The organism is Marinomonas algae, assembly GCF_047525555.1.
Lineage (GTDB): Bacteria > Pseudomonadota > Gammaproteobacteria > Pseudomonadales > Marinomonadaceae > Marinomonas.
In genome coordinates this window covers 93,924-151,594 of the sequence record NZ_JBLIXK010000001.1, presented here as the reverse complement: position 1 = coordinate 151,594, position 57,671 = coordinate 93,924, and the positions used below count along the sequence as shown (strand labels likewise).

Below are 57,671 nucleotides of genomic sequence, written 5' to 3'. Positions count from 1 at the left end.
ATCAAGGCAAGAGTGAGCAGGAATGTTAATACCTTTCAATCACTCTTAACGCAGAGAGGCCGTTTCTATGAAAGACCCGAAGGGCGTGAGCTAAACACTTTTTATTCTTTGTTAAGCTTCTTGCCAATATGTTCATATTGGACTGCGAAGCTTGCCTCGAATAATAAAGGTTTATCCACACGCTGAAGCCAGTGGACTTGTTCGTACCTTCCCTAGTACTATGCATTAAATTTATATCTTTTGGTTTTAGTTATGCGTTTCATTTCTCTATTCAAAGGTTTGTTTTCTTTTTTCTTAATCGCCTTAAATACCACGCTTTGTTTTATTCCTGTTATGGTTTTGGCGTTATGCAAAATTGTATTGCCGTTCCCTAATGTCCGTGCTGTTTTAAATGTCATACTGGATAATATTGCGACAATTTGGATCGCGATAAACAATGTTAATCAAAAGTGCATTGGGCGATCCAAAATTCATTCCTCGGGCGACCAAGAATTATCGGCTAAAGATTGGTACATGATTGTGTCTAATCATCAATCTTGGGTGGATATTTTAATCTTGCAGCGCATGTTTAACCGAAAAATTCCTTTTATTAAATTCTTCTTAAAACGCGAACTGATTTGGGTGCCGTTTATTGGTTTAGCTTGGTGGGCTTTAGAGTTTCCTTTTATGAAGCGTTACAGTCCTGCGTTATTGAAAAAGCGACCAGAGCTTAAAGGCAAAGATATTGAAGTTACGAAAAAAGCCTGTGAGAAGTTTCAGTATTTTCCAGTTTCAATCATGAACTTTTTGGAAGGAACACGTTTTACGTCGCAAAAGCATGAACAGCAGGTGAGTCATTTCAAGCACCTTTTACCCCCTAAGGCTGGCGGTTTGTCTTTTGCCTTAAATGCAATGGATGGAAAACTGCATTATTTAATTGATGTGACCATTGTTTATCCTGAAGGCATTCCAAGCTTTTTTGATTATCTGTGTGGCAAAGTCTCTGAAGTAAAAGTGCATACTCGTATGTTGCCAATAGAAGATTCATTACTTGGTGACTATCAAAATGATGCGGAGTATCGCGCTTCTTTCCAAGAATGGGTGAACGAGCTTTGGCGAGAAAAAGATCAGCAAATCGATCGCCTTCTGAAGTAAGGGAGTGTTTAAAAAGGGTTTTATGCGATTTATCAGAGGCTAGCAGTTCCTTCTTTTTGAGTGACACGTTAGAATCTGATTTTTAAGATTTTATAGAATAGGAATATGTAATGGGCAGAGCCTTTCAAAACCGCAAAGAGTCCATGGCAAAAACGTCTGATCAAAAAGCCAAGGTTTATAGTAAGTACGGCCGTGAAATTTATGTTTGCGCAAAATCCGGTGGTATCGATCCTAATGGTAATTTGGCGTTACGTTCAATGATCGAGCGCGCGAAAAAAGATCAGGTGCCAACGCACGTTATCGATAAAGCAATTGATAAAGCGAAAGGCGGTGGCGGAGAAGATTTTGATACTGCTCGTTATGAAGGCTTTGGTCCTGGTAATACTATGGTGATTGTTGACTGTTTGTCAGACAATCCAAACCGTACTTTTGGTGATGTTCGTACTTGCTTTAACAAAGTTAAGTGTAAAATTGGTGGTCAAGGCAGTGTTAGTCACATGTTTGATCACAGTGCGATTTTTGTTTTTGCTGGTGATGATGAAGAAGCTGTTTTAGATGCTCTTATGATGGCTGATGTTGATGTAACAGACATTGAGCTAGAAGACGGTAAAGTGACTGTTTTTGCACCAAACACAGATTACGGTAAAGCAAAATCAGCATTAGTAGAAGCGCTTGGTGATATTGAATTCGAAGTTGATGAAATTCAATTTGTGCCACAAAACATGACTGAAATCAGCGGTGAAGAAGTTGAACAGTTTGATCGTTTTCTTGATCTTTTGAATGATCTAGATGATGTCCAGCGTGTTTACCATAACGCTGAATACTAAAATTTAAAAAAGGCGCAGTGGTATAAAACCACTGCGCCTTTTTTATTGAAGTGTAATTAAACAAAAGTAGGGAGTGATTTGTGGGAAAAGCCAAGCCTCAAGTGAAGTCTCCCTGTATTCATATTTGCTCTTTGAACGAAGAAAATGTTTGTACCGGGTGTTACCGGACGGGCGAGGAAATTAGTTTGTGGGGAAGTATGGATGAAGCTTCTCAGCTTGCAGTTATGAAAAAAGTTCGAGAACGCGAAGCGAAAAGTCCATTCGTCAGTAATTAATCTGCCCCATCTTTTTCAATAGGCCAGTCCTTGGCTATTTTAATATTATTTTTCCGTCAGTTTGTTTTTTAATTCAATCCATTGGGACATGTATTGCGTGCTTTTCAAGCTGTGGTGTCTGAGCATTAATCCCAAAAAATGTTTTTTTCGTAAGCTGCTTTTGAGTTGGTTTTGTACGATCAGCCGTTTTGTTAAAACAGACTCCCACTGCGCTGCTTGATAACGGTATTCTAGGATTCGATTGCCGTTTTGTTGCATCAATTCCCAGCTTCTTTTGTCTTCATAAAGAGAAACAGCTGCATCGACAAAAGTGTCATTGTTGTCTGCGACCACACCGTTCCAAGGTAAATTGCCATGCATGGATTCTGACCCGATAGGCGTTGTAATGCTTGGTGTGCCCATTTGCATGGCTTCAACCAGTTTACCTTTTATGCCGGCGCCAAAGCGTAAAGGAGCTAAACAAATTCGCGCGTTTTGCATGACTGCTTTTGCGTCCTCTGCCCAACCTTTCACTAAGAAGCCTTCCTTTGCATTATGTAATTGTGTGGCTTTGGGAGGTGGATAGGCGCCATAAATATGGAGTTCAGTGTTTGGTAAACGTTTGCGAATTTTTGGCCAGATTTCAGTTTTCAATTGCAGCACAGCATCCCAATTCGGGGCGTGACGAAAATTACCAATGCTGATGAAATGTTCCCGTTCTTCAAAAGTTGGCAATGTGCTCATGTCGTTTGGTGCGTCGAGCATAAAAGGCAGATGCAGTAGATGTGTTTCCGGAATTTGAAATTCATCCATTAAAAGCTGGGTTTCAGTCTCGGAGATCATCAGAGTAAGGTCGCAACGGTGAATAGCGGCAATCTCTCGAATGCCATGGTCGCTGTAAAGGTCTTCTAATTGAAACTCTCGATTCTGCTTTAAGGCTAAGTGTCTAGCTTGTCGTAATGAATGAAGGTCCTCAGTGTTTAAAACCCGTAAAGAATCTGGGCTGAATTTTTCTACTCGCCAACCAAATTGCTCTTCCATCATGAAGCGATCAAAGATCACTATGCCTGGCTTTTTATCGGCAATATATTCGTCGAATGAGGCGTCATTCAAATCAATATGATCTGAAGTAATGCCTAACAAAGATAAGTCCGACATGTGCTCCGTTTGTTGAGCCGGGCTTGCAAAAGAAATTTGCCACTGGTTCTTATGGAAGCAGTTGAGTAGTTGCATCATGCGGCTGCCAGCGGCAGAAGAGTTTGGTTCTGGCCAGACATAGCCAATGATTAGTAAGTGCACAGTGCTCTCTATTTAAGAAAAGAATTAAAGAAAAAAGGCTTTTTAGATTCAGGATTTAAACGAGAATCAGGACATATTCGTTTGGCTATTGTATCATGGCGAACAGATTTGTGTTGCCTGCCTCGTTTGTAGGGATTGTTAGGCAAGACGTAAGCAAAACATGACGTTGAGAATATAATTATGATCATCAAACCAAAGATTCGTGGATTTATTTGTACAACAACACACCCAGTGGGTTGTGAGCAGAATGTAAGAAATCAAATTGCTTTTACTAAGGCTAAAGGCAAAGTTGAAAATGGCCCTAAAAAAGTACTTGTGATCGGTGCGTCTAGTGGTTATGGATTGTCTTCTCGAATTGCAGCTGCGTTTGGTTCTGGTGCGGCGACGATTGGCGTTTTCTTTGAAAAACCAGGTACTGAGAAAAAAACAGGTACAGCCGGTTGGTACAACTCTGCCGCTTTTGACAAAGTTGCGAAAGAAGAAGGTTTGTACTCTAAGAGTATTAACGGCGACGCTTTCTCAAACGAAGCTCGTGATAAAGTAATCGAGTTGATTAAAGAAGATCTTGGTCAAGTTGATATGGTGGTTTATTCATTGGCTTCCCCAGTGCGTAAAATGCCAGAAACAGGTGAAGTTATTCGTTCTGTTCTTAAGCCAATTGGCGAACCGTACAAATCTACTGCGATTGACACAAACAAAGACGTGATCATCGAAGCGGAAATCGAACCTGCGACAGAAGAAGAAGTAGCTGCAACGACAACGGTTATGGGCGGCCAAGATTGGGAGCTTTGGATGTCTGCTTTGCAAGAAGCGGGTGTTTTGGCGGATGGCGTTCGTACAGTAGCGTATTCTTATATTGGCTCTGACATCACTTGGCCAATTTACTGGCACGGCGCACTAGGCAAAGCAAAAGAAGATTTAGATCGTGCTTCTGCAGCGATTGATAGCAAGCTTGCTGCATTGAATGGCGGTGCAAATGTTGCTGTATTGAAATCTGTTGTGACACAGGCTTCTTCTGCTATTCCTGTTATGCCTTTGTACCTTGCGATGGTTTTCAAAGTGATGCGTGAAAAAAATATCCATGAAGGTTGTATGGATCAGATTTATCGCATGTTCTCTGAGCGTTTGTACAATAATCACAACATCTCTGAACTAACGGATGATATGAATCGTCTGCGTTTGGATGATTGGGAATTGCGTGAAGATGTTCAGCAGGCTTGTCGTGACCTTTGGCCACAAATTACAGACGCTAATTTGTTTGCTGAAACAGATTACCAACTTTATAAAGATGAGTTTTTGAAGTTGTTCGGTTTCGGGATAGATGGTGTTGATTACGAAGCGGATGCTGATCCAGTAGCAGACTTTGAAGTTATTACTCTTTAATTTCTATTAAGGGTAATGAAAGAAAGGAGTTTGGCTTAGGCTGAACTCCTTTTTTAATGTCTGTTTATCTCTTATAGTATATGAATTCGTACTTGGGGTGATTATGAAGCGATTTTGTTGGTTACTTGGTGTTATGTCTTTTTTGGTGAGTGCTCAAACCATTGAGCGTAAATCTGTGGACATTATTTATGGTAATCAATTAATACGCTCTGAACATCAGGTGGTTTTAAGTTCCCCTGATGCGGTTTCCGTTATTCCTGTTGAGCAGGTAGAACAGACTTTAGGTCCAAATGTTGTGATTGCTGCTGATGGCAGCGAGCTGTCTTATTTGGAAGAGAATGATATCGCAAAGCGTGAGCAAGAAATTTACGACGAGGTAAATCGCCGTACGGAAGAGGCGCCATTTACTGTGTTGTTTACAGGTAATATCCCCGAAAAAATCCAAGAAAGACGCTTGAGGATGATGCCTGAAATCGGTGTTGTTAACGAGAGTGTTCCTGGCCCATCAAGCAATCCTCTTGATGTTGGTGCTTTTTCCCCTGTTGGTCAGGGTGTGAATTCATCAAAAAACTCAAATGCATCCGCAAAAGAGTTAGAAAAGCTTGATGCGCTAATTGGCGGTTGAGCTTTCTTCTATTCTCGTTGTTTCATCATGTTGTGGCTTTGATTCACTGTGAGAATCTAGAGTCTCTGCTAACTGCCACTCGGTAAGTTCAGGTGGAAACGCTTTGTTGTGAATAACAATTCTAGTGCTGTCTACAGAGTCTAATTTCTTTTTCATGAATTGAATGAAATCTTCCTTTTGTATCGACTCTACTGCTTTTATCCATTCTTCATCAAAATTAAAGTTAGGTTCTTTTTGCGCGATTTGTCGCCACTCGCTGAGCGCATTGTCACTCAGGTTTTTCGCTTGGATCTTGAGTTGATTTAAAAGTGTGCTTTTGGCTGCGTCGAAATCTTCTTCTGCTAGTGTGCTGAGTCGACTTCTTTGCTCTGAAAGGAAGGTGTCGATTGCATTGACGAGCGTTAAAGTATCTTTGTTAGGTGACTGTATTACTAAGCCTAATATTGGGGTGTTGCGTGTGCTCAGATCTTGCGTGCCCACAATGTAGCCAAGTTGCTGGTTGGTTCTTAGGTCTTGATAAAAAGGGCTGTTTATTATTTTTCTCATGATCGAGAAATAAGCCTTTTGCGTTATTGTGTCATCGTCTTCAAGATCTTGGGTGCTTGTGTCTATGAGCGCATATAAAATAGAGCTGTCATCGCTACTTGAGTCAAATTGATGGTGTAGTTTTTGTTGTGTTGGTAGGGCTTTTGTTTGTATTGAGATGCCTTCTCTGTCTGCTAATCTTCCATCAAATCTTTCATACAGTGTATTTGCTAGTTTCTCTGTTTGTTCTTTGGTTAAGTTGCCTGTGCTGTAGCCAACCACACTAAAGTTGTTACGTGCATTCTTGGTAAATTCCTGCAAATCGCTAAGTGAAATGGCCGTAAGCGCTTCTTCAAGTTGTTTGGTGGTGAAGCTGTTCTTTGTAATAAGAGTATTTAATGCGGAATTAGCGCCTTGATAAGCTTGTTTGCTCGTTTGGTTTGATAGGTCTTTTTGTAGTTGCTGCTTGGCAAGTTCAAATCGATCAAATGTGGGGCGAAATAGAAACAGTTGATCAATCAGCCAGATGAGGTAGTTGTTTTGTTTATCTGAATAGCCGTTTGTTCGTAGGGTTACACCATTTACATGAGGATAAAAGTTAAAGCCTAAACCTGCGAGATAAGGGGAGTATGTGTATTCGCTTACGCTCTCATTAAATAGTCGGCTCCAAAGTCGATTGAGTAGTGTGTTTTTGGCTGTGTCAGCGGCATTATCAAAGCGCAAAGCCAAAAAGTTCATCGCAGTAGGTTTGTGGAAGCTGGAGTCTGATTTATGCCAGTAAGAAAAGCCCTCTTTTTGGAAGACGAGAGATGGCGCTTCATCTTGTTCGTTAATCATGGTTAATGATTCAGGGATGAAGTTGTTTCTTTCCGGTAGAGTGACGAGTGTACTTTTCACGGCTAAGTTCATTAGGTCGAGAAAGGGTTGGCTGAAAAAATTGTTGCTGTATTCACTTTGATACCAAGGTTCGATTTGCCATTCTGGTATGTCTTTCGCCCAGTGATTCGGCATTTCTTTATTGGATGTGACTTGGATGAGCAGGTTTTCAGTATTAAGTTGTTGGAGAAGGTGGCTTATATCTTCTTTGCTGGCCATCTTGTCTATTCTGAAGCTACTCAATAAGTCTTCCGTTGGTACTTTAAGTGCTTTTGCTGACAAGGCGCGAGCCAGGTTTTGTGGATGTACATAACTTTGATGATTAAACATCATTTGGCTTAACTTGAGACCTTCCTCTAAATAAATGGGGTTAATGGGGGAGGATCTCAGTAGATTTATTGTGGCAAAAAAACGTTGTGCCACTGTGTCGATTTTTTCCATTCCCGCTTCGGTCAATCTCATTTTGACGGTAAAGAAAGCATTGCTTCCATAATCTGAGCTAGTGCTGGCCGAGATGCTATTAATAAGTCCTTCAGATTTTAACGAGGCATAGAGCGAGCCTTTATTTTCATTCCCTAAAATATAAGACAGATATCTTGTGGGCTGTGTTTTGTAGTTGAGTAACTGGGCGTCTATTTGGTAGTAAAAATAGAGTGTGTCTTTATCGATAAGAGGGCGAATAAATTGCAGGCGAGGTTTGTTAATTGGGATGAGTGTCGGTGGCAGCGCCTGAGTAGGTTCTGTTTGCTCTAGTTGGGTTTGTTCTGGTTGAGCTTGTTCAGACTGTAATGATGTCTCATCTGGAGTCTTTTGAGTGGGTGCAGGTTGGTTTTTTATATCAGAAAAGTATTCAGTGGCAAGTCTCGCCATTTCTTCATAAGAAAGGTTGGCAACCATAACCAGTGCCATGTTTTCTGCATAATAGTTTGTTTTATACAAAGACAGTAATTGTTCTCTTAGAGGATTATTTGGTCGGTCTTTAAGAGTGTCTAAATTACCGACAGTGAATCTATTGTATGGGTGGTCTTGGTTGATAAGTGTTTTGAAAGCTTGGTTGTTGCGTCGACTCTCGTTTTTAAATTTTGCTTTATATTCTGCGTCGACTGCATTTTTTTCCCTTTGAGTGAGTGATTCACTGAATAAAGGCGAGATGAAAAATTGTGCGAAGCGATCGATGGCGCCTTCATAGCCAGAAGGTTTTATGTCAAAGAAGAAGTTTGTTGTGTCTGTGCTTGTATAGGCGTTATGCGTGCCACCATGAGTACTGATATAAGATTGATAATTGCCTGATTCTGGGTATTTTTCTGTGCCTAGAAAAAGCATGTGTTCCAAGAAGTGAGCAAGCCCTTGTTGGTCTTTAGGGTCATTAAAGCTACCTACATTTACAGATAAAGAAGCAGAGAATCGCTCGGCTTGAGGGTCGTTTATCAGTATTACTTTCAGCTGGTTTGGTAATGTGATTGTGTAGTAGCTATTTTGATCCGTTAGGCTTTTATTTGGAATAATGGTAGCGGTAGGAATTGGAGGTGTGTGATCTGTGTCGTTTTGGCTCATTGATTCATCTGTCTCTGAATTTGTAGAAACTTTGACTTCATCCGCTAGGATGGGAAATGACGCGAGTGCAGTAAGCAAAGCGAAAAAGGGAATGAACTTCTTAATAATCTGAATCATTGATTCAGATTAACTGAAGCTTATGAATAGACGCAATGGATGCTTTTACTTTCCATTGCGTCAAAGTAAAGAATTTATTGAGCATTAATGGATTGGCCGTTGATTGTAAGGCTGTCTTTACCGATTAAATACAAGTAGAGCGGCATGATCTCTTCTGGCGTTGGGAGTGTTTGTGGGTCTTCTTCTGGGAATGCAGCGGCTCTCATGCTGGTTCTCGTTCCGCCAGGGTTGATCGCATTTGCGCGTATGTTTGGAGACGAGGTTGCAAGCTCGCCCGCAAACAGTTGCATCATGGCTTCGGTAGCGAACTTGGAAACGGCATAAGCACCCCAGTTTGGCCTTGCAGTGCGGCCGACTCCGGAAGACGTAAAGATAATGGAAGCCTCTTTGGATTTTTGTAAAAGTGGCATGAGAGCCTGTGAGAGCAGTAATTGGCTGGTGACGTTCACTCGCATGACTTGTTCGAATAAAGTTGGGTCGTAGCTCGCTAAAGGTGCTCTGCTGCCAAGTAAGCTGGCATTGTGAAGGACACCATCCAAATGGCCGAATTCATTTTCAATAGTGTTGGCTATTTCTAGGTAATCGTGTTCCGCAGCGCCATCCAGATTGAGAGGGATGATTGCTGCTTGCGGATAGCCGAGATCTTCAATTTGGTCGTAAACGGCTTCGAGTTTTTTTGTAGTTCTACCTAACAAAATTACAGTTGCGCCGTATTTTGCGTAGGTGATGGCTGCGGTTTTTCCAATGCCATCACCTGCGCCAGTTACAAGGATGATCTTGTCTTTGAGTAGTTGATCTGGAGCTTGATAAGTAAACATATCTCCTCCTTTTGCCTAATTAAGGCTTAGGGTTTTTGAGTGTGCATTAGGTAGTTTACAGACACGTCTTTGTCGTTCAGTTTGTAGACCTTAGTGAGTGGATTATAGGTCATGCCTGTCATGTGTTTTACTTCTAGTCCTGCCTGTCTTGTGTAGTTGTTTAGTTCGGCAGGTTGAATGAATTTAGCATAATCGTGAGTGCCTTTTGGAAGCATGTTTAAAATGTATTCTGCTCCAATAATGGCAAATAAGTAGGCTTTAGGATTGCGGTTTATAGTAGAGAAGAAAACATGGCCACCGGGTTTCACAAGAGTCATGCAGGCCTTAATTACGGAAGATGGGTCTGGAACATGCTCAAGCATTTCTAAACAAGTAACCACATCGTATTGACCTGCTTCTCGTTGGGCGATTTCTTCTGCTGTGATTTTTTCGTAGTCGATATCAAGCTTAGATTCTTCTAGGTGCAGTTTGGCGACAGCAAGAGGAGCTTCGCCCATATCGATGCCTTTTACATTGGCGCCAAGTTTTGCCATGGCTTCAGATAGGATGCCGCCGCCACAACCTACGTCGATCACTTTTTTGCCGGAAAGTCCGCCTGTGTTTTCGTCTACATAATTTGTGCGCAGCGGGTTGATGTCATGTAAGGGTTTAAATTCATTTTCTTTGTCCCACCAACGACTTGCAAGCGCTTCAAACTTTGCAACTTCATTTAAATCTACATTGTTTTGTTGTGGGTTGGTCATATGTATTTTTCCGTTTTTGTTTGTCGCTAGAGAATTGAGAGCTTACTCGATGTGCTGAGTTAGTGAGTGTGTTTTCTAGTATAACGCCAACCATGAGGGTGACCAATAGCTAACTCATATATTAGGTACGAGCAGATTTCTTATTTGGTTTTCTTTGATATTCGACAAGAAGGCAAGAAACTGAGAATCAAATGCAATTATGAGCAACAAAACATACAGCTTGAAGGAGTGTTATTTATTTCCTTATGTTACAATGCAGCGCTTATAAAAAGAGATGATGAAGTCTGTCAGGCTTCCGAGGCATAAGGATCGATTGTATCTATGGGTGAATTAGCCAAAGAAATTATTCCCGTCAGTATCGAAGATGAACTTAAGGGATCTTATCTAGATTACGCAATGAGCGTAATTGTAGGTCGAGCATTACCTGATGTACGTGATGGGTTAAAACCTGTTCACCGTCGCGTTCTATTTGCGATGAATGAACTTAAAAATGATTGGAATAAACCATACAAAAAGTCGGCACGTATTGTCGGTGATGTAATCGGTAAGTATCACCCTCATGGTGACTCTGCTGTATACGATACGATTGTTCGTATGGCTCAACCTTTCTCAATGCGTTACACGCTGGTGGATGGTCAAGGTAACTTCGGTTCTGTCGATGGCGACAGTGCGGCAGCAATGCGTTATACCGAAATCCGCATGGCAAAAATTTCTCATCATTTATTGATGGATCTTGAGAAAGAAACAGTTGATTTTGTGCCTAACTACGATGGTACAGAGTTTATGCCAGAAGTATTGCCTGCACGTGTTCCTGGTTTGCTTGTAAATGGTTCTGCTGGTATCGCCGTTGGTATGGCGACCAATATTCCACCACATAATTTAGGTGAAATTATCGATGGCTGTCTTGCGGTAATTGATAACGCAGACGTCACTATTGATGAGCTGATCGAACACATTCCAGGGCCAGATTTCCCAACAGGGGCCTTTATTAATGGTCGTGCTGGTATTGTTGAAGCCTACAAAACAGGGCGCGGTCGTATTTACATGCGCGCTCGTCATCATTTTGAAGACATGGAAAAAGGCAACCGCCAAGCCATAGTCTTTACTGAAATTCCTTACCAGTTAAACAAAGCGAAAGTCATTGAGAAAATTGCCGAGCTTGTGAAAGAGAAAAAGCTGGAAGGCATCAGTGAACTTCGTGATGAGTCTGACAAAGACGGCATGCGTATTGTGATTGAGCTGCGTCGCGGCGAGAATCCAGACGTTGTTGTTAACAATATCTTTGCTCAAACTCAATTGCAGTCTGTGTTTGGTATCAATATGGTGGCCTTGGTTGATGGCCGTCCACAACTACTAAACTTGAAACAGATTCTTGAGTGCTTCGTGAAACACCGCCGTGAAGTGGTGACTCGCCGTACGATTTTTGAACTTCGTAAGGCGCGTGAGCGTGGTCACATCCTTGAAGGTTTGGCTGTAGCTCTAGCAAATATAGATCGCATTATCGAATTGATTCGTACTTCTCCAACGTCTGCAGAGGCAAAAGAGAAGATCGTTGCTGAATCTTGGCAGCCAGGAAATGTTGTTGCCATGCTTGAACGTGCTGGTGCTGACGCTTGTCGCCCAGATGATCTTGATGCAGGTTACGGTTTCGTTGATGGTGCTTATCACTTGTCACCAGATCAAGCGCAAGCGATTCTAGATTTGCGTTTGCATCGTTTGACTGGCTTAGAGCATGAGAAATTGCTTGGCGAGTACAAGGCTCTAATCGAGTTGATCGCTGAATTGCTGAACATTCTTTCTAATCCAAATCGCTTGATGGAAGTGATTCGTGAAGAGCTTGAAGAAGTTCGTGATAGCTTTGGTGATGCACGTAGAACGGAAATTATCACTTCTCGTCAAGATCTAACCATTGCGGACTTGATCGATGAAGCGCCAATGGTTGTGACCATTTCGAATACAGGTTATGCGAAATCTCAGCCACTAGAAGAGTATCAAGCTCAACGTCGTGGTGGTCGTGGTAAGTCTTCGGCTAGCATGAAAGATGAAGACCATATTGAGCATCTTCTTGTAACGAGCAGTCACGATACCATCATGCTTTTCAGTAACTTGGGTAAAGTTTATTGGTTGCGTGTTTTCGAGATTCCAGTTGCGAGTCGTGGCGCCAAAGGTCGTCCAATCGTTAACTTATTGCCTTTGAGTGAGGGTGAATCTATTTCTGCTTTGTTGCCTTTGCCTGTTGTTGAAGACACAGATAAAGAAGAAGGTGATGAAGACGTTGCTGATGAAGCAAATGTAGAGTCAAACAGTTACATCTTTATGGCGACTGCGAAAGGTACCGTTAAGAAAACAGCGATGCAAAACTTCGCTCGACCTCGTTCTACTGGCTTGATCGCATTGAGCCTAGACGAAACAGATGAACTGGTTGGCGTATCTGTTACTACAGGCGAAAACGACATCATGTTGGTGTCTTCTTCTGGTAAAACGATTCGCTTTAAAGAGTCAGATGTTCGTCCAATGGGTCGTACAGCGGCAGGTGTTCGAGGCATTCGATTGAGTGAGGGCGCGAAAGTGGTTTCTCTGATCGTTCCTGAAGAGGGTTCTGCTGTATTGATGGCTTGTGAAAACGGCTTTGGTAAGCGTACGGCAGTGGAAGACTTCCCAGTTTATGGTCGTGGTGGTCAAGGTGTTATCGGTATCCAAGTGTCTGATCGTAACGGCCCAGTTATTGGTGCGGCTCAGGTTGAGGAAACGGATGAAATTATCTTGATTACTGATCAGGGTACCTTGGTTCGTACTCGAGTGACGGAAGTGTCTTGTCAAGGTCGAAATACGCAAGGTGTCACCTTGATTCGTCTGACTAATGACGAGCACCTAGTTGGCATTGAGCGTGTCGTGGAAAACGATGAAGGTGATATCGAGATTGATGAAGCAGATGATGCGGTTGTCGATCAAGCGCCAAATGATGGCGACGAATCTCCTGATATCACAGAAGCTGATACGGAATAGTAAATAAGCGGCGCACCTAGGTGCGTCGCTTTTATTGTAGATAGGTCCTGAATACTAGAGGTAATAAGCAGGATGAGCCGAGTATATAATTTTTGTTCTGGTCCAGCAGCGCTTCCAGAGGCTGTTTTGAAAAAAGCACAAGCTGAACTATTAGACTGGCATGGTGCTGGCGTTTCCGTTATGGAAATGAGCCATAGAAGTACTGAGTTTATGTCTATTTTGGCTTCGGCTAAAGCGCGTTTAGCTCGTTTGCTTGATGTTAATGATGATTATGAAATTTTGTTTGTTCAGGGTGGTGCATCGACTTTATTTTCCCAGATCCCTGCCAACTTAGTGAATGGTTTTGATTCTGCTTGCTACTTAGATACAGGTGCTTGGTCTTCTAAAGCGATTAAAGAAGCAAAACGCTACACCAAAGTAAATGTTGTTGGCTCTTCTAAAGAACAAAGCTATTCCACGGTTCCTGATTTTTCTAATCTTGAGTTGGATGAAACTGCTGCCTACTTACACCTTTGCCCTAATGAAACAATTGGCGGTGTAGAGTTTTCTGATTTGCCTGAAACGAATTTGCCGATTGTGGCAGATTTGTCTTCGACTATTTTGTCGAGAAAAATTGATGTTAGTAAGTACGGCATGATCTACGCAGGCGCGCAAAAAAATGTTGGCCCTGCAGGTGTGGTTATTTGTATTGTGCGTAAAGATTTATTAGCTCGCTCTAGCGATGAACTCCCTTCCATTTGGAGTTTTGCGAATCTAGCTGCGAACGACTCCATGATAAATACGCCTCCTACGTTTGCTATTTATTTGGCCGATCTTGTTTTTGAGTGGCTTGAAGAGCAAGGCGGTGTCGAAGCGATTGAGGAAATAAATATTCGTAAAGCGCAAGCTTTGTATGATTTTATCGATTCTAGTTCGTTCTATTCAAATCCTGTTGATCCAGCGTTTAGATCTCGTATGAATGTGCCTTTCATTTTGGCAGATCAATCTTTGGATGCTTTATTTATTGAAGAATCAGAAGCGGCTGGTTTGCGCACGTTAGCAGGTCATCGTTCTGTCGGTGGGATGCGAGCAAGTATTTATAACGCCATGCCGATGGAAGGTGTGCTTGCCTTAATTGATTTTATGCGCGGTTTTGAAGAGCGTCACGGGTAATAATATGTCTAACTCTAAAGAAATAGTGCCTGATACATTGCCATTGTTGCGAGATCGTATTGATTCGATTGATTCACAGATCCAGGTGCTTATTAATGAACGTGCTCGCTGCGCTCAAAAAGTAGCCGAGGTGAAGCTTGCTGAACAATCTGATGATGTTGTTTTTTATCGCCCAGAGCGTGAAGCACAGGTTTTAAGACGTGTAATGGAGCGCAATGAAGGGCCTCTTGGTAACGAAGAAATGGCGAAGATTTTCCGTCAAGTGATGTCTTCTTGTCTTGCCTTAGAGAAACCCATGCGCATTGCATTTTTGGGGCCGGAAGGTACCTTTACTCAACAAGCGGCATTGAAGCACTTTGGTAAATCTATCATCAGTGCGCCAATGGCAGCTATTGATGAAGTCTTCCGTGAAGTGGAATCGGGTGCGGCGAATTATGGTGTTGTTCCTGTTGAGAATTCAACAGAAGGCGTTGTAAATCACACTTTAGACAGTTTTCGCGACTCGCGTTTGAAAATTTGCGGGGAAGTGGAAGAGCGTATTCATCATCATTTGTTAGTTAGTCCGAATATCAATTCGGAAGATGTGACGCATATTTATTCCCATCAACAATCATTGGCACAATGTCGAGCTTGGTTAGACCGTTATTGGCCGCACGCTGAGCGTGTTGCTGTTAGTTCTAATGCGGAAGCAGCTCGTCTTGCTGCTGATGCTGGTCGAAGTGGTCGTGCTGTGGCTGCGATTGCCGGTGAAGTGGCGTGTGAATTGTATGGCTTGATTAAAGTGTCGGCGAACATTGAAGATCGCCCAGACAACACGACACGATTTTTGATTGTGGGTAATCAGGATGTGCCACCTAGTGGTAAAGATAAAACGTCTTTGTTGATTAGTGCTAAAAACGAACCTGGCGCCTTATATCATCTGCTTGAGGCATTTGAGCGTCACGGTGTCGACATGACGCGATTAGAAACTCGTCCATCATTAATGAGTCGTTGGGGATACATTTTTTACATCGATTTTGTTGGCCATTATTTGGATGATGCATGTTGTGCTGTGATTGATGAATTACGTGAAAAAGCATCTGAAGTGAAAGTGTTAGGTTCTTATCCTGTTGCTGTTTTGTAGCTTTTTTGGATATATGGCTCGTTTTTGCGTTTTGATAGATAAGAGTAAGTTTTAGATGACTCTGGGTAGTATGCCTCAAGAAAAGAAAAAATTTGGCAATGTCATGATTATTGGTCTTGGCATGATAGGTGGCTCTTTCGCGAAAGCCCTGAAAGACAGAGGGTTGGCGACATTATATGGTGCTGATCGTCGAGAAGGTGAATTGGCGCTAGGTGTGTCTACTGGAGTGATCGATTATCCAGCTCAACTTACTGAAGAATATATCGCTAAGATGGATGTTATCGTTTTAGCAACGCCTGTCCGAGCCATGGAATCTGTTCTACAAGAGATTAAACCTTTTCTTTCTGTTGATACTTTGGTGACAGATGTTGGATCAACAAAAGGGAGTGTGGTTGAGTCTGCGCGTCGAGCTTTTGGCGGTTTACCGTCTAACTTTATTCCCAGTCATCCAATTGCGGGAGCAGAAAAGAGCGGTGTTTTAGCGGCTAATCCTTTGTTGTTTGAAAAGCACATGGCGATCGTGACGCCTTTACCGGACAGCAATCCTGTTTTGCTTGATCGTTTGCATCGTATTTGGCGAGCCATTGGTGCAGACGTTGTGAGTATGGATGTCGAGCATCATGATCATGTTTTAGCGTCTTCTAGTCATTTGCCTCATTTGCTGGCCTATACCTTGGTTGATGCGCTTGCAAATAGTGACCTCAGTCAGGACGTATTCAAGTTTGCCGCTGGCGGTTTTAGAGATTTTACTCGTATTGCTTCTAGTGACCCTGTCATGTGGCGCGATGTTTTTCTGGCTAATAAAGACGCCACATTGGCGACGCTTGATCATTTTACTGATCGTCTTGCGGACATGCGTGCTGCGATAGAGCAAGGTGACGGTGCAAGTATGTTTGGTGTGTTTACCCGAGCTAAGTCTGCGCGAGATCATTTTCTTCGTTTGTTAGAGCAGCGTACAATGGGCTCGACAAAAGAAGTGCGACCAACTTCGGTTTCAGTTTTACCTGCTTCAGTTATTAAAGGTGATATTTCTTTGGTGGGTGACAAATCTTTGTCACATAAAGCCATTACCATAGCTGCGCTTTCGGACGGGGTGAGTGATTTACAGAATATTGATCTTAGTGTTGATGTTCGAATTACTATGCAAGCCTTTCGAGATATGGGTGTTGTCATTGAAGAGGTCGCATTAGATCGTTTGCGTGTTCATGGTGTTGGGCTTCGTGGTCTTAAAGCACCAATAGCGCCCATTAATATTCATGAATCTCGGGAGAGTTTGTATCTCTTGTTGCCAGTGTTGGCGGGACAATCATTCGTGACCACTGTTGTTGGTGAAGGTGAGCTGTTAAAACAACCTATGAGCGATTTATTGTCGGTGATTCGTGAAATGGGCGGGAAAATTGCTTCTGATGTGGAGGATTGTTTGCCTATCGTCTTGACGCCAGAGCAAGCAACAGATGTTTCTATCAGCTTAACTAGTGGATCTGAGCGTCTTAAAATGTCGGCTTTTTTGGCTGCTTTATATTCACCAACAATAGGGCATGTAAGACCACTTATTACTGAACTGTCTCATTGTGAAGTCTTATTGCGTCAATTTGGGGCGGTTATTTCTGAGTGCGATGGCGGTTTTCAAATAGCGCCATCATCACTGTCTGGTGTAGATATCGTGCTTTCCGGTGATGTGCATGAAGCTATGTGGTGGGCATTACTGGCAAGTTTGCTTCCAGGTTCTGAACTTAATGTGAAGAATGTGGGTCTAGACTCTGTTTCGTTTGATTATTTGTCGTTTTTGCAATCTATTGGGTTGGATGTGTCTGTGCCGCCGGAAAGTGTATTGGGGACAGGGTTGCGAGAAGGGGAAATGCATGTTGTATTTTCTGAATTGCAGTCTTTCACATTAAGTGCAGCACAAAGTTATCGATTTAGAGAAATGTTGCCGCTTTTGTGTGTTGTAGCTGCATATGCTAACGGTGTCACGCATATAAATGGTGTTAACGCATTGCCTTATTACCATGAGGATAGAGTATTGGCTCTAGTTGACGCGCTTGAAAAAGTGAAAGTGCGTTGTACTTATGAAAATGGTGAATTAATTATTTATGGCTCTGTCCCGCAAGGTGGTGAGCTAGATTGTGCTGGTGATGATCGTTTGGCGTTGGCCATGCTGGCACTTGGTGCGAGAAGTAAATCGACCACAGTCGTCAATGACTGTCAAAAATTATTAGAAGAATTTAATGAGTTGGAGAGCATTGCTGGGCAATTAGGTTTTCATTGTTCGGTAGTGCAGTAGTTTTTTAAGAGGAATAGTTATGATTAACCAAGGCCCAGTTATTACAATTGATGGTCCAAGTGGTGCTGGTAAAGGCACTGTCAGTCAATTAATTGCAGAAAAACTGGGATGGCATATATTAGACAGCGGTGCTTTGTATCGACTTCTTGCCCTTGCTGTTTCGCATCACGGAATGTCTGTTGAAGATGTGGAGACGCTAAAAGTATTGGCGGAGCATTTGGATATACAATTTCAGCAGGTGGAGCTAGGTAAAGTTGAAATTATCTTAGAAGGTGAGACTGTTACTCAGGCAATTCGTACTGAAGAAGTGGGAAACAATGCTTCTAAATTGGCTGCGATTCCTGAAGTCCGTGAAGGTCTATTGCTGCGTCAAAGAGCATTTTCACAGCTGCCAGGCTTAGTTGCTGATGGCCGCGATATGGGTACAGTTGTTTTCCCTTCAGCGCAAGTTAAGGTGTTTTTAACTGCTTCTGCAGAAGAGCGTGCACAACGTCGCATACAACAATTGCAGCAAAAAGGCGAAACTGTTAATCTTGACGAATTAGTAAAAACGATTAAAGAGAGGGATGAGCGAGATGCTAATAGAGCGATCGCTCCTCTTGTGCCTGCAGCAGGCGCCTTAGTAATCGATAGTACAGATTTAAGTATTGAACAGGTTGTCGAGATGATTTTTACTGAAACAGTAAAAGCAGGTCTTGCGTAGCCTGTTCTTTTTCGTGTCTGAAATGTGCTAGAATAGATCAAATTTTATCAAAGTCGATAAAGGTGCCAGCAAGCCTTTATCGCATCATTCAAAAAATTGACCCACATTTGCTGGCAATGTGGATAGGGTTTAGTTTACTAAACCAAACATATAGGAAATACAATGACTCAAAGCTTCGCAGAACTGTTTGAAGAAAGCCTTTTAACCGTCGAAATGGCGCCGGGCTCAATTGTTACTGGTATTGTTGTTGATATCGACAGCGAATGGGTAACTGTTCATGCAGGTCTTAAATCTGAAGGCGTAATTCCTCGTTCTCAGTTTCTAACGGAAAGTGGTGAATTCAACTTAAACATCGGTGACGAAGTTAAGGTTGCACTTGACGCTGTAGAAGATGGCTTCGGTGAGACTAAATTGTCTCGTGAAAAAGCGAAACGTGCAGAGACTTGGTCTGTGCTTGAAAAAGCTTACGAAGAAAATGCCATTATCCACGGTGTAATTAACGGTAAAGTTAAAGGTGGCTTCACTGTTGATATCGCTAACATCCGTGCCTTCTTGCCAGGTTCTTTGGTAGATGTTCGCCCAATCCGCGACACATCACATTTGGAAGGTGTTGATCTAGAGTTCAAACTTATTAAGCTTGATCAAAAACGTAACAACGTTGTTGTTTCTCGTCGTGCCGTTATGGAAGCGACTAACAGCGCTGAACGTGAAACACTTCTTGCTTCTCTTGAAGAAGGTCAAGAAGTTAAAGGTATCGTTAAGAACCTTACTGATTACGGTGCGTTTGTTGACCTTGGTGGTGTTGATGGTCTTCTTCACATCACTGATATGGCTTGGAAACGCATTAAACACCCAAGTGAAATCATTGCTGTTGGCGATGAAATCGACGTTAAAGTGCTTAAGTTTGACCGCGAGCGTAACCGTGTGTCTCTAGGTCTTAAGCAGTTGGGTGAAGATCCATGGGTAGCAATCAAAGCTCGTTACCCAGAGAATACTAAAGTAACGGCTAAAGTTACTAACTTGACTGACTACGGTTGCTTCGCTGAACTTGAAGAAGGCGTTGAAGGTCTAGTTCACGTATCTGAAATGGATTGGACTAACAAAAACATCCACCCATCTAAAGTTGTTCAGATCGGTGATGATGTAGAAGTTATGGTTCTTGATATTGACGAAGAGCGTCGTCGTATCTCTTTGGGTATCAAACAGTGCACTATGAACCCATGGGAAGAGTTTGCTACTTCTTTCAACAAAGGCGACAAAATCTCTGGCGCAATCAAGTCTATCACTGACTTTGGTGTGTTCATTGGTCTTGACGGTGGTATTGATGGTTTGGTTCACCTATCTGACCTATCTTGGGAAGAAGCTGGTGAAGAAGCCGTTCGTCAATACAAGAAAGGCGATATGCTAGAAACTGTTGTATTGTCTATCGATGCTGAGCGTGAGCGTATTTCTTTAGGTGTTAAACAACTTGAAGAAGATCCGTTCCTTGCTTTCGTAGCTGAAAACGACAAAGGCGCTATCGTTAACGGTACCGTTTCTGAAGTTGATGCGAAAGGTGCAGTAGTTGTTCTTGCGGAAGGCGTTGAAGCTACTTTGAAAGTATCTGAAATCAGCCGTGACCGTGTTGAAGATGCAACATCTGTATTGAAAGAAGGCGACAAAGTAGAAGCAGCGATCATCAATGTTGATCGTAAAGCTCGTACTATTGCTCTTTCTATCAAGCAGAAAGATGCTTCTGAAGAGAAGACAGCGTTGAAAGCTCACTCTGAGAAACAACAAGCTGAAGCGAATGGTCCTACTACTATCGGTGATTTGATCAAAGCGCAACTAGAAAACCAAAACTAAGTTTTGATTTTCTGAAAGCTATAAAAAGCGGACTTCGGTCCGCTTTTTTTTGCGTCTATTTTTCTTGAATTTATTGACAAGAAAACTATACACAGAACATGTGGATAACTATGGGTATAGAGTTTGTGTATGTTTTTAGCCTAATGAATTGAGAAAGGTTTGAATATCTTCATCATCCCAATTTTCTTTTTCTAATAAGCTTTTGAAAGCATCGCTTTGCTGGACCTTGTTGAAGTTTTTTTGGAATTTTGCGTAATGGAGGTCTTTTATTAGACGCTCATCGTGCTCTGATCGATAAAGTGATGCTTGCTCAGTTTTTTTGGTCTTATCTTCGTCCAGTGAATCGATTTTTTTATATGTGTTCAAAAAGTGTTTTTTGTTCATATTTCGATCTCTGTTGCATGTTCTATTTCTAGTATCTCAAAATGATCACTTCTTGCACACCATTTAACATTTATGTCCCAGAGTCTAATTCCATGCTCTCTATCTATTTGATCTGATAAGTAGGAGGGTCTTGGGTCTTGAGCAATAACCTGTTCAATCAAACTTATAATTGATTTTTTGTTTTCGGTTTCGTATTTCTCACATTGTAGTTTAGCTTTCGCTGAGAATTGCACTTCATAGGTTGAAGATTTTGTGTGTGCGAATCCGCCTTTTGCTTCCGAGATATTATCCGCATAAGGTAGGTAGGGTTTGATATCTAATACTGGTGTGCCATCGAGTAAATCTGCGCCGTGCAGATCAATAAATACTCTTGTATCTTCTTTATAAATGCGTCCCATTTTAACCACAGATAAGCCAATAGGGTTGGGTCTATGAGTTGCTCTTGTGGCAAATACGCCCATTTTTTTCTGCCCGCCTAAGCGTGGAGGGCGAACCTTTGCTTTCCAGCCTTCTTGCTGATTTGCATGAAAAATGAATTGAATCCAGATGTGTGAGAAATCACTCAAGCCATCTAATGTGTCGAGTCTATTGTAGGGAGCAATAAGTTCTAAGCGGGCTGTTGCTTCTGTGACTAATCCAGGTTGCCTAGGAATACCAAACTTTTCTTTATAGCAGGAATGTATTATGCCAATGGGGGAAAGGGTGTATGAATGAGAACTGGGCACCAAGTCTTCCTTCTTCGTATAAATCTGCACTAAATGAATGAAAATATTATGTTAGTATACTGGCTTAGTTGAATTGGTCGTGATTTATTTTGCCGCCTTCTGTTTATGCTTTTTACTTTTATTAGAGATTAAAAATGTCTTTAGAATCTTATATGAATCAAATAGGTCAGCAAGCTAGAGCTTCTTCTCGTTTACTTGCTAAAGCTTCCACTCAGCAAAAAAACATGGCGTTGTTCGCTATGGCAGACGCTTTAGAAGATGCACGACCTCGATTGATAGAAGCAAACTCGAAAGACATGGAAGAAGGCCGAGCAAAAGGTTTGGATGCGGCTTTATTAGACAGATTACTGCTTAATGACGCCCGAATCGATGGCATGATTGAAGGCTTGAAACAGGTTGCTTCTTTGCCTGACCCAATTGGTGAAGTGTCAGGAATGGTGTATTTGCCTTCTGGTATTCAGCGTGGACAAATGCGAGTGCCTCTTGGTGTTGTAGGTATTATTTACGAGTCTCGTCCTAATGTAACTATTGACGCTGCGAGTTTATGTTTGAAGTCAGGTAATGCAACTATTTTGCGTGGTGGCTCAGAAGCGTTTCATTCAAACCAAGCTATTGCTGAAGCAGTATGTAAAGGGCTTGAAGTGGCTGGCTTGCCTGCAGATGCCGTGCAAGTGTTAAACACGACTGATAGAGAAGCGGTTGGTAAATTAATTACTATGCCTGAGTATGTTGATGTCATTGTGCCTCGTGGCGGTAAAGGCTTAATTGAGCGTATTAGCAAAGATGCCCGAGTGCCTGTTATCAAGCATTTGGATGGTAATTGTCATGTGTATATTGACGATGAAGCCGACTTTGATAAAGCCTTCAAAATTGTAATTAATGCAAAAACACGTCGCTATGGTGTGTGTAATGCAATGGAATCCATGCTCGTTCATAAATCGGTTGCAGACGACATGCTTCCAAAGCTGGTTGCGGCCTTTGAAGAGAAGGGCGTTGAACTCGTTGGTTGTGAATTGTCTCAATCTATATCCTCTTCTATTGGTGTAGCAACAGAAGAAGATTGGTATACGGAATATCATGCCCCTAAACTTTCGATCAAAATTGTGGTCGATATGGATGAAGCAATTGCTCATATCAATAAATATGGCTCGCATCATACCGATGCCATTGTTTCTCAGAACTACAGTAAAACTCGTGCCTTTATGACAGAGGTCGATTCTTCATCTGTTATGGTGAATGCTTCAACATCCTTTGCGGATGGTTTTGAATATGGGTTTGGTGCAGAAATTGGTATTTCTACAGATAAGATTCATGCTCGTGGTCCGGTTGGGCTGTTAGGGCTTACCAGTCAGAAATACATAGTGCTGGGTGATGGCCATACACGTGACAATTAAGCAGCAGAATGAAATAAAGCGATCTGGTTTGGCGATTATGGGAGGGACATTCGACCCGGTTCATAATGGCCACCTTAGAACGGCGGTAGAGGTGCTTGATAAGTATCAATATTCAGCTCTGAAGTTGATACCTTGCTTTCAGCCTGTTCATAAAGGTCAACCAGGTGTTACTGCTCGTCAGCGTTTGGAAATGGCACAGTTGGCTGTTTCTAGTCACCCAAGGTTAAGTGTGGATTCTCGTGAAGTAGAGCGAGAAGGGCCAAGCTATAGTGTAGACACCTTGCGAGATATACGTGCTGAAATAGGTCCAGATGAACCACTGATCATGGTGTTGGGTATGGATAGCTTTTTGTCGCTTCCTACTTGGCATGAGTGGCGAGCGCTAACTCAGTACGCTCACCTTTTGGTGGTTTCTCGTCCCGGTTGGGAGCCAGATTTGATTTCGGAGCTAAATGCATTTTGCGAAAACTATCGTGCCTCTGCATCGCATGAGTTACAATGCGCGCCCTCGGGATTAGTCTGGTTTGAGACATTAACCCCACTGGGAATATCTTCTAGCATGATTAGATCGCTGGCTCGAAAGAATGAGTCAATTGCCTATTTATTGCCAGAGCCCGTTCAAAAGTACATAGAGCAACATCAATTATATCGATAGGATAACGTAATTATATGAGTCAGATTAACCTCACAGCAGATCAAATTTTAGCCTTTGCGGTCGAAGCATTAGAAGATGTAAAAGGTGATAAGATCACTGTGTTGAACGTTGGGAGTCATACAGACATGATGGATTACATGGTGATCTGTACTGGTACTTCTAAACGCCATGTTAATGCTTTAGGGCAAAATGTTTTTGAGCATCTTAAGCAACAAGGTTTACAGCCGCTAGGTTCTGAAGGACGTGGAATGGGAAGTGACTGGGTGCTTGTTGACCTACATGATGTTGTTGTTCATGTGATGACAGAAGAAGCTCGAGCATTTTATGACCTTGAGAAGTTGTGGGATATAAAACCAGAAACGTTATAAGGTCTTTATAATGCGAGTTCGTTTGATTGCTGTTGGTAACAAAATGCCCAAGTGGGTGACTCAAGGTTATGATGATTACGCTAAGCGTCTGCCAAAGGATTTTGCGCTAGAGCTTGTTGAAATTCCGATGTCGCCTCGTGGTAAAAATACGGATATACCAAAAGCCATTCGTAAGGAGGGAGACGCTATGCTTGAAGCGATTCCTTCTGGAGATAAAGTCATTGCTATGGAGGTGCTTGGTAAGGAGTGGTCTACTGAGCAGCTTGCAGATCAAACGGAAAATTGGCGCATGGATGGTTATAACGTGAGTTTACTGGTAGGTGGGCCAGACGGATTAGACCCAAGATGCACGGCTCGCGCAGATCAAGTTTGGTCTCTATCTCGTTTAACGCTTCCACATCCTATGGTGAGAATTATTTTAGCTGAGCAAATTTATCGTGCTTGGACTTTAATGAATAATCACCCATATCATAGATAAGGTGTGGTGAGTGAACAGCAAACATCAGGCATTTCGTAATTATCGAGAAGAAAAGAAATTAACTCAGCGACGAGTTATTGCTGCAGCGATTTTTGTTTTGTTTTTGGCGATTGTTTTGATGGCTCGTTTGTTTTATCTGCAAGTGATGAACTATGAGCTTTATCAAACCAAGGCAGATGAAAACCGAGTTATGCTGGTAACAGACCCACCACCTAGAGGGTTAATTTACGATCGTAATGGCGTTGTGTTAGCAGATAATCGTCCTATTCACAGTTTGACAGTTATTCCCGAACGCGTTGCTAATTTCCCTGAATTGAAACGAGAGCTTTCCGGTATTCTTGATATAAGTGATAGTGAGTGGGAAGACTTTGACAGCCGCCTTAAAGAATACCGCCGACCTTATCAATCCCTTACTTTAAAGTCTCAGCTAACAGATGAAGAATGGGCTAAGGTTTCTGTTGATTTATATAAGTTAGATGGTGTTCAGGTTGAAGCTCAACTAACTCGATACTATCCATATGGTGAGGCATTTGCTCATGCAATTGGCTATGTTGGGCGAATCACATCAAGGGACTTAGAAAGAGTGGATAGACTTGCTTATCAGGGCGCTTTATTTATAGGGAAGACAGGAATAGAGGGCTTTTATGAAAATACTTTGTTTGGAAAAACAGGGCTTAGTAAGGTAGAAGTAAACGCTCGTGGGCGAATTATGTCCGAGCTGGAAAAACAACCTCCAACACCTGGTAAAGATCTGCATTTATACTTGGATGCCCGATTACAACAATATGCTTACGATTTATTAGGTGATTATAAAGGCTCCGTAGTTGCTATCGATCCGGATACAGGGGGCATACTGGCGCTAGTGTCTAAACCCGGCTTCGATCCTAATTTATTTGTCCGTGGTATTTCTGTTCAAGATTATTCGTCTTTACGTAGTTCGAAAAAGCTTCCTCTTTTTAACCGAGCTTTACGTGGCGGTTACCCCCCTGCATCAACCATTAAGCCATTCATGGGGCTTGCTGGATTAGAATATGGGTTTTCATCTTGGACGGAACGTTACTTCGCAAAAGGCTATTACCAAATAAACCCTGATGGTCGACGGTATCGAGACTGGAAACGAACCGGTCATGGCTGGATAGATTTAGAACGTTCGATTATTGAGTCGGTTGATACTTATTATTATCAACTCTCAAACAAGATGGGAATAACGCCTATTCATAACTTCTTATCAAGGTTTGGCTTCGGTCAAAATAATTTGCTTGATTTACACGGTGGTAGTGTTGGTTTGTTGCCTTCCAATGAGTGGAAGAAAGCCAAATATAATGAACCTTGGTACCCTGGTGATTCAGTTAACGTAGGTATTGGGCAAGGGTTTATGGTGGCGACACCGGTACAAATTGCTGCAGCTACTTCTGCGTTAGCAGGCAGAGGGCATTATTATTATCCTCGTATGGCGCAAAGTGTCGGTGACGAGCCTGTAGAGTTTCCTGATGGGCGCGGCGGTGATCATCATATCGTTCTCAAAGATCAGCGTAATTGGGAGCGTATGGTCGTTGCAATGCGCAAAGTAATCACTGATTCAAAAGGAACGGCAAGACGTTTACAAGGAACGGATTATCTTATTGCAGGTAAGACGGGTACGGGGCAAGTATTTAGTTTGCAAGAAGACGAAGAGTACGACTCCGAAAAGTTAGACCAGCGTCTGCATGACCATGCATTGTTTATTGGCTTTGCACCTGCTGAAAAGCCTAAAATTTCAGTTTTTGCTATTTTTGAAAACGGTGGAAGCAGTTCTAAACCTGCTGATTTAAGCAAAAAACTATTTGATGCCTACCTTTATAATGATTACCCAGCCGAATACGACAACTTAAAAGGGAACAGTGATGACTGAGAGCTTTTATCGTAGAGCATTGTCTTTTACCAATGCTCGTTTATGGAAGTTGGTACACATTGATATTCTATTAATCGGCTCTCTATTGTTGTTGATCGGTGGCGGTTTATTTGTTCTGTACTCCGCTTCTGGTCAGAATGTTGCAATGGTTGATCGACAAATATTTCGCCTAATTGTTGGTATGTGTGTGTGTTTGTCTCTTGCTCAGCTGCCACCAAAGTACATGCGTCGAGCTTCTCCTGCTTTATTTCTCTTCTTGGTCATTTTGCTTGTTTGTGTCTTGCTGTTTGGTGTGGGCGCCAAAGGGGCTCAGCGTTGGTTGTCATTACCCGGAGGGCTGCGTTTCCAACCTTCCGAAATTATGAAAATAGTCATGCCTATGATGGTGGCTTGGTATTTTTCTAATCGACCATTGCCTCCGACGTTTAAAGAAATTGTTACCGTCCTCGGCATCATAATATTGCCTGTTTTAATGATAGCGAAGCAGCCTGATTTGGGAACTTCCTTGCTTGTTGCTGTCTCAGGTATTTTTGTTCTATTTTTGGCGGGTTTAGGTTGGCGCTATATTTTAAGTGCCGCAGCGCTTGCTCCTATCGCTGGTTATGTTTTGTGGCAAGTAATGCATGATTATCAACGTCAGCGAGTGTTAACTTTTTTAAACCCTGAAAGTGATCCTTTAGGGTCAGGTTGGAACATTATTCAATCTAAGACTGCGATTGGGTCTGGTGGTGTTTATGGCAAAGGCTGGTTAGAGGGAACTCAAGCTCAATTGGATTTTCTGCCTGAGAGCCATACTGATTTTATCATTGCTGTTCTCGCAGAAGAATTTGGAATGTTAGGTTGTGGCCTGCTTATTTTGGCGTATTTGCTGGTTATTGCCCGAGGTTTATACATTGCCGCTAATGCAGCAGATAACTATGCACGCTTATTGGCAGGTAGTTTGACGTTAACTTTCTTTGTGTACATGTTTGTAAATATTGGCATGGTGTCTGGGATTCTTCCTGTTGTGGGGGTTCCCTTGCCACTTATAAGTTATGGTGGTACTTCTATTATTACCATCATGGCAACATTTGGTATTTTGATGTCGATACAAACTCATAAAAGGGCAATATGATGATTAAACAGATAGCAGTCGTTTTTTGGATGCTCGGTCTAATCGCTTGTAGCAATGTAGATCATTCCAATTCAGGTGTAAGTGGCTCCTTATTAGAAAATGAACTGGAAGATCTATCAGGTTCCTATGCCGCTAACCCTGAAGTTCAGTCGTTTATAGATAAACTAGTGAAAGAGCATGACTATGATAGAGGTACTCTTGAATTGGCTTTTTCTCATATAAAAGTGCGACCTAACGTTATTGAGAAGTCTGATAACCAACCAGAAGTGCTGGTTCCATATTACGAATACAAGAAGCGCTTTGTTACAAAAGCAAGAGCGGAGTCTGGTCGTGAATTTGCAGAGCGTAATCAATATTGGTTACAAAAAGCAGAGCAGGAGTTTGGTGTGGAGCCAAACATCATAGTGGCACTTATTGGCGTCGAAACCTATTACGGCCGTATTACGGGCTCTAAAGATGTGTTCACATCGCTCACCACTTTGGCGTTTGATTACCCAAGACGTAAAGAATATTTTCAAAGCGAATTAGAGGCTTATTTATTACTTGCCCGTGAAGAAAAATGGAACATTGGTGCTACAAAAGGGTCTTACAGTGGGGCGATGGGAATGGTTCAATTCATGCCCAGCAATTACCGTACGCTTGCTCTAGACTATGATAAGAATGGCCATATTGATTTATGGAAATCTGAAGCAGATGCAATAGGCAGTGCTGCTAACTATTTAAAACACCATGGTTGGCAAAACAATCAACCTTGGTTTGTTACTGCTCAGGTGGCTGATCCTGTAAAAGTAGAGAAAGAGATTAATCGTGGCCGAAAAGCAGACACTGAAATGAATGTCTGGTCTTCCTATGATGTCTTGCCGACACAGTCTTTTTCGCCTGAAAAAACGGGGCTGGTAGCATTGCGCACAGGACCTGAAGAAGTTACCTATTGGTTAGCTTACGAGAATTTTTTTACCATTATGGATTATAACCCTAGCCGAAGATATGCAATGTCTGTATTAGAATTGGCGCAGAGTATAGGTAAATATGAGAGTTATTAAGGTACTGTTTTTTGTTGTTTTGTCCTCTTTATTGCTAAGTGGTTGCATGAGTACGCGCCATGTTTTAGGACAGGATGACATTGATTATGACAAAGCGTCCGGTGGCGGCCGCTATTCGATTTTGCAAGATCATGCGCCAACAGGAGATATCAAGGTTGATCACCTTCCTGATTTGGTTCCGAAGTGGGAGCCAAAAAGTCGAGGTGGCAATAAAAGCTCCTATGAAGTTTGGGGAAAAACCTACCGAGTAATGGATTCTGCAGAAGGGTATGTGGCAGAAGGAACAGCATCTTGGTATGGCAATAAATTTCATGGCCATAAAACCTCAAATGGGGAAATATATGACATGTATAGCTTTTCTGCCGCACATAAATCCTTACCTTTGCCAACGTATTTAAAAGTAACAAACTTGGAAAATCAGCGTTCTGTTATTGTGCGAGTCAATGACCGAGGTCCATTCCATGGTGATCGACTGATTGATCTTTCTTATGCTGCTGCAGCTCGTTTGGACTACCATAAGAAAGGTTTGGCCAGAGTTCGAATTGAAGCCATTACTCCAGCGCAAGGACAAACTTATAATCCAAATGCTACGGTAGTTAGTAGTACCGCTAATGTCGTTCAGACTCCGGTAGCTAAGGCTTCAGCGCCTTCTAGTATAAATGTTGCAACTTCCTCTGACTTAAACTTTACTCATTTACAATTAGGAGCTTTTAGCTCAGAAGAGTCAGCAGAGCGCTTGAAGCAAAAGCTATTTGAAGCCTTTGATACGAGTATTAAAATAACGGCAAATAAACAGGATGACGGCCTCTATAAAGTGTTGGTTGGGCCTTATGATGACGCCAATGAGTTATCAAATTGGCAGAAAAAATTGCAGCAGGAGGGATTTGGAAATCCAGTCAGAGTTATTTTACTACCTTAGTTATTTATTTGTTGGGCTAGAGATTCATAGAGTGCTCTAGTATTATTCATCCACATTTTTAAGAAGACGATATTTTTGAGCATGAAAACACTCCTAGTTTCTTTATTTTTCGCACTAAATATTTTTGTCGGCTCTGTATTTGCCGCTTCTCCGCTGATTCCTGCACCTCCACAATTATCTGCAAGCAGTTATATCTTAATGGATGCTTATACTGGAGATGTTCTGGTAGAACATAACTCCGATGAAGCTTTACCACCAGCTAGTCTGACAAAGCTTATGACGGCTTATATCATTGAGTATGAACTTGCCCGCGGAAATATGACTTTGGAAGATCAAATTAGAGTCAGTGAAAAGGCGTGGCGCATGGAAGGTTCCAGAATGTTTATTCGTGAAGGAACTTATGTATCACTAGAAGATTTAATGCGTGGGATTATCATTCAATCTGGTAATGATGCGAGTGTTGCTGCAGCAGAACATGTTGCTGGCAGCGAATCAGCGTTTGCTGATTTGATGAATCAGCATGCACAGCTTTTGGGAATGACGAACACAAACTTTGTGAACTCAACAGGTTTTCCTGCAGAAAATCATTACTCCACTGCTAGCGATCTTGCTAAGTTGTCTCGTGCAACTATTTTACAATTTCCAGAAAACTACAAAATGTATTCGGAGAAGTACTTTACTTACAACGATATACGTCAGCCAAACCGCAATAAATTATTATGGCGAGACAAAACGGTAGATGGGTTGAAAACAGGTCATACTAATGCCGCAGGTTACTGTTTGGCTGCTTCAGCTGTACGAAATGGCACGCGCTTGATTACAGTTGTAATGGGGACGAAATCCGATGAAGCTCGTGCTGCAGAAGCTCAAAAATTACTTGATTACGGTTTCCGTTATTACGAAACACGCAAACTTTATAGCCGTGGCCAAGTTTTGAATAACGCTCACGTATGGCGCGGTAGCCAATCAACTGTAAAAGTAGGTTTTGCTGAAGACGTGCTTGTGACCATTCCTCGTCAGCAAGATGCTTCTATTCCAGCGACATTAGAAATGCAGGAAGAGATTACTGCTCCTATCGCAGTTGGAGATATTTTAGGAACCATCGTTGTTGGTATTGAAGGAAATATTTTATTGGAGCGACCAGTTGTTGCTTTGGAAGCGGTTGAAGAGGGCGGTTTCTTTAAACGCCTATTCGATAGTATTAAGCTTTTCTTTATGAAGCTGTTTTAAGCTGAATAAATAGGTAAATTAATGGCATTAATTACAAAAGATGGTGATCAGGCTGAGAATGCAGTAGATGCACCTAAAATAGAATTTCCATGTGAAAACTATGTTATAAAAGTTGTTTCCCTTGAAGTGGAAGGCATTCATGAAACGCTTGCTGAATGCTTCAAGGTGCATGCACCAGAAATGGATGCTAATGCAGTGAAAGTAAACCGATCCAGTAAAGGGCGTTTTGTCAGCTACAGTTTCCGTATTTTGGCTCAAAATGAAGGGCAGTTATCTGCTCTTCACAGTGATTTAATGGCAATAGACGCTGTTAAAATGGTCATGTAAATGGGGCTTGATTTAATTTGTCGTGATTTGGGCGTCGTGGAGTATTCCGATACTTGGGATCGAATGAAAGACTTTACTCAGGCGCGCACCAAAGAAGACGCTGATGAAATTTGGCTTTTGGAACATCCGCCTTTATTTACACAAGGGCAAGCGGGTAAACAAGAGCATCTTCTTGCTCCTGGTGACATTCCGGTGATTCAGGTCGACCGTGGTGGTCAGGTCACGTATCATGGCCCAGGGCAGTTAGTGGCTTATGTGTTAATTGATCTAAAACGTTTAGGAATAGGCGTTCGTGATTTGGTTAATGTATTGGAAAACTCCGTTGTTCAAGTGTTGGCGAAAAACACAATAGAAGCCTACCCAAAACCAGATGCACCAGGTGTTTATGTTGATGGGCAAAAGATTGCATCACTCGGGTTGCGAGTGCGCAGAGGTTGCTCATTTCATGGACTTGCATTGAATGTAGATATGGATCTCACACCTTTTGATCGTATCAATCCATGTGGCTATCAAGGCCTGAAAATGGTTGATATGAAGCACCTAAATAGCAATGTAGTTTTATCAAATATCAAAGTTCAGTTGGCGAACCAACTAGCTGAGCTGCTCGGGTATAGTTATCCGACTATCCAACAAGGGTGGAAATAAAATGACAGCAGAACGCAAACGCGTTGTCCAAGGGGAGAAGTTACGTGGCGCTGATAAAATGGCACGTATCCCAATTAAAATTGTTCCAACAGAAGAAATTCCAAGAAAGCCAGATTGGTTGCGTGTTCGCATGCCTGCATCGCCTGAGATTGCCCGTATTAAGAGCACTTTGCGAGAACATAAATTGGCATCTGTCTGTGAAGAGGCAAATTGCCCGAACTTAGGCGAATGTTTTAGTAACGGTACAGCTACCTTCATGATTATGGGCGAAATTTGTACTCGTCGTTGCCCTTTCTGTGATGTGGCTCATGGTCGTCCAAACCCTTTGAAAGAAGACGAACCAAAAGAGCTAGCTGCTGCTATTCGTGATATGAAACTGAAGTATGTGGTTATCACTTCTGTAGACCGTGATGATCTACGTGATGGCGGTGCGCAGCATTTTGTTAACTGTATTAATGAAACGCGTGCAGCAAGTCCTAATATTGAGATTGAAACTTTGGTGCCAGACTTCCGTGGTCGTATGGAAGTGGCTGTTGATACCCTTTCTTTAGCACCACCAGATGTGTTTAATCATAACTTGGAATCTATTCCACGTTTGTATCGCCAAGTAAGGCCAGGTTCTGATTATCAGTGGTCATTGGATTTGCTTAAAAACTTTAAAGATCGTTGTCCAGATGTGCCAACTAAATCAGGCTTGATGGTTGGTATGGGCGAAACGTTCGAAGAGATTGTTGAAGTCTTAAAAGATTTGAGAGCACACAAGGTAGATATGTTGACGATCGGTCAGTATTTACAGCCTTCTAAGCATCACTTCCCTATGGCGAGATTTGTACCGCCAGAAGAATTTGCTCGTTACGAAGAAGTCGCAAAAGAATTAGGCTTTAAGCATGCCGCTTGTGGACCTTTGGTTCGCTCGTCTTACCATGCAGATAAACAAGCTCATGGTGAGCATGTTTCTTAATTGCTTATAAATTGAAGTAAAAAGCGGAGTTGAGATTTTTCTTAGCCCCGCTTTTTTTTACTCTTGAGAATAGACTAGTGCCAGTATATTGTGCGGCATAAGTATTTATTGGCTGTTGTAAAAACAGTCGTTTAGTTTTGGAGATGATATGAAGCCTTGGTCCATTAAAGATTCAATGGAACTATATAATGTGAGTCATTGGAGTAGTGGTTTTTTTTCCATTAATGACAAAGGCCGTGTTGTTGCCTTACCTGATAGAGAAAACAAGATAGATCTTACTGAGCTGTCTAGCGCACTTAAGGAGCAAGGGATTCCTTATCCATGCTTGGTTCGCTTTCCTAATATTTTGCATTCACGTATTGAGAAAATAACAAACTCCTTTCAGCAAGCGATAGCACATTATGACTATCAAGCAAAATACGCCATTGTTTACCCAATTAAGGTAAACCAACAGCGCCGTGTGGTAGAAGAAATAGCAGGCTGCCAACCTGACAACCTATCGACTGTTGGCCTAGAAGCGGGCAGTAAACCAGAGTTAATGGCTGTGCTCGCGATGCATAAAAATACCGACGGTATTATTGTGTGCAATGGATACAAAGACAGAGAGTTTATTCATCTTGCTTTGATGGCTGAAAAAATGGGGCATCAGGTTTTTCTCGTCGTTGAGAAGATGCATGAACTGGATTGGATTTTGGAGGAGGCCGAGAAAATCGGTGTCCAGCCTCGTATTGGTATACGTATTCGATTGGCTTCCACATGTACCACTCACTGGGGAAACAGTGGTGGTGAAAAGTCTAAATTTGGACTAACTACTTCCCAGTTATTACGTGCTGTTGATCGATTGCGCGAATTAGGTTTGTTGCATTGTTTGGAATTGATTCACTTTCATTTAGGCTCGCAAATTACACGCATTCGAGACATTCAAAACAGTTTGAAAGAATGTGCTCGTTATTACGCTGAACTGCATCAAATGGGTGTAGAAGTGAAATGGGTTGATGTTGGTGGTGGTTTGGGCGTCGATTACGAAGGTACGCGTTGTCAGAACGATTTTTCCGCGAACTACAGTATTGGTGAATATGCGAATAATGTGGTTTTTGCTTTCCACAATGTTTGTGAACAATACGACCTTCCTCACCCTCACTTGATTTCAGAATCAGGCCGAGCGGTGACGGCGCATCATGCCATGATGATTGCGGATGTGTTTTCTCATGGTGCAGAGCTTTTACCAATAGAAGAGCCTAGTGAAACGAGCGAACTTGAGTTGCAGCGTTTGTGGGCTTCTTACCAAAGTTTGAAAAGTGAAAGTGATGATGAAAGCCGTTCATTGGTGGAAATCTATCATGATTTATTGGACGATTTTAATGACAGCTTAACTTTGTATAATCATGGTCAGCTCAACCTTTCTCAAAGAGCTCAAGCTGAGAATTTATTTTTATCCGCTTGCCGTAATTTATTGCCTAAACTGGATAATCGTAATCGTGGTCATCGAGCGGTCATTGATGAGCTAAATGAGCGGTTGGCTGAAAAGTTGTTTGTTAATTTATCGGTTTTCCAATCTATGCCAGATGCATGGGGAATCAATCAGCTTTTCCCTGTTTTGCCATTACAAGGTTTGGAGCAAGCACCATCTTTTAGAGGTAAGATTCAAGATGTTACTTGTGATTCAGATGGTTGCTTATACAGCTATGTGGATGGTCAAGGTATCGAATCGTCTTTGCCTTTGCCTCCGCCGCCCGCAAAAGGGGAAGACTATTTAATGGGCTTTTTCTTGGTGGGGGCTTATCAAGAGACGTTAGGAGATTTGCATAACTTATTCGGCGATACTTGCTCTGTTGACGTCTATTTAACCGAAACGGGTTTCATGATTGATCATGTTTTAAAAGGTGATAGCGTCCAAGATGTTCTGAAATATGTTAGCTATGATGAGCAGGTGTTGCTAAATCGCTATCAGGAAAAAATTGCTTTGAGTCCATTAAGTGAAGATGAAAAAGTAGATTTATTTGCCCTATATAAGAAAGTTTTGAGTGGTACAACATACTTGGCGTAAGCTGATTTAATAACCATTTTGGAAGGATTGATTGATGAGAAATGTGAAAGTAGCCTGCGTTCAAATGTCAGTTGGTACTGATTTTCAGGCAAATTTAGATAATGCTGTTGCGCAAGTGAAAGAAGCAGCGGCGAATCAGGCCAATATTGTACTTTTACAAGAGCTTTTCATGGGGCCGTATTTTTGCATTGATCAAAAGCCAGAATACTTTGACTGGGCGCAACCTGTGAATGACTGTTTGGCGATTCAAACCATGAGCGCACTTGCGAAAGAGTTGGGTGTGGTTTTGCCTATTAGCTTCTTTGAGCGAGATGGAAATGTATTTTACAACTCTCTTGTGGTGATTGATGCTGACGGTGAAGTGCTTGATCTATATCGTAAGACTCACATTCCAGATGGCCCAGGTTATCAAGAAAAGTACTATTTCACGCCTGGCAATACGGGCATTAAAGTTTGGGATACAAAATTTGGACGTATCGGTTGTGGTATTTGTTGGGATCAGTGGTTTCCTGAGCTAGCACGAGAACTGGCTTTAAAAGGTGCAGAACTTATTTTTTACCCAACCGCGATTGGGTCTGAGCCACCTTACCCAGAATGGGATTCTAAGGATCATTGGCAGAGAACGATGCAAGGGCATGCAGCAGCAAACATGGTGCCTGTGATCGCGGCGAATCGAGTAGGGCGTGAAAACGGAGAGAATAGCTTTATACAGTTTTATGGTTCATCTTTTATGACAGATGAAATGGGCGCAATGAAATGCGTTGCTGATAGAGATGAGAGTACCATTCTGTATTCTGAATACGATTTAGACTTTATTCGTAAGGCGCGCCAGTCCTTCGGTTTGTTTCGAGATCGACGTCCTGATCAGTATAAAGCGATCACTTCTGGAGCAGGTTCTACTTGGGAGAAGTAAAGCCCTGTTTGCTTTAGCTCTAAAAGCAACGAGACAAAAAAATGCCCGTTCAAGAAACAAAACGGGCATAAAGCTTTCCATATCCTTATTGATTAGGGGGAGTCTCAATAAGGGCGATCTATTCGTACGGGATAAATCATTTAATTTCGTAGGGCCTGTACGAGAGTTTGGCGGACATATAAGGCGAATGTTGGGCTCTTATATGTTGGATCTTCTGGTTAAATGTGTTCGCCATGTTAGATCGGTCCGTAGAGGTTAATTAACTATAGTCTTAAATTTCGATAGGGGCCGATATAATTTATACCCTTAACATTTATTTAATATTCATATTTTTATAGAGTCTGAATGAGCGTATTTAGTTCCCCAAAAAAATTGCCCTATTTTGCAATCACTCTATCGAGTCGTTTAATTCTTGATGATCTTATTCATCGAATAATGATTGATAAGATGATTGCTTTAGCAGCAGAGCAACCTGGTTGCCTCGGTGGAGAAGTTGGCGGTGGAGAAATTGGCTTTGTAGTGACTTATTGGCAAACTAAAGAAAGTGCCGAAGCCTGGCTTCAGCACGATATGCACCGCAGAGTCTTGTCTTTGGGGGAAAGTTTTTGGTATGAAGAATATTCGTTGAAGTTGTCTGAAGTGTTAAGTGATATGCCTTTCAAAGCGACAGATCAAAATTTGTATAATACGCGTTTTCCAAGGATCGAGACCCCACATGGTGTGTTAAAAATTCTTGATGAGTCACAAGTTGCTCTTCTGCATCAATACATTATTGATGAAAAGGACTTTCATGAGCCATGGGAGCCTGCTCGGAGTGAAAGCTATTACTCGTTGGAAACCTGCTTGCTACGTGTGCGAGAAATGAGAAGAGATTTCTTGGAAGACAAAGGCGTTGCGCTTTGTTTGCTTTCACCCAATGAAGATAAAATGCTGGCTTATACAAATTACTCGAATATTGTTCGTGGCGTTTTTCAAGGCTGTAATTTAGGTTATAGCTTGCGGCAAGGTGAGCAAGGTAAGGGGGTTATGCATGAGACCCTGAAGGCTGGAATAGACTATTTGCAGAAAGAGTTAAATATTGAGCGTATACAAGCCAGCTATATGCCTAGAAATAATAGAAGTGCTGCCGTTTTAAAGAAAATGGGGTTTGAAAAAGAGGGTGTTGCACGAGATTATTTGAAGATTAATGACGTTTGGGAAGACCATATTTTGACGGCTTTAGTCTTGCGTTGAGTTTTTTGCCTTTTTGGTAAGGAGTAAAACGCGCCCTTTAGTGTGTGACGTGGTTACTAATAGAACAATGATGCTATCAGTGTTCGGGTTTGATATGGCTCTTGGTTCTTTTTTCAGTAAGACCTTTCCTAAGCTATCGCATGCTTGGTGCTCTTTTGTGTTATTTGCTATATAAGCCGTTCCACTAAGCGGCAGAATATATTGTGTTGCGATTTTTTGATAATAAAGTGTTTCATGGTAATGAGCAGGGTAAAGCTCAAGGGAAATACTGCCTGATTCTCCTTGCCATAATGGCCAAACCTTAATGTGATTTCGTCCTGATTCTGATTCCACCGTACCTGAAGACACTTTTTCTAATGGCTTAGCTTCTTTGTTTTTGGCTTTATTGAAGTGGATAAAACAAAGCTCAACTTTTGGTGTTAGTAGCGTTACTGTACTCAGATTGTGAGCGTCTAGCCAAATCCCCTGATGCTTTTTTACGCTCGTTTCTTGTTTGCCTTTCTGTAAAAAAACTTCGCCTTGAATGATGAAGCAAAATGTATCCACTTGGTTTTGATAGAAGCGAGTTGGAGTGCCATCTTGAAAAAGGTGTTCATGAGTAATACATAAGTCATCTTGTTGGTGAATAATGATTCGCTGACTCGATGATTTGTCTAGGCTGTAATGTATTGGGTAAAACATATTTTGATTAGTCATATTTGATAGTATGGCTCTTTTTCATCATCTAGCCTATTGAAGCATGAGAATAAGGGACTTTCCATGCTAATCTTGTGCAGAGTATTGCGGAGCATTGATGAGTTTCTTTATAGTTGAGCCCATCATCATAGTTTGTGGAATATTCATGTGTGATAATAGGCACATGTAAACGTTTGTAGAAGGAAAGGTTCCTTGAGTGAGTTGTCAAATTTCGAGTCAAATGAAACCCTTTCATTAAAAGACTATACAGAAAAAGCGTACTTGAATTATTCCATGTACGTTATTTTAGACCGAGCCTTACCTCATATCGGTGACGGCTTAAAACCAGTGCAGAGACGTATTGTCTACGCGATGAGCGAGCTGGGGTTAAAATCCAGTGCCAAGTATAAAAAGTCGGCTCGTACAGTCGGTGATGTACTGGGTAAGTTTCACCCGCATGGCGACAGTGCTTGTTATGAAGCCATGGTTTTAATGGCGCAGCCTTTTTCATACCGCTATCCATTAGTGGATGGTCAAGGTAACTGGGGCGCACCAGATGACCCTAAATCCTTCGCTGCTATGCGTTACACCGAATCCCGCCTTTCTAAATATGCAGATGTACTGCTTAAAGAAGTAAGCCAAGGGACAGTGGATTGGGTGCCAAACTTTGATGGCACTCTACAAGAGCCTTCTGTATTGCCTTCTCGACTTCCTAATTTATTGCTTAACGGCACGACAGGTATTGCTGTTGGTATGGCGACAGATATTCCGCCACATAACTTACGTGAGGTTGGTGGCGCTTGTATTCACCTTTTGAATAATCCTAATGCGGATTTAGACGAGTTATTGAACTATGTTCAAGGGCCGGATTTCCCAACTGGTGGTGAAATTATTACTCCTAAAGCGGATATCGTGAAGCTTTATGAGACAGGCAAAGGTCAGATCAAAGCGCGTGCTCGTTTCACCTTGGAAGAGGGTGAAATTGTTGTTAATGAACTGCCACATCAGGTTTCGGGTAGCAAAATCCTAGAGCAAATTGCCGCGCAAATGCAGGCGAAAAAGCTTCCTATGGTCGTGGATCTACGAGATGAATCAGACCATGAAAACCCAACACGTTTAGTTATTGTACCTAAATCCAATCGTGTTGATGTTGACTCGGTGATGACTCATTTATTTGCGACAACTGATTTGGAGAAATCCTACCGCGTCAATATGAATGTCATTGGTTTGGATGGTCTACCTCAGGTTAAACCGCTAAAGAACTTCTTGTCAGAGTGGCTGCGTTTCCGTATTGATGTGGTTCGTCGTCGACTTCAGTTCCGTTTGGATAAAGTATTAAATCGTTTGCATATTTTGGAGGGCTTGTTAATTGCCTATCTGAATATCGATGAAGTGATTGAAATCATCCGAACAGAAGAAAAGCCGAAAGTTGAGTTGATGAACCGGTTCGGGTTAAGTGACCTTCAAGCTGAATCCATTCTTGAGTTGAAACTTCGTCATCTTGCCAAACTTGAAGAGATGAGAATCAAAGGCGAGCAAGATGAATTGGAAAAAGAGCGTAAGCAATTAGAGGGCTTATTATCTTCTGATCGTAAATTGAAAAAGCTTATTTCTGATGAAATCCAAGAAGCCATTGATGCGTTTGGTGATGAGCGTCGAACGCCTATTGTGGCGAGAAAAGAAGCCCAAGCCTTCAGCGAAGAAGATCTTCTATCGAATGACCCAATTACCGTTGTAATTTCAAAACAAGGTTGGATACGTGCTGCGAAAGGTCATGATATTGATGTGCAGGGCTTAAGTTACAAGTCTGGTGATGAGTTCTTAATCAGTACGAAAGGTCGCTCAAATCAGACGCTAGTCTTGCTTGCTTCCAACGGTCGAACCTACTCGATTAAGGCGCATACTTTACCTTCTGCCAGAGGTCAAGGTGAGCCGATTACAGGACGGATTTCATTAGAGAAAGACGCGACGATTGTGTCAGCTGTTCTGGATCATGAAGATGCGCACTACTTGATTGCAAGTGATGCTGGTTATGGCTTTGTCGCTCAATTAAAAGATCTTTTTGCTAAAAACAAAGCCGGCAAAGCAACGTTAAGTTTGCCAAATTCTGCGCAAGTTATGACGCCAGTACTTGTTCAAGACCCTGAGCAAGGTCGAGTGGTTGCGGTAACAAACGAAGGTCGTATGCTGGCTTTTGATATCGCGTCTTTACCGAAGATGGCAAAAGGTAAAGGGAATAAAATGATTAGTATTCCTACTGCCCGTGCTGCTGACAGAGAAGAACTCATGGTTGCTATGGCGTGTATTCAGCCTAATGACCTTTTGACGGCTTATGCTGGCAAACGCTTTATGTCCTTCGTTCAAAAAGACTTAGAAGAATATATTGGAGAACGTGGACGAAGAGGTTTGAAACTTCCTAGAGGTTTCCAGCGTATAGATAGCCTTGAGGTGAAGGCCGGAGAAGGTAAATTAGCTAAGTCTGATGATGCTCCAGCGCAAGATTTATTTTAAATAATGGCTAAATCATCGTTGTGGTCATAAACTTACCCGTTAGGTCGCAATGATGATTTGAGAGAATGCTGACTAGAGATGTATGTGTTCTAGATAAAGCAGGTTTGTGAGCAAGTAAGTAGAGGAAATGAAAATGAAAGGTAGTCAAAAAGTAATCGACAGCTTAAACGCATTGTTGGCCAATGAGTTAGCTGCGATCGACCAATATTTTATTCATTCGCGTATGTATGATGATTGGGGTCTAAACAAATTATATGAGCGTCTGAACCATGAGATGGAAGAAGAAACTCAACACTCTGACTGGCTAATTAAGCGTATATTGTTTTTGGAAGGCGTGCCTTGCATGACAAAGCGTCGTGATTTGCTAATTGGTACAGACGTTAAGTCTATGATGAGTAATGATCTGACTCTTGAGTTAGAAGTAGTTAGCAGCGTGCGTAGTGCTATTGCTATTTGTGAGTCTGAAGGGGATTACCAAACTCGTGAAACGCTTGAAAAACTACTGTTTGATACTGAAGAAGATCATGTTTATTGGTTAGAGCAACAGCTTGGTCTAATGGAAAAAATCGGCATGCAAAACTACTATCAATCACAAATGGGTAACTAAGGGGATTCTTTATGAAAGGAGATCGCGAGGTTATCGCCAGTCTTAATAAAGTATTGGCTAATGAATTGGTTGGAATTAACCAATATTTTCTTCATGCACGCATGTTTAAAGACTTTGGTTTTAGTGCGCTTGATAAAGCGGATTATAAAACCTCTATCCAGAAGATGAAAAATGCCGATCGCTTGATCGAGCGTGTTTTGTTTTTAGAGGGTTTGCCAAACCTTCAAGATCTTGGTCGTCTTCGTATTGGTGAGAATTGTGAAGAAATGATTTCCGCGAATATGGATTTTGAGCAGGACACACTGCCAGCATTGAAAGACGCTATTGATCTATGTGAGAAAAAACTCGATTTCATGAGCCGAGATGCATTGGAAAAAATTCTAGAAGAGCAGGAAGAACAGATTGATTGGTTAGAAACTCAGCAGCACTTGATTGAAGTGTCTGGGATTGAAAACTACTTACAATCACAAATGTAAGCAGCTGTTCGCTTATTGCTAAGCGACCTGGTATTGACTGTCAGCGATTTTTATCAATTCACTATTGAGGACTTGTTTCGCGCATTGGCAGCACTTTCCGCATTGACTACCTATGTTGTGCTCTTTATACAGGGCACGCATAGTAGTCGCCCCTTCTTGTATAGAGGCTTTAATGTCTTTGTCTGATACTTTGTTGCATATACAAACGTACATAAATGAAAATCACTCGCACTAATATTTCTATAATTTAATTCTATTTTTAATGTGAATGATTATCAACAGATATAAATTTATCTATTTTGGGTATTTAATAGTTTTTATAAAGAGAGTTGATAGGAGAAAGTAAAAAGACTTAATCCTATCCATTGAGAGACAAAGAGAAGGGGGTTATTTATTGCTACTTTTGGGCAATGTCCGTAAGCACTTTTAAGAATGATTCTGGATCATGGGCGCCATGAATCATGTATTTATCATTAATGACATATGTTGGAGCTGAATTGATTTCTAAGCCACGTAAATGTGTGAGCTTCTTTTCTGTAATGGTTTTGGCTTTTTCGCTTAAAGCGTATTCAACATCTACTTCTTGCATACCGACACTCAGTGCTGTGTCTTTAAGCACGCTTTGTAATCCTATGTCTTTGCCGTCGGTAAAATAAGCGTGAAATAAAGCAAGAACAAAAGGTGTTGCTAAATTTGCTTTTGTGGCCGCAAGTACAAATTGATGTGCTAGTTTGGTGTTTGGCACTCGATCTTTTTCTGAAAAGTTAAATTGAATGCCTGCCTCAATGCCAACTTGTTGCAGGGCATGAGTCGCTTCATTAAGCTTTTCTGGGCTGCCAAATTTTTCCCCAAGGTAAGTATCACGATCTGCGCCTTCTATCGGCATATCTGGGTGTAATTCAAAAGGCTGCCAGCGGATGTCGATACGATAATCATCACCTAATTGCTCGATGGCTTGTTTGAGGCGTGAATAGCCTAAGTAACACCAAGGGCATATTACATCTGAAATTATGTCGATGCGTAGATCGGCCATGTCTTCTCCTGCATGATTTCTAATAAATAATAAGTTGTTAGTTAACGCTTAAAGCGATGCACTGGCTGATTTCTGTATAAGAACGACCACTTTCTTTGTGCCAATGATTAAACGCTTCTTGAGTGGCTTTTAAGGCGGATTGAGTATCCCTTCCAGTGCTAACGATTTCATTCAAGCGCAGATAGCCTTCAACATCTTTAGTGAGTAAGAACGAATCCTTACCCATTGCTCGCAATGTATAAGGGCCAGTATTTCCGCCTAGGCGAGCGCCATGTTTCTTTAGATAAGCCCACAAGCCAATAATATTGTCACTAGGCCAATCTGCAATAAAGCGAGCAAAAGAACCATGTTTTACTTGGCAGTCACTGATCATTAAAGCGTTTTCTCTAATGGTCATAACTTTGCCAAGGTGTCTTATGATTCGAGTGTCTTTGGCTTTTTCTTCCCACATCTCATCATGAATTAGAAGCATTTTTTCAATGTCGAATTGAAAGAACACCTCTTCAAAGCCTGGCCATTTATTTCGTACCACTTGCCAACTGATGCCAGATTGGAAAACTTTTTGTGAAAAAGCCGCTAGCCATCTGTCGTCTGTATGTTGCTCTAATTCTGCTGAACTTAATGGACGAGCAAGCCTTTGTTCAAGGTGTTTTGGTCCACCATGTCGCAGCGCTGCACGGTCATAAATCGATTGAAAGAGTTCGTATTGCATCTTGGACTCCTATTTTGTTAGGCGCAGTTTAACATAAGCCTTCCTTTATAGGATGGATGAAGGGATTATCTTGTTTGGTATTTTAGTGATTGAAATGGTTGATTTGTCTTATAATGCTCGCAAATGACCTAACCGAGATAAGTGGAATGACACATTTAAGCGTAAATCTGAATAAAATTGGCTTGCTCCGTAATTCTCGAGGAAGAGATTACCCAAATATGGTGGATATGGCGGAGCGTACTCTTAAGTTAGGCGCATTCGGTATTACGATTCACCCAAGACCGGACCAGCGCCATGCAACTTATCAAGATGCGTATGACATAAAAGAACTACTCAAGCGTTTTCCTGGTGCAGAGCTAAATATTGAAGGCTTCCCTGATGCGAAGTTTTTAGAAGTGGTTTTGGAAGTTGAGCCAGACCAATGTACGCTGGTTCCTGATGATCCAAACCAACTGACATCCGATCACGGATGGAATATTGCTCGTGATCAAGATGCTTTGCGCCCAGTGATTGCTAAGCTAAAAGCAAAAGGGATTCGAGTTGTTTTGTTTATGGATCCTGACCCTGAGAACATGGCGTTAGCAAAAGAAATTGGTGCAGACCGCGTTGAGTTATATACCGAAGAATATGCCAATGCATTTGGTACAACGGGTTTTGAAGAGATTCTTGAAAATTACCAAAACACAGCGCAAGCTGCTTTAGACGTTGGTTTAGCCGTTAATGCAGGGCATGATTTGGATTTAAATAATGTTCAGGCGTTATGTGAACCTGGTCGAATTATGGAAGTTTCAATTGGGCATGCGTTAACCGTCGAAGCATTGGATCTTGGTTGGGACAATGTGGTTAAAGCGTATCTTGAAAAACTCGTCTAACCTATATGAATTAGGTTGCTCTGGGTCATGAAGGTAGATAAGCGAGCTCGTTGTCATGGTTGCCTTTTTTTAGTTGAGCAGTGTGTTTGCCGATGGATTCCTAAACTGGAAACTACATTAAAAGTGTTGGTTATGCAGGACCCTAAAGAAGCTAAACATGCTAAGAATACGGTTGCATTACTGCGATTGGGATTGTCATCAGTAGAATGTATTTCTATCGATGATCGGAACCTCCTAGAAGCTAGTTTGTCTGAATTAGAAGCAAGTAAGTGGCGATTGGTATTTCCTTGTGACGACGCTGTCGCTGTTGAATCTATGAGTCGAGATGACTTGGCGCAAATTGAAGGCGTGATTTTACTGGATGCAACATGGCGAAAAGCCAAGAAGATGTATCTCACCGAGCCATTGTTAAATAGCTTTAGAGCGATATCATTTTCACAGCCGCCAGAAGGAAAATATGCTATTCGTAAGTCGCCTAATGACGTATCAGTTTCTACTTTAGAAGCCTGTGCTTATATCGTTGAGCAAATCACGGAAGCGAATATGCAGCCTTTACGTGACTTCATGGTTGTTTCGCAAGATTGGCAGTGGCGAAAGCAGCCTGCGGAACATCGCCATAACAATGGGCATTAATGATTTTAAATAAAGAGATTGAATGCATGAATAATCAAACAGAAATTGAAGCCGCTGTACTTCGTCGTCTTTTGAAGCATTTAGATGATAATAAATCTGTTCAGAATATTGATTTAATGAATTTAGCAGGCTTCTGCCGTAACTGTTTAAGTAAATGGTACATGGCGGAAGCAGAGCAGCGAGGCGTATCTATAGATTATGATGCAGCTCGTGAATATGTTTATGGTGAGCCTTATGACGACTGGAAAGCAAAGTATCAGCCAAAAGCAACACCTGAACAGTTAGCCGCATTTGATGCAAAGTTTCAGTCTAAAAAGTAATGATAAAGTGAGAAAACGATTGGGTTCGTTTTTTGGCTTTTTTAGAGGTGCAAATCGTTTTGTTTTGGTACTTCTGATCGTCTTTCTTGTACCGCAGTGGTGGTTGTACGCTGACGTTTCAAGCAAATACCAAAAATTAGCCAAACAAGCTGGGCTCGTATATGGCCCTAATGCAGAGAAACGCGTTCTAGCTTGGCGTCGGCTTATTGAAGAGAGTCGATCTCTTTCTGTTGTTGAGAAGTTAACTAAGGTAAATAACTTCTTCAATCAGATGGAATTTGTTGATGATGATATTTTATGGGCAAAAGAAGATTATTGGGCAACACCGATTGAGTTTCTAGGTATGCAGGCTGGCGACTGTGAAGACTTCACAATTGCAAAATACTTTACTCTTCGTGAGTTGGGCGTGCCTGACGAGCAGTTGCGTTTGGTTTATGTTAAAGCTTTAACCTTGAATCAGCATCATATGGTACTTGCTTATTATCATAAACCGACTTCCATTCCTGTCTTGTTAGATAATATCGATAAAGAATTGAAACCTGCGTCCAGACGTAATGATTTATTACCTATCTATTCCTTTAATGCTGAAAACTTATGGTTATCTAAAGAAAAAGGGCGTGGTGTGCTAGTAGGGGGCTCATCACGATTGAGCTTGTGGACAGATTTAAATGATCGACTTAATACGATTACCAATTAGGAGAACCTAGATGACGCTGTTCCGCCAGTTAATGATGACGATTATAGCCATCTTTTCATTAATGCTTGTGGTTGTTATGGGCATTAACTTCAATACAACAAAGGGCTATTTGATCGGGCAGCTGGAATCGACAACACAAGATTCAGCCACGTCATTGAGTATGTCTGTTTCTGATTTTATGGCTTTTGAAGACTACGCCTCAGTGGAAAGTAGTATCAATGCTGTGTTTGATAGCGGCTACTTTTCTGAAGTACGGATACATGTTTACGATGGTGACAGAAATATTGCTCGTTCAAATTCGGTCACTGTTGATGGTGTTCCTACTTGGTTTGTGAAGCTGATTGATTTCAGAGTGCCTGTTGCGAAAGCAGTTATTTCAAACGGCTGGAGTGAATTAGGTCAGGTTTATATTACAGGCAGTGCTGGTTATGGATACCATCAGCTTTGGCTAGCCACTCGAGATTTGCTGATTTCTTTCTTTATCATAGGTTCCATAACGCTTGTGTTGGGAAGTATTGCTCTACGCTATTTATTTAAGCCTTTGGTTGAGCTAGAAAAACAAGCCGAAGCGATACAGCAAAGGCGTTTTGTAAAAATGCTTAATGTGCCCAAAACCCGTGAGCTTAGGTCTGTCGTTCTTTCTATGAACAGAATGGCTGAAAAGTTAGAAAAAGAGTTTGCTGCTGAAGTGGAAACGGCCCAGTGGTTGCAATCTAAAGCCTTTAAAGATCCTGTGAGTGGGTTAGGTAACAGGCACTTTTTTGAGAGCCAAATGAAATCGCACTTTTCTGAACGGGAACGCGGGTTTGATGCGTTAGCACTGATTAGTCTTGCTGATTTGGCAAAACTTAATAATGAACAAGGGTATGAGTCAGCAGACCTTTTCATTCAATCTGCGGCTGAGATATTGTCTAAAAAGGTATCGACAGTATCTAGCTTTGCCACTTTGGCTCGCTTATCTGGTGCAGATTTTGTCTTGCTAATCCCTAATTTTGGGCGTAGTCAGCTTGAGCTGATCGTGTCTGAAATCATGGGCGAGTTGATGGAGCTTCATACCGCAGAGATCAGTTATTCTGAGTCTGTTGCTAATATTGGTGCGGTTATTATCGATGGGAGTGTGGATCGATCTAATGCTATGTCTCAGGCGGATGAGGCGTTACGTGAAGCCAAGCGACAAGGGATTAACACTGCCAAAGTCTTAGGGCTTCAGGGGGCTCAAAGTGTGGCCATCAATAGGACGAAATGGAAGGGAATTATTGAGAATACAATACTTCATCGTTCTTTTAGTCTTAAAAAGCAAAAAGTAGCTTCAATCAATCAATCAACCCCTGAGGTACTTCATGAAGAAGTCTTTATTGGGTTGGAATATGAAGGAAAGAATTATCACGCTGGGTATTTTATTGGCTTGGCGAATCAGTTTGATCTATGTGATCAGCTAGACCGAGTTATTATTGAGCGGGTGATTGACTTTATTAAATCTAGAAATCTAGAGAAGCCTTTGGCCATTAATTTGTCTGCTTCATCCTATGCTAAACCAGAATTTATTTCGTGGTTGGATAAAGTGCTAAGTCAGACAGAAGAGGGTGTTAAGAACAAATTGATCTTTGAAATATCGGAGCAAAGTGTTTTGGCTGAAGAGTCGCAGACCCAAGTGTTAGCCGATCTATTGAAAAAGCATAATGTTGTGTTTGGTATTGATAATGTTGGAAAGCAAATTTCTGCGTTCCAATATTTGCAAATGTTGATGCCAGATTATGTGAAAATTGATTCTTCTTATACACGTATGGCAGCGGGTAAAGAGTCTGAATCCTTCTTCATGCACACTTTATGTAAGGTGTTTAGTAGCTTGAATATTGATGTCATTGCAACAGGTGTAGAGCATGACAAGCAATTGAAAGCATTGGCTCGTTTTGATGTTGCTGGAGCTCAAGGCTATTGCGTCGGCCGAACTCAAGAAATGTAACCGCTAATCTGTTGTCTTGGAGGCTCTTTTTATATCAAAGAGTCTCCGTCAGTATTTTGAGTTTCAATCATTAGGTCATCATCACCATTGTGAACACGGCGAACCCATTTTCTACCCAATATTTTTTTCTGGGCAGCCAGAGGAAGTTCGGTAAATTGGATAAGGCGCTTTTCCGTTAAGAGGTCAATTAAATCCTCGATGATACGCATCATATCGTTATCAGAATTGGCTAATATTTGTTGGGTGCTGGTGTTTTCTGAGGTGAATTTCTTTTCTAATATCGCCGCAACGGTTGGCTCATTTGGAGCGACCAGTAGGTGATATTCATCCGTTTGAGATGCTGAAACGTCAATGATAACGCCTTCATCGTTCACTTTTGCGTATAGCATTATTGTGTCCTCAGTGTGTAAATTTGTATTTCATGCCTTGGTGAGCTTTCTATATTACTTAATAAACACTATTCTAGACAGATACATTATAGATTGGTTTGTAAATAAGACTTTCGGTAGTTTAGGAGAATATAGAGTATGTCTGACTCTGATCAACCAGAACAGAACTCTTCGTCACCTGTAGGAAATGATTCTTATGAAAAAGATAAAGTCATGAATGAGCAAGGCGAAACGCAAAAGACGACGCCAGATCAAGAAGAGTTAGCAAAAGCTGCAGATCAATGGGATATGCAGAGTGCTTCTTTGGAATACCCAAACCCGCTTTTGGATTGTTTGGTTTTACTAAGTAAATATTTCCATAACCCTTATACGGCAGACAGTATTGCCGCTGGATTACCTATTACTGATAACGCAATGACGCCTGAACTGTTTCAGCGTGCGGCAAAGCGTATCGGCATCAGTACTCGTTTTGTTAAACGACCTTTAAACAAAATCCCAGACATGGTTTTGCCAGCTGTCCTGCTTTTAAAAGATAAGCAGGCTTGTGTTTTATTGGAAATTGATCGAGCTAAGAAAACGGCAAAAATTTTTCGTCCAGAATCTGGTGAAGGTGAGGTGACCCTTTCTTTAGAGGAACTGGAGTCTTCTTTTACTGGTTATAGCTTTTTTGTTCGTCCTTTGTATCAATTCGACAAGCGTTCGACAAAAGCTGATGAAACTGAGCGTAAAAAAGGACATTGGTTCTGGGGAACTATTGCAGGCTCTTGGCGCATATATCGAGATGTGTTTATTGCCTCTCTGCTCATTAATATTTTTGCTGTGGCTAGCCCGCTGTTCGTCATGAACGTTTATGATCGAGTTGTACCAAATAATGCGTTTGACACTCTTTGGGTTTTGGCAATTGGTGCTTCCGTAGTTTATCTATTTGACTTCTTGTTGCGTAGTTTGCGATCCTACTTTATTGATATTGCAGGAAAAAAATCAGATATTCTTATATCGGCTTCTATCTTTTCTCGGGTGAGTAATATCACGATGGCCTCGCGGCCTAAGTCTGTTGGTGCTTTTGCAAAGAACCTCCAAGAATTTGAAAGCATTCGTGACTTTATCACATCGGCGTCCATTACTACTTTGGTTGATATTCCTTTTATGTTTTTGATCATTGGTGTGATTTGGTTGATCGGTGGCCCTGTGGGCTACATTCCAATCATCACCATTGCTCTGATTATCTTGTATAGCTTGATTGTTCAAATTCCACTACGTCGCTCAATAGAAGAAAGTCAGAAAACGGCATCACAAAAGAATGCGGTTCTTATTGAAAGTCTTTATAACGCAGAGAGTGTAAAGCTGAATAATGCCGAGGGGGTTTTCCAGACTCAATGGGAAAACGCTGTCGGTAACATTGCTGATTGGGGAGTGAAAACTCGTCAGTTGTCTCAGTCTTGCTCCGCATTTGCCATGGTTGCCCAGCAATTGACCACAGTCATTATTGTTATTGTTGGGGTTTACCAGATTTCAGAAGGCCTAATGAGTATGGGGGCGCTAGTTGCTTCCGTTATGTTAACTGGACGGGCGCTTGGCCCTATGGCGCAAGTGGCGAGCTTGGCAACGCGTTACAATCAGGCGAAATCTGCTTTCAGTTCATTGAATGAAATTATGTCTTCACCGGTAGAAAACCCAGATGATGTTAAGTTTGTCCATCGTCCAGTATTTAAGGGTGACTTCCAGTTTGAAGCCATTAATTTTTCTTACCCTGACCAAGAGCAAGCTGCGGTTACGGACGTTAATATTAATATCCGACAAGGTGAAAAGGTCGCGATTATTGGGCGTATTGGTTCGGGTAAATCCACATTAGGTAAGTTGATGACTGGCTTGTATACACCAAGCAGTGGAGCAATACGTATTGATGGTGTAGATATTCGACAAGTAAACCCAACAGATTTGCGTCGCAACATTGGCTCTGTTTCTCAAGACGTCAATCTATTCTATGGCTCAATTAAAGACAATATTGTGATGGGTGTTCCATATATGGAAGACGATGCCATCATTCGAGCGTCCGATTTATCAGGTGTTTCCGAGTTCGCTAACCGTAAGCCAAGCGGACTAGACAGCATCGTTGGTGAGCGTGGTGCATTGCTTTCTGGGGGCCAAAGGCAAAGTATTGCGATTGCTCGAGCACTTTTGTTTGATCCGCCGATTTTGATTTTAGATGAGCCAACTGCCTCAATGGATAATACGACAGAGTCACGAATGAAGCGTCGTTTAATGGAAACGGTAAAGGACAAGACTCTTATTTTGATTACACACAAAGCCTCTATGCTGGATATGGTTGATCGCATTATTGTTATGGACAATGGTCGACTCATTGCGGATGGTCCAAAAGCACAAGTGCATGAAGCGCTCCGTCAAGGCAAGTTGAAGGTTAGTTAATAATGAGTAACAAAAATCAAATATCTCAAAATGACTTAGAGTATTTAACAGACCGTAATGCGGCTCTTATGCTTAGAACCCCTAGAGGTGGGCGCATTATTCTCTGGGTTATCTTTATCTTTATCGCAGTTGCGCTTGTTTGGGCGAATTACACCTCATTGGATGAAGTGACGGTAGGGGAGGGTACGGTTATTCCTTCGAGCCAAGTACAGCAAATCCAAAACCTTGAAGGTGGTATTCTAAAAGAGATTAATGCACAAGTTGGCCAAGTGGTGGAAAAAGGCCAAATCTTGATGACAATTGAGAATACAGAAGCACTCTCCACTTTGCGTGAACGACAAGCCGAATATATTAACTTGCAGGTTAGAGCAACTCGACTTCAAGCTGAATCTTATGGTGTTGAGCCAGAATTTGACCAAGATGCGTTAGAACAATATCCCTTAGTTGTCACGCGAGAACTGGATTTATATAAGAACAAAATAGAGTCGTTGCGAACGAATCAGGTGAGTTTTCAGCAGCAAATAGAGCAAAAGAAACAAGAAATAGTTGAATTGCAAGCGAAGCTAGACAACTTAAGACAAAGTTATGCCTTTTCAAAGGAAGAGTTAGATTTGACTCGCCCTGCGTTTGAGCAAGGTGCCGTTTCTAGAGTGGAATTGCTTCAACTTGAAAGGGAAGTGAATCAGCTTAAAGGGGATTTAGAAGCAACGGAGTTGGCTATTCCTCGAGCGGGTTCTGCACTTAAAGAAGCACAAAGTAAATTAGCGGAAAGTGATGCACAGTTTAGAACGGAAGCACAAGAAGAGTTAACTAGTGTACGAAGCAAGTTGGATCAATTAAGAGAAAACACTGTATCACTTGAGGATAAGGTATCGAGAACTCAGGTACGATCACCAGTTAAAGGGATTGTAAAACAAATCCAAACCAATACGGTTGGTGGTGTTATTAAGCCGGGCGTCAATATGATGGAGATTGTTCCAATTGAAGATTCTCTATTGATTGAGGCGAAGGTTCGACCAGAAAATATTGGTTTCATTCAACCTGGATTTAATGCGGTTGTTAAGCTTTCTGCTTATGACTTCGCTATTTTTGGTGGCTTAAATGGTGTGGTTGAAAACATCAGTGCGGATACAATTTTGGATGAAGAAGGAAACAGTTTTTACCTTGTTCGCGTGAGAACAGATAAAAACTATTTAGGAAGCGATGATTCAAAACTCTCTATTATTCCAGGTATGCAATCTACCGTAGACATTATTACGGGTAAGAAGACCTTACTTGATTACCTATTGAAACCAATATTGAAAGCCAAGAATAACGCCCTTAGAGAAAGATAATTACAAAAATAGAATTTGTAATTCTTAAGCTGTAACAAATGTTAACAATGGCAATGCTTTCTACTGGTTAGAATCATTTTAGTTGGAACTGATAACACAACGAGATCTGCTTTGAAAATATTATGTTGGAATACAGATGACGCCGTATGGACACATTGGAATCAAATAGTTAATACCAATGTAGATTTATTTCGAGTTAAAAGCGGAGAAGAAGTTCGTCGATCATTACAAAGCCTATCCACAGATTTTCATTATTGCTTTATTTACTTAGCAGATGATGGGTTTGCGAAAAATGTAGAGGATGTTGTTGCTTTGCGTGCAGAGTTTCCACATCAGAAAGTCATTGTTTTTCCTAATCAATCGAGCCAAGCGGCCGCATTAAGGCTTTTTTCTGTTGGTGTTAGTGGTCAGTGCGCTCCTTATATTGGTGAAGAACAATTGTCTCTGGTTTTGTCGGTTGTTGATTCAGGAGAAATTTGGGGTGGAAAAGCTTTCATTCAACAATTGATTTCACAGTCTGCTGTCAATGCTGTTTATGAAAGTGAGCTTGAGGGGCTATCTGATAGAGAGTTAAGTGTGACGCAATTAGTTGCTCAAGGATTGTCAAATAGAGATATAGCAAATGAGATGGGGATTACAGAACGAACAGTAAAAGCTCATTTGACATCTATCTTCAAAAAAACCAATACAAAAGACAGATTAGCCTTGGCTTTACTGGCTCAAAACCAATAACAGTGCACCCCAATTTGGAACTTTAGCTTAATCTCTCTGCACCAAATTGGGTCTTTTATTTTCTTTAGATTTCTATTTCTCCCTTTATTTTTTATATATCCCTGTTAATACAGGGATTTTATGAAATATTGTCTTTCTTTTCAGGCTTTAAAATGGCGCATATCTTGCAGTATATAAAAGTATATTTTTATATTTTTTAAGAGAGTGCACTATGTCTGCGCCCCCAGAGAAAGAGTTAACTGTCATGCTTGTTGATAATGAGCCTGCCCGAGCAGCCATTGTAGAGCAAGCAATGACAGACAGTGGCTATCGTGTCATTAGGCGTCTTGAAAATGCCAAAAACCTAACGGAAGCCGTTAATCAATATCAACCTGATATGGTTATTATTGATATTGAATCTCCTGATCGAGATATATTGGAAAATATGTCTCGCCTTACTCAAGATAATCCTCGCCCAATTGTTATGTTTGCCGAAGAAGATGACTCTCGACATGTTGAGGCAGCCATCAGAGCTGGTGTCAGTGCATATGTAGTTGATGGTGTTAATAGCGGAAGTGTCAAAGCACTGTTGCAAGTTGCTATTGCGAGGTTTCGTGAATTTCACGCCTTAAGGTCGGAATTGGAAACAGTCAAAAGCCAATTAGAAGACAGAAAACTTATTGATAAAGCGAAAGGTTTAATTATGAAACATCAGCAATGTGATGAACCCGCCGCCTACAAAGCATTAAGAAAGTTAGCCATGGACCGCAGCCAACGTATGACAGATGTCGCACGTAACATTATATCGGTAATGGAACTCATGGGAGGTGCAAAGTGAGTCAAAAACAAGAGAATACGACACCTTTGCATAACGGGACTGTTCGTATTGGATTTATTCCATTAATAGATTGCGCTCCTTTTGTTATCGCAAAAGAGAAGGGCTTTTTCGCTTCGGAGAGTGTCGATGTGGAGCTCTCTAAAGAGGCATCTTGGGCGAGTATTCGTGACAAAGTAGCGTTTAATGTACTTGATGGTGCTCATATGTTGGCTTCTATGCCGATAGCAGCCACGTTAGGAATAGGTACCATCAAAAAAGCGATGCAAACCAGCTTTACTGTAAGCCATAACGGAAATGGTATCACCATTGGTAATGCTCTTTATGATCAGCTTCAGCATTATTCTGGGTCAGCTGCAGATATTCGTACGGGGGCGGCGCTCAAAAAACTGATCGATAATCGAGATAGGCAAGATGCGCCTCTGCGTTTTGCGATTGTGTACCCTTATTCATCACATAATTATCAATTACGAGATTGGTTGAGCCGTGTGGGCATTAATCCAGATGAAGATGTACAAATTACTGTTGTGCCGCCAGTAAAAATGCTCGACGCACTTAAGTCTGGTGAGATAGATGGTTATTGTGTGGGTGAGCCTTGGAATAGCCTTGCTGTTGAACAGGGCGTAGGCCATATGTTGGTTACAGGCTATGAAATTTGGGGAAGTACGCCGGAAAAAGTGTTTGGTGTAAATTCCTTGTGGGCGGAGCAGAATGAATCAGCCCATTTAGCCATTATTAGAGCGTTAGAAAAGGCATGTGCTTGGGTGGATCAAGCGGAAAATCAAACCGAGCTATTAGAGATATTAAGTCATCCGGATTATTTAAACAGTACTGTTGAACAATTGGTTTACGGCTTTAGTGCGATTAAGCCCAAAGGTCAGTTCGATTGGCCGATGGAGGCTTATCAGCGCTTTTCTGGAAGTGAGATTAATAAGCCATTACCAAATTACGCGTTGTGGGTGATGGCGCAAATGCACCGTTGGCAGCAACTAGAAGAGGTTCCTTCATTGAATGAAGTGGCTGAGCAGGTGTATCGCAAAGACCTTTATTATAAAGCGTTAAGACTTGATGTAGAGAAAGATGATTCTTGGCGTTTAAGCTCTTCAGCAGAGTCCAATTGGTTAGAAGCTGTATCGACAGGAAATGTTTCTTTGCACCCGGAAGGTATTTTGAAAGGCTTTAGTGAATAACGTGTCTTTTTATGGTGCGTAGTGCGTAAGAAATGAGCACGGTTTAGTGATTTTTTTATTAAAAGCTGCATGTTTTTCGCTTTAATTCTTTAAAAAGCATTGTGTATCAATAGTTTGTGTTTTTTGGCATATAAAGTGCTTTCTATTTATATATCAAGTTTTAATAAAATTTTGGTGAAGTTGGCAACGATGCCTAACTGTCACCCACATTATTAGCAGTTCAATGTAGAGCTGTTTATGAATGGCAAAGGCGCCTGTGGACACATTAATTGTGATTCGCATGCGCCTTTTTTGTTTTTTTTACGTTTCTCAAGTGGAGCATAGTTATGAGTATGAGATCTTTGAAAACGGTTTTATCTTTGCCGGAATTAGTACGTTCAACTAAGAAAGCCAGTGTTTCTTTATTGGTTGGATCTGCACTTTTGTCTGGGGTTGCTCATGCTGAGCTTGGTTACCCAGAAAAAGAAGAGCTGAAGTTTGGTTTTATTAAATTAACCGATATGGCTCCATTAGCAATTGCATATGAAAAAGGCTATTTCGAAGATGAAGGTTTGTATGTCACGTTAGAAGCACAAGCAAACTGGAAAGTACTATTAGACCGAGTGATTGATGGTCAGTTGGATGGTGCTCATATGTTGGCGGGTCAGCCTTTGGGCGCGACGATTGGTTACGGAACCGAAGCTCACATCGTGACGGCTTTCAGTATGGATTTGAATGGTAACGGCATCACAGTTTCCAATGATGTTTGGGCTGAGATGAAAAAGAACATTCCAAATGGCCCTGATGGAAAGCCTGTTCACCCAATTAGTGCCAGTGCTCTAAAACCTGTTATCGATGGTTATAAAGCAGAAGGCAAACCTTTCAAAATGGGAATGGTGTTTCCTGTCTCTACTCACAACTATGAATTACGTTATTGGCTAGCAGCTGGTGGTATTCACCCTGGTTACTATGCGCCAGCGAAAGGCGATACAAGTGGTCAGATTGATGCAGATGCCTTGTTGTCAGTAACACCGCCACCGCAGATGCCAGCAACAATGGAAGCTGGAACCATTCACGGTTACTGCGTGGGTGAACCTTGGAACCAGCAAGCAGTATTTAAAGGTATTGGTGTTCCAGTTATTACCGATTACGAAATCTGGAAAAACAACCCAGAGAAAGTATTTGGTGTGAGTGGTGATTGGGCAGAAGAGTATCCAAATACACACATTCGTGTTGTAAAAGCCATGATCCGTGCAGCGAAATGGTTGGATGAAAATAACAATGCTAACCGTCCTGAAGCAGTAGAAATCTTGTCTCGTAGTGATTATGTCGGTGCCGATTACGACGTTATTGCTAACAGTATGACAGGGACGTTTGAGTATGAAAAAGGCGACAAGCGCGAAGTGCCTGACTTCAACGTATTCTTCCGTCATAACGCAACTTACCCTTACTACAGTGATGCGATCTGGTACCTGACTCAAATGCGTCGTTGGGGACAAATTGCAGAGCCTAAATCAGATGAATGGTTCATGAACGTAGCGAAAGAAGTGTACCGTCCAGACATTTATGCTCAAGCGGCGAATGCTTTGATCGAAGATGGTTTGATGGTGGCATCTGAGTTTCCAGATTTTGAAACAGAAGATGGTTTCAAAGCGCCACAAAGTGACTTTATCGATGGTGTTACATATGACGGTAAAAAACCAAATGATTACTTGAAAAGCTTTGAAATTGGTTTGAAAGGCGACGACCAAATATAAGTAAAGCGAATAATAAGACAGTCAGTCAGGCTGTCTTATTTTGTTAAACAGAGTGAGAGAGAAATATGAATATACCGAGCTTATCCATAGCGTCATTGAAAGACAAAGTAGAAAGCATTTCATTGAAAAGCTTGTTGCTTCCTCTTTTTGGGATTTTGGTTTTTATTTCGTTGTGGCAGGTTGGTGCAAGCCGAGTTCATACTTCTTTAGGGGAGTTTCCTGGGCCATCTGTTGTATACGAGCAATGGAATAGCCTTGTGGCTGAACATCAAAACGAACGAGTTAAGGAAGAAGCGTTTTACGAGCGCCAAGAAAAACGTATAGAAGCGCGCCAAGCGAAAGATCCTAGCTATGTGGGTAAGTTAAGAGATTACACAGGTAAGCCAACCTTTTTTGATCAAATATTTACAAGCCTTTATACCGTATTGGCAGGTTTTGGGTTGGCGAGTCTTATTGCCATTCCACTTGGTATTTTAATTGGTCTTAATAGTTCAGTTTACAGTGCTCTTAATCCGGTTATTCAAGTATTCAAACCGGTTTCGCCGCTTGCCTGGTTACCTTTGGTCACCATGGTTGTGAGTGCGACCTATGTTACAGACGACCCAATGTTTTCGAAATCTTTCCTAACCTCTATGTTTACGGTGACGTTATGTTGCATGTGGCCGACTTTGATTAACACGGCCGTTGGTGTGGCAGCGGTAGAGAAAGACTTGTTAAACGTGTCAAAAGTATTGCGCCTGAATTGGATGACTCATGTCATCAAGATTGTTATCCCTTCTGCTATCCCATTGATGTTTACCGGACTTCGTTTGTCTTTAGGTATTGCTTGGATGGTTCTTATCGCAGCAGAGATGCTGGCTCAAAACCCAGGTTTAGGTAAGTTTGTTTGGGATGAATTCCAAAACGGTAGTTCAAACTCGCTAGGGCGAATTATGGTGGCGGTGTTGATGATTGGCTTTATCGGATTTTTATTAGACCGAGCCATGCTTGTAGTTCAGCGTTTTGTCTCTTGGGATAAAACACAAGTATTACGTTAACGGTTAACTAGATAAGGCTAAGTAGGAGAGAAATATGTCAACCCATTTGGATATCAGTAAAGTTTCTATCGAGTTTCCAACCCCAAAAGGTTCGTTCAAAGCGCTTGATAATGTCAGTTTAAAAATTAATAAAGGGGAATTTGTTTCCCTGATTGGTCACTCTGGTTGTGGTAAATCTACTGTTCTGAATATTGTTGCCGGTCTTTATGATGCAACGGAAGGCGGTATTTTACTCGATGGAAAAGAGGTAAAAGGCCCAGGCCCAGAGCGTGCGGTTGTTTTCCAGAACCACTCATTGTTGCCTTGGTTGACGTCATACCAAAATGTTGAATTGGCGGTTAAGCAGGTTTTCAAGAAGACAAAATCTAAAAAAGAAATGCATGAATGGATTATGCACAACCTAGAGCTTGTGCATATGACTCATGCAGCAGACAAACGCCCTGATGAAATTTCAGGCGGTATGAAGCAGCGTGTAGGTATTGCGCGTGCGTTGGCAATGGAGCCAAGTGTTCTATTAATGGATGAACCTTTTGGTGCACTGGATGCTTTAACGCGAGCACATCTTCAAGACTCTTTGATGGAAATTCAAAAAGACCTAAATAACACCGTCATTATGATTACTCATGATGTTGATGAAGCTGTCTTACTGTCTGATCGTATAGTCATGATGACTAATGGTCCAGAGGCGACCATAGGCGAAATTCTTCATGTGGATTTAGAGCGTCCACGAGACAGATTGGCATTGGCTAATGACCCTAAATATGTCGATTACCGTGCACAAGTGCTGACTTTCCTATATGAAAAACAGCGCAAAGTTGAGCCTATTTCTGCTGCGAAAGCGAAAAAAACAGCAGACACAAATGCAGCGGCGAGCGCTTAATAATATGCGTCAGGCAGGCTGCGTTCGCATTGTTATTG

54 protein-coding genes (1 of these 54 only partly in view) are annotated in these 57,671 nt (G+C 41.7%); 43 read left to right on the top strand and 11 right to left on the bottom strand.

The features are described from left to right. Positions 1-252 precede the first annotated feature (252 nt). The 3 genes from yihG to ACMUMQ_RS00650 all read left to right on the top strand — a co-directional run bounded on the left by yihG (position 253) and on the right by ACMUMQ_RS00650 (position 2,236). Positions 253-1,134, top strand: coding sequence for a 1-acylglycerol-3-phosphate O-acyltransferase, YihG family (gene yihG, locus ACMUMQ_RS00660; RefSeq protein WP_414680128.1), 882 nt, complete (start codon positions 253-255; stop codon positions 1,132-1,134). Between the two features lie 110 nt (positions 1,135-1,244). After that, positions 1,245-1,961 carry a YebC/PmpR family DNA-binding transcriptional regulator gene (locus ACMUMQ_RS00655; RefSeq protein WP_414680127.1) on the top strand — a complete coding sequence of 239 codons (717 nt, stop codon included), beginning with the start codon at positions 1,245-1,247 and terminating at the stop codon, positions 1,959-1,961. A gap of 80 nt (positions 1,962-2,041) precedes the next feature. Next, positions 2,042-2,236, top strand: a complete 195-nt coding sequence (locus ACMUMQ_RS00650) for a DUF1289 domain-containing protein (RefSeq protein WP_414680126.1) — start codon at positions 2,042-2,044, stop codon at positions 2,234-2,236. Positions 2,237-2,281: 45 nt separating this feature from the next. Here the strand turns inward: ACMUMQ_RS00650 and ACMUMQ_RS00645 are convergent, their stop codons facing one another. Further along, positions 2,282-3,514 carry a glycosyltransferase gene (locus ACMUMQ_RS00645; RefSeq protein WP_414680125.1) on the bottom strand — a complete coding sequence of 411 codons (1,233 nt, stop codon included), beginning with the start codon at positions 3,512-3,514 and terminating at the stop codon, positions 2,282-2,284. A 180-nt stretch (positions 3,515-3,694) separates the two neighbouring features. On the opposite strand from ACMUMQ_RS00645, the gene fabV reads away from it, so the two are divergent. Beyond that, positions 3,695-4,897, top strand: coding sequence for an enoyl-ACP reductase FabV (fabV, locus tag ACMUMQ_RS00640; RefSeq protein ID WP_414680124.1), 1,203 nt, complete (start codon positions 3,695-3,697; stop codon positions 4,895-4,897). 103 nt (positions 4,898-5,000) lie between these two features. Beyond that, the gene (locus tag ACMUMQ_RS00635) at positions 5,001-5,522 is read left to right on the top strand and encodes a hypothetical protein (RefSeq protein ID WP_414680123.1); all 522 of its coding nucleotides are present in this window, start codon (positions 5,001-5,003) and stop codon (positions 5,520-5,522) included. Here ACMUMQ_RS00635 and ACMUMQ_RS00630 read toward each other — a convergent pair. The 3 genes from ACMUMQ_RS00630 to ubiG form a co-directional block, all read right to left on the bottom strand. After that, the gene (locus ACMUMQ_RS00630) at positions 5,508-8,594 is read right to left on the bottom strand and encodes an insulinase family protein (protein ID WP_414680122.1); all 3,087 of its coding nucleotides are present in this window, start codon (positions 8,592-8,594) and stop codon (positions 5,508-5,510) included. The two genes, ACMUMQ_RS00635 and ACMUMQ_RS00630, sit on opposite strands and share 15 nt — an antisense overlap. Before the next feature lie 74 nt (positions 8,595-8,668). Continuing rightward, positions 8,669-9,412 carry a YciK family oxidoreductase gene (locus tag ACMUMQ_RS00625; protein WP_414680121.1) on the bottom strand — a complete coding sequence of 248 codons (744 nt, stop codon included), beginning with the start codon at positions 9,410-9,412 and terminating at the stop codon, positions 8,669-8,671. Between the two features lie 26 nt (positions 9,413-9,438). Further along, the gene (gene ubiG, locus ACMUMQ_RS00620) at positions 9,439-10,155 is read right to left on the bottom strand and encodes a bifunctional 2-polyprenyl-6-hydroxyphenol methylase/3-demethylubiquinol 3-O-methyltransferase UbiG (RefSeq protein ID WP_414680120.1); all 717 of its coding nucleotides are present in this window, start codon (positions 10,153-10,155) and stop codon (positions 9,439-9,441) included. Positions 10,156-10,476: 321 nt separating this feature from the next. Between ubiG and gyrA the strand changes: the two genes are divergently transcribed. The 6 genes from gyrA to rpsA all read left to right on the top strand — a co-directional run bounded on the left by gyrA (position 10,477) and on the right by rpsA (position 20,268). Beyond that, a complete protein-coding gene (gene gyrA / locus ACMUMQ_RS00615; RefSeq protein WP_414680119.1) occupies positions 10,477-13,161 on the top strand; it encodes a DNA gyrase subunit A in 2,685 nt (894 codons plus the stop codon). A 72-nt stretch (positions 13,162-13,233) separates the two neighbouring features. Next, complete coding sequence (serC, locus tag ACMUMQ_RS00610) at positions 13,234-14,313, top strand: 3-phosphoserine/phosphohydroxythreonine transaminase (RefSeq protein WP_414680118.1); 1,080 nt, start codon at positions 13,234-13,236, stop codon at positions 14,311-14,313. Positions 14,314-14,317: 4 nt separating this feature from the next. Further along, entirely contained in the window at positions 14,318-15,436 is a 1,119-nt protein-coding gene (gene pheA / locus ACMUMQ_RS00605; RefSeq protein ID WP_414680117.1) for a prephenate dehydratase, read from the top strand. A gap of 55 nt (positions 15,437-15,491) precedes the next feature. After that, positions 15,492-17,720: a carboxyvinyltransferase gene (locus ACMUMQ_RS00600; protein ID WP_414680116.1), complete on the top strand. Its 2,229-nt coding sequence runs from the start codon at positions 15,492-15,494 to the stop codon at positions 17,718-17,720. 19 nt (positions 17,721-17,739) lie between these two features. Then, positions 17,740-18,423, top strand: coding sequence for a (d)CMP kinase (gene cmk, locus ACMUMQ_RS00595; RefSeq protein ID WP_414680115.1), 684 nt, complete (start codon positions 17,740-17,742; stop codon positions 18,421-18,423). Positions 18,424-18,585: 162 nt separating this feature from the next. Then, positions 18,586-20,268 carry a 30S ribosomal protein S1 gene (rpsA, locus tag ACMUMQ_RS00590; RefSeq protein ID WP_414680114.1) on the top strand — a complete coding sequence of 561 codons (1,683 nt, stop codon included), beginning with the start codon at positions 18,586-18,588 and terminating at the stop codon, positions 20,266-20,268. A 135-nt stretch (positions 20,269-20,403) separates the two neighbouring features. Here the strand turns inward: rpsA and ACMUMQ_RS00585 are convergent, their stop codons facing one another. Both ACMUMQ_RS00585 and tsaA read right to left on the bottom strand, forming a co-directional pair. Next, positions 20,404-20,652 (bottom strand): hypothetical protein, encoded by a 249-nt coding sequence (locus ACMUMQ_RS00585; RefSeq protein ID WP_414680113.1) that lies wholly within the window; start codon positions 20,650-20,652, stop codon positions 20,404-20,406. Continuing rightward, positions 20,649-21,377, bottom strand: coding sequence for a tRNA (N6-threonylcarbamoyladenosine(37)-N6)-methyltransferase TrmO (gene tsaA, locus ACMUMQ_RS00580; RefSeq protein ID WP_414680112.1), 729 nt, complete (start codon positions 21,375-21,377; stop codon positions 20,649-20,651). The genes ACMUMQ_RS00585 and tsaA overlap by 4 nt, the downstream gene beginning before the upstream one ends. Before the next feature lie 134 nt (positions 21,378-21,511). On the opposite strand from tsaA, the gene ACMUMQ_RS00575 reads away from it, so the two are divergent. The 15 genes from ACMUMQ_RS00575 to ACMUMQ_RS00505 all read left to right on the top strand — a co-directional run bounded on the left by ACMUMQ_RS00575 (position 21,512) and on the right by ACMUMQ_RS00505 (position 36,595). Continuing rightward, entirely contained in the window at positions 21,512-22,771 is a 1,260-nt protein-coding gene (locus tag ACMUMQ_RS00575; RefSeq protein WP_414680111.1) for a glutamate-5-semialdehyde dehydrogenase, read from the top strand. Then, the gene (nadD, locus tag ACMUMQ_RS00570; RefSeq protein WP_414680110.1) at positions 22,761-23,426 is read left to right on the top strand and encodes a nicotinate-nucleotide adenylyltransferase; all 666 of its coding nucleotides are present in this window, start codon (positions 22,761-22,763) and stop codon (positions 23,424-23,426) included. The genes ACMUMQ_RS00575 and nadD overlap by 11 nt, the downstream gene beginning before the upstream one ends. A 14-nt stretch (positions 23,427-23,440) precedes the next feature. Then, on the top strand, positions 23,441-23,794 hold the full coding sequence (rsfS, locus tag ACMUMQ_RS00565; RefSeq protein ID WP_347983848.1) for a ribosome silencing factor: 354 nt from the start codon (positions 23,441-23,443) through the stop codon (positions 23,792-23,794). Positions 23,795-23,804: 10 nt separating this feature from the next. Continuing rightward, on the top strand, positions 23,805-24,272 hold the full coding sequence (rlmH, locus tag ACMUMQ_RS00560) for a 23S rRNA (pseudouridine(1915)-N(3))-methyltransferase RlmH (RefSeq protein WP_414680109.1): 468 nt from the start codon (positions 23,805-23,807) through the stop codon (positions 24,270-24,272). Between the two features lie 10 nt (positions 24,273-24,282). Beyond that, the gene (gene mrdA / locus ACMUMQ_RS00555; protein ID WP_414680108.1) at positions 24,283-26,163 is read left to right on the top strand and encodes a penicillin-binding protein 2; all 1,881 of its coding nucleotides are present in this window, start codon (positions 24,283-24,285) and stop codon (positions 26,161-26,163) included. Then, positions 26,156-27,277 (top strand): rod shape-determining protein RodA, encoded by a 1,122-nt coding sequence (gene rodA / locus ACMUMQ_RS00550; protein ID WP_414680107.1) that lies wholly within the window; start codon positions 26,156-26,158, stop codon positions 27,275-27,277. Before mrdA ends, rodA begins: the two co-directional genes overlap by 8 nt. Further along, positions 27,274-28,320 carry a lytic murein transglycosylase B gene (mltB, locus tag ACMUMQ_RS00545; protein WP_414680106.1) on the top strand — a complete coding sequence of 349 codons (1,047 nt, stop codon included), beginning with the start codon at positions 27,274-27,276 and terminating at the stop codon, positions 28,318-28,320. Before rodA ends, mltB begins: the two co-directional genes overlap by 4 nt. Continuing rightward, complete coding sequence (locus tag ACMUMQ_RS00540) at positions 28,307-29,239, top strand: septal ring lytic transglycosylase RlpA family protein (protein ID WP_414680105.1); 933 nt, start codon at positions 28,307-28,309, stop codon at positions 29,237-29,239. The genes mltB and ACMUMQ_RS00540 overlap by 14 nt, the downstream gene beginning before the upstream one ends. Positions 29,240-29,320: 81 nt before the next feature. Beyond that, the gene (locus tag ACMUMQ_RS00535) at positions 29,321-30,469 is read left to right on the top strand and encodes a D-alanyl-D-alanine carboxypeptidase family protein (protein WP_414680104.1); all 1,149 of its coding nucleotides are present in this window, start codon (positions 29,321-29,323) and stop codon (positions 30,467-30,469) included. A 21-nt stretch (positions 30,470-30,490) separates the two neighbouring features. After that, complete coding sequence (locus ACMUMQ_RS00530) at positions 30,491-30,796, top strand: YbeD family protein (RefSeq protein ID WP_317003414.1); 306 nt, start codon at positions 30,491-30,493, stop codon at positions 30,794-30,796. Further along, positions 30,797-31,441 (top strand): lipoyl(octanoyl) transferase LipB, encoded by a 645-nt coding sequence (gene lipB, locus ACMUMQ_RS00525; RefSeq protein WP_414680103.1) that lies wholly within the window; start codon positions 30,797-30,799, stop codon positions 31,439-31,441. A 1-nt stretch (position 31,442) separates the two neighbouring features. Then, entirely contained in the window at positions 31,443-32,402 is a 960-nt protein-coding gene (gene lipA / locus ACMUMQ_RS00520; protein WP_414680102.1) for a lipoyl synthase, read from the top strand. A 148-nt stretch (positions 32,403-32,550) separates the two neighbouring features. Further along, positions 32,551-34,449: a biosynthetic arginine decarboxylase gene (gene speA, locus ACMUMQ_RS00515; RefSeq protein ID WP_317003417.1), complete on the top strand. Its 1,899-nt coding sequence runs from the start codon at positions 32,551-32,553 to the stop codon at positions 34,447-34,449. Between the two features lie 34 nt (positions 34,450-34,483). After that, a complete protein-coding gene (aguB, locus tag ACMUMQ_RS00510; RefSeq protein ID WP_527195806.1) occupies positions 34,484-35,362 on the top strand; it encodes an N-carbamoylputrescine amidase in 879 nt (292 codons plus the stop codon). A gap of 345 nt (positions 35,363-35,707) precedes the next feature. Beyond that, complete coding sequence (locus tag ACMUMQ_RS00505; protein ID WP_414680100.1) at positions 35,708-36,595, top strand: GNAT family N-acetyltransferase; 888 nt, start codon at positions 35,708-35,710, stop codon at positions 36,593-36,595. Here ACMUMQ_RS00505 and ACMUMQ_RS00500 read toward each other — a convergent pair. Continuing rightward, positions 36,581-37,291, bottom strand: coding sequence for a hypothetical protein (locus ACMUMQ_RS00500; RefSeq protein WP_414680099.1), 711 nt, complete (start codon positions 37,289-37,291; stop codon positions 36,581-36,583). The two genes, ACMUMQ_RS00505 and ACMUMQ_RS00500, sit on opposite strands and share 15 nt — an antisense overlap. A gap of 192 nt (positions 37,292-37,483) precedes the next feature. Here ACMUMQ_RS00500 and parC point away from each other — a divergent pair, with 192 nt between their 5' ends. The 3 genes from parC (at position 37,484) to bfr (ACMUMQ_RS00485) (ending at position 40,864) form a co-directional block, all read left to right on the top strand. After that, the gene (gene parC / locus ACMUMQ_RS00495) at positions 37,484-39,781 is read left to right on the top strand and encodes a DNA topoisomerase IV subunit A (RefSeq protein WP_414680098.1); all 2,298 of its coding nucleotides are present in this window, start codon (positions 37,484-37,486) and stop codon (positions 39,779-39,781) included. 133 nt (positions 39,782-39,914) lie between these two features. Then, positions 39,915-40,388 carry a bacterioferritin gene (gene bfr, locus ACMUMQ_RS00490; RefSeq protein ID WP_347983862.1) on the top strand — a complete coding sequence of 158 codons (474 nt, stop codon included), beginning with the start codon at positions 39,915-39,917 and terminating at the stop codon, positions 40,386-40,388. Between the two features lie 11 nt (positions 40,389-40,399). Further along, positions 40,400-40,864 (top strand): bacterioferritin, encoded by a 465-nt coding sequence (bfr, locus tag ACMUMQ_RS00485; protein ID WP_414680097.1) that lies wholly within the window; start codon positions 40,400-40,402, stop codon positions 40,862-40,864. A gap of 18 nt (positions 40,865-40,882) precedes the next feature. Here the strand turns inward: bfr (ACMUMQ_RS00485) and ACMUMQ_RS00480 are convergent, their stop codons facing one another. From ACMUMQ_RS00480 to ACMUMQ_RS00470, 3 genes are all read right to left on the bottom strand, one after another. Next, a complete protein-coding gene (locus ACMUMQ_RS00480) occupies positions 40,883-41,077 on the bottom strand; it encodes a (2Fe-2S)-binding protein (RefSeq protein ID WP_317003421.1) in 195 nt (64 codons plus the stop codon). 184 nt (positions 41,078-41,261) lie between these two features. Continuing rightward, on the bottom strand, positions 41,262-41,897 hold the full coding sequence (locus tag ACMUMQ_RS00475) for a DsbA family oxidoreductase (protein ID WP_414680096.1): 636 nt from the start codon (positions 41,895-41,897) through the stop codon (positions 41,262-41,264). A gap of 37 nt (positions 41,898-41,934) precedes the next feature. Then, complete coding sequence (locus ACMUMQ_RS00470) at positions 41,935-42,609, bottom strand: DNA-3-methyladenine glycosylase I (protein WP_414680095.1); 675 nt, start codon at positions 42,607-42,609, stop codon at positions 41,935-41,937. Between the two features lie 146 nt (positions 42,610-42,755). Between ACMUMQ_RS00470 and ACMUMQ_RS00465 the strand changes: the two genes are divergently transcribed. From ACMUMQ_RS00465 to ACMUMQ_RS00445, 5 genes are read left to right on the top strand one after another with little or no spacing between them, the layout of a single operon-like run. Next, positions 42,756-43,481, top strand: coding sequence for a pyridoxine 5'-phosphate synthase (locus tag ACMUMQ_RS00465; RefSeq protein WP_414680094.1), 726 nt, complete (start codon positions 42,756-42,758; stop codon positions 43,479-43,481). 27 nt (positions 43,482-43,508) lie between these two features. Then, positions 43,509-44,114, top strand: a complete 606-nt coding sequence (locus tag ACMUMQ_RS00460) for a tRNA-uridine aminocarboxypropyltransferase (RefSeq protein WP_414680093.1) — start codon at positions 43,509-43,511, stop codon at positions 44,112-44,114. A gap of 26 nt (positions 44,115-44,140) precedes the next feature. Next, a complete protein-coding gene (locus ACMUMQ_RS00455) occupies positions 44,141-44,434 on the top strand; it encodes a DUF1244 domain-containing protein (protein ID WP_414680092.1) in 294 nt (97 codons plus the stop codon). Positions 44,435-44,441: 7 nt separating this feature from the next. Beyond that, on the top strand, positions 44,442-45,131 hold the full coding sequence (locus ACMUMQ_RS00450) for a transglutaminase-like cysteine peptidase (RefSeq protein ID WP_414680091.1): 690 nt from the start codon (positions 44,442-44,444) through the stop codon (positions 45,129-45,131). A gap of 10 nt (positions 45,132-45,141) precedes the next feature. Next, a complete protein-coding gene (locus ACMUMQ_RS00445; RefSeq protein WP_414680090.1) occupies positions 45,142-47,094 on the top strand; it encodes a bifunctional diguanylate cyclase/phosphodiesterase in 1,953 nt (650 codons plus the stop codon). A gap of 29 nt (positions 47,095-47,123) precedes the next feature. On the opposite strand, the gene ACMUMQ_RS00440 is transcribed toward ACMUMQ_RS00445, so the two are convergent. Beyond that, positions 47,124-47,483, bottom strand: coding sequence for a hypothetical protein (locus ACMUMQ_RS00440; protein WP_414680089.1), 360 nt, complete (start codon positions 47,481-47,483; stop codon positions 47,124-47,126). Between the two features lie 138 nt (positions 47,484-47,621). On the opposite strand from ACMUMQ_RS00440, the gene ACMUMQ_RS00435 reads away from it, so the two are divergent. The 9 genes from ACMUMQ_RS00435 to ACMUMQ_RS00395 all read left to right on the top strand — a co-directional run. Then, a complete protein-coding gene (locus ACMUMQ_RS00435; protein ID WP_414680088.1) occupies positions 47,622-49,910 on the top strand; it encodes a type I secretion system permease/ATPase in 2,289 nt (762 codons plus the stop codon). Positions 49,911-49,912: 2 nt separating this feature from the next. Continuing rightward, on the top strand, positions 49,913-51,244 hold the full coding sequence (locus ACMUMQ_RS00430; protein ID WP_414680087.1) for an HlyD family type I secretion periplasmic adaptor subunit: 1,332 nt from the start codon (positions 49,913-49,915) through the stop codon (positions 51,242-51,244). Positions 51,245-51,355: 111 nt separating this feature from the next. Further along, on the top strand, positions 51,356-51,976 hold the full coding sequence (locus tag ACMUMQ_RS00425; RefSeq protein WP_414680086.1) for a helix-turn-helix transcriptional regulator: 621 nt from the start codon (positions 51,356-51,358) through the stop codon (positions 51,974-51,976). 211 nt (positions 51,977-52,187) lie between these two features. Further along, a complete protein-coding gene (locus ACMUMQ_RS00420) occupies positions 52,188-52,793 on the top strand; it encodes an ANTAR domain-containing response regulator (protein WP_414680085.1) in 606 nt (201 codons plus the stop codon). Then, positions 52,790-53,980 carry a CmpA/NrtA family ABC transporter substrate-binding protein gene (locus ACMUMQ_RS00415; protein ID WP_414680084.1) on the top strand — a complete coding sequence of 397 codons (1,191 nt, stop codon included), beginning with the start codon at positions 52,790-52,792 and terminating at the stop codon, positions 53,978-53,980. The genes ACMUMQ_RS00420 and ACMUMQ_RS00415 overlap by 4 nt, the downstream gene beginning before the upstream one ends. 326 nt (positions 53,981-54,306) lie before the next feature. Then, on the top strand, positions 54,307-55,716 hold the full coding sequence (locus ACMUMQ_RS00410) for a CmpA/NrtA family ABC transporter substrate-binding protein (protein WP_414680083.1): 1,410 nt from the start codon (positions 54,307-54,309) through the stop codon (positions 55,714-55,716). Positions 55,717-55,781: 65 nt separating this feature from the next. Then, the gene (locus ACMUMQ_RS00405) at positions 55,782-56,753 is read left to right on the top strand and encodes an ABC transporter permease (RefSeq protein ID WP_347983879.1); all 972 of its coding nucleotides are present in this window, start codon (positions 55,782-55,784) and stop codon (positions 56,751-56,753) included. A 34-nt stretch (positions 56,754-56,787) separates the two neighbouring features. Next, positions 56,788-57,633, top strand: a complete 846-nt coding sequence (locus tag ACMUMQ_RS00400) for an ABC transporter ATP-binding protein (RefSeq protein ID WP_414680082.1) — start codon at positions 56,788-56,790, stop codon at positions 57,631-57,633. Beyond that, a protein-coding gene (locus ACMUMQ_RS00395; RefSeq protein ID WP_414680081.1) for an NAD(P)/FAD-dependent oxidoreductase crosses the window boundary here: on the top strand, positions 57,614-57,671 show its 5' end (the start). Its footprint extends 1,196 nt past the window's final position; 58 of the gene's 1,254 nt are visible here — the first part of the coding sequence; the start codon lies at positions 57,614-57,616; its stop codon lies beyond the right edge, outside the window. Before ACMUMQ_RS00400 ends, ACMUMQ_RS00395 begins: the two co-directional genes overlap by 20 nt.

Excerpts from the sequence above, each read along its gene's own strand:
- yihG (WP_414680128.1), top strand. The coding sequence starts at position 253 with ATGCGTTTCATTTCTCTATTCAAAGGTTTGTTTTCTTTTTTCTTAATC.
- ACMUMQ_RS00655 (WP_414680127.1), top strand. The coding sequence starts at position 1,245 with ATGGGCAGAGCCTTTCAAAACCGCAAAGAGTCCATGGCAAAAACGTCT.
- fabV (WP_414680124.1), top strand. The coding sequence starts at position 3,695 with ATGATCATCAAACCAAAGATTCGTGGATTTATTTGTACAACAACACAC.
- ACMUMQ_RS00635 (WP_414680123.1), top strand. The coding sequence starts at position 5,001 with ATGAAGCGATTTTGTTGGTTACTTGGTGTTATGTCTTTTTTGGTGAGT.
- ACMUMQ_RS00630 (WP_414680122.1), bottom strand. The coding sequence starts at position 8,594 with ATGATTCAGATTATTAAGAAGTTCATTCCCTTTTTCGCTTTGCTTACT.
- ACMUMQ_RS00625 (WP_414680121.1), bottom strand. The coding sequence starts at position 9,412 with ATGTTTACTTATCAAGCTCCAGATCAACTACTCAAAGACAAGATCATC.
- ubiG (WP_414680120.1), bottom strand. The coding sequence starts at position 10,155 with ATGACCAACCCACAACAAAACAATGTAGATTTAAATGAAGTTGCAAAG.
- gyrA (WP_414680119.1), top strand. The coding sequence starts at position 10,477 with ATGGGTGAATTAGCCAAAGAAATTATTCCCGTCAGTATCGAAGATGAA.
- serC (WP_414680118.1), top strand. The coding sequence starts at position 13,234 with ATGAGCCGAGTATATAATTTTTGTTCTGGTCCAGCAGCGCTTCCAGAG.
- pheA (WP_414680117.1), top strand. The coding sequence starts at position 14,318 with ATGTCTAACTCTAAAGAAATAGTGCCTGATACATTGCCATTGTTGCGA.
- ACMUMQ_RS00600 (WP_414680116.1), top strand. The coding sequence starts at position 15,492 with ATGACTCTGGGTAGTATGCCTCAAGAAAAGAAAAAATTTGGCAATGTC.
- cmk (WP_414680115.1), top strand. The coding sequence starts at position 17,740 with ATGATTAACCAAGGCCCAGTTATTACAATTGATGGTCCAAGTGGTGCT.
- rpsA (WP_414680114.1), top strand. The coding sequence starts at position 18,586 with ATGACTCAAAGCTTCGCAGAACTGTTTGAAGAAAGCCTTTTAACCGTC.
- ACMUMQ_RS00585 (WP_414680113.1), bottom strand. The coding sequence starts at position 20,652 with ATGAACAAAAAACACTTTTTGAACACATATAAAAAAATCGATTCACTG.
- ACMUMQ_RS00575 (WP_414680111.1), top strand. The coding sequence starts at position 21,512 with ATGTCTTTAGAATCTTATATGAATCAAATAGGTCAGCAAGCTAGAGCT.
- rsfS (WP_347983848.1), top strand. The coding sequence starts at position 23,441 with ATGAGTCAGATTAACCTCACAGCAGATCAAATTTTAGCCTTTGCGGTC.
- rlmH (WP_414680109.1), top strand. The coding sequence starts at position 23,805 with ATGCGAGTTCGTTTGATTGCTGTTGGTAACAAAATGCCCAAGTGGGTG.
- rodA (WP_414680107.1), top strand. The coding sequence starts at position 26,156 with ATGACTGAGAGCTTTTATCGTAGAGCATTGTCTTTTACCAATGCTCGT.
- mltB (WP_414680106.1), top strand. The coding sequence starts at position 27,274 with ATGATGATTAAACAGATAGCAGTCGTTTTTTGGATGCTCGGTCTAATC.
- ACMUMQ_RS00540 (WP_414680105.1), top strand. The coding sequence starts at position 28,307 with ATGAGAGTTATTAAGGTACTGTTTTTTGTTGTTTTGTCCTCTTTATTG.
- ACMUMQ_RS00535 (WP_414680104.1), top strand. The coding sequence starts at position 29,321 with ATGAAAACACTCCTAGTTTCTTTATTTTTCGCACTAAATATTTTTGTC.
- ACMUMQ_RS00530 (WP_317003414.1), top strand. The coding sequence starts at position 30,491 with ATGGCATTAATTACAAAAGATGGTGATCAGGCTGAGAATGCAGTAGAT.
- lipB (WP_414680103.1), top strand. The coding sequence starts at position 30,797 with ATGGGGCTTGATTTAATTTGTCGTGATTTGGGCGTCGTGGAGTATTCC.
- lipA (WP_414680102.1), top strand. The coding sequence starts at position 31,443 with ATGACAGCAGAACGCAAACGCGTTGTCCAAGGGGAGAAGTTACGTGGC.
- speA (WP_317003417.1), top strand. The coding sequence starts at position 32,551 with ATGAAGCCTTGGTCCATTAAAGATTCAATGGAACTATATAATGTGAGT.
- aguB (WP_527195806.1), top strand. The coding sequence starts at position 34,484 with ATGAGAAATGTGAAAGTAGCCTGCGTTCAAATGTCAGTTGGTACTGAT.
- ACMUMQ_RS00505 (WP_414680100.1), top strand. The coding sequence starts at position 35,708 with ATGAGCGTATTTAGTTCCCCAAAAAAATTGCCCTATTTTGCAATCACT.
- ACMUMQ_RS00500 (WP_414680099.1), bottom strand. The coding sequence starts at position 37,291 with ATGACTAATCAAAATATGTTTTACCCAATACATTACAGCCTAGACAAA.
- bfr (WP_347983862.1), top strand. The coding sequence starts at position 39,915 with ATGAAAGGTAGTCAAAAAGTAATCGACAGCTTAAACGCATTGTTGGCC.
- bfr (WP_414680097.1), top strand. The coding sequence starts at position 40,400 with ATGAAAGGAGATCGCGAGGTTATCGCCAGTCTTAATAAAGTATTGGCT.
- ACMUMQ_RS00480 (WP_317003421.1), bottom strand. The coding sequence starts at position 41,077 with ATGTACGTTTGTATATGCAACAAAGTATCAGACAAAGACATTAAAGCC.
- ACMUMQ_RS00475 (WP_414680096.1), bottom strand. The coding sequence starts at position 41,897 with ATGGCCGATCTACGCATCGACATAATTTCAGATGTAATATGCCCTTGG.
- ACMUMQ_RS00470 (WP_414680095.1), bottom strand. The coding sequence starts at position 42,609 with ATGCAATACGAACTCTTTCAATCGATTTATGACCGTGCAGCGCTGCGA.
- ACMUMQ_RS00465 (WP_414680094.1), top strand. The coding sequence starts at position 42,756 with ATGACACATTTAAGCGTAAATCTGAATAAAATTGGCTTGCTCCGTAAT.
- ACMUMQ_RS00460 (WP_414680093.1), top strand. The coding sequence starts at position 43,509 with ATGAAGGTAGATAAGCGAGCTCGTTGTCATGGTTGCCTTTTTTTAGTT.
- ACMUMQ_RS00455 (WP_414680092.1), top strand. The coding sequence starts at position 44,141 with ATGAATAATCAAACAGAAATTGAAGCCGCTGTACTTCGTCGTCTTTTG.
- ACMUMQ_RS00445 (WP_414680090.1), top strand. The coding sequence starts at position 45,142 with ATGACGCTGTTCCGCCAGTTAATGATGACGATTATAGCCATCTTTTCA.
- ACMUMQ_RS00440 (WP_414680089.1), bottom strand. The coding sequence starts at position 47,483 with ATGCTATACGCAAAAGTGAACGATGAAGGCGTTATCATTGACGTTTCA.
- ACMUMQ_RS00435 (WP_414680088.1), top strand. The coding sequence starts at position 47,622 with ATGTCTGACTCTGATCAACCAGAACAGAACTCTTCGTCACCTGTAGGA.
- ACMUMQ_RS00430 (WP_414680087.1), top strand. The coding sequence starts at position 49,913 with ATGAGTAACAAAAATCAAATATCTCAAAATGACTTAGAGTATTTAACA.
- ACMUMQ_RS00420 (WP_414680085.1), top strand. The coding sequence starts at position 52,188 with ATGTCTGCGCCCCCAGAGAAAGAGTTAACTGTCATGCTTGTTGATAAT.
- ACMUMQ_RS00410 (WP_414680083.1), top strand. The coding sequence starts at position 54,307 with ATGAGTATGAGATCTTTGAAAACGGTTTTATCTTTGCCGGAATTAGTA.
- ACMUMQ_RS00405 (WP_347983879.1), top strand. The coding sequence starts at position 55,782 with ATGAATATACCGAGCTTATCCATAGCGTCATTGAAAGACAAAGTAGAA.
- ACMUMQ_RS00400 (WP_414680082.1), top strand. The coding sequence starts at position 56,788 with ATGTCAACCCATTTGGATATCAGTAAAGTTTCTATCGAGTTTCCAACC.